Raw genomic sequence first — 54,715 nt, 5'->3', positions numbered from 1 at the left:
ACATGAAAGACTCGGTACTTTACAATGTCTCGTTTATCCGGTTTTGAGCGAACAAGCTCAGGTCCAGTGATGAAGGCGAAGAGGTCACACCCGTTCCCATCCCGAACACGGAAGTTAAGCTCTTCAGCGCCGATGGTAGTCGGGGGCTTCCCCCTGCAAGAGTAGGACGTCGCTGGGCACAAAGCCGTCTCCTTATGGAGGCGGCTTTTTATTTTGGTTTAAAAAAGTTTCTGCATCGGGCGTGTTCAGGGAACCGGGTGGTACGATCCGGCTGATCGTCACGTTCAAGGCCTGATTCATCACTTTCAGCGTATGTTTCATCACTTTCAACACATCAATTGTCACTTTCGCAATCCGGAAACTCAATCGTCAATTTTCGGCCTGCGCGGCTGCCGCCCCTGAAGAGGCGGTTTTTATTTTGCCTGGATGCCAATTCACTCAACCTTTTGGTCTTTACTTTCGAAGAGACGGAAATTGGCGAATTATCATTCTAATCACCTCTCTGTTATGGTATTGTGGAGTTGGATGATTCTTAAGACAGGGGGGCTTTTGAATGAAGGGGTTTAAATTTTTGCTGACACTGGCGGCACTGGTTCTGTTCCTTGCGGCTTGCGGAAGCGAAGACGGGGGAGCGTCCGAAGAAGAGGCCGGAACAGGGGAAGGCAGTGGCGGCCAGACGTATACTGTCGGCATTGACACGACCTATCCGCCATTTGAATTTGAAGACAGCAACGGGAATTACAAGGGAATTGACGTGGACCTGATCAAAGCCATCGCGGAAAATCAGGGGTTTGAAGTAAAGCTTGAGCCGATGGATTTTGGCGGGATCATTCCGGCTCTTCAGGCAGGCCAGCTGGATGTGGCAATTGCAGGGATGAGTATTACGGATGAACGTAAGGAAATCGTTGATTTCTCCGAACCTTATTTTGAAGCGGGGCTGACGCTTGTCGCCCAGAAAGACAACAGTGAGATTGAAGCACTTGAAGATCTTGAAGGCAAGACAGTTGTCGTCAAGTCCGGCACGACAGGTGCCCAGTTCGCCCAGGACAACCAGGATGAATACGGCTATGAGATCACTGTGCTTGAAGACAGCCCTTCGATGTTCCAGGAAGTGTCGAACGGCAATGCGGATGTCCTTATCGAAGACTATCCGGTGATCGCGTATGCCATCGCGGAAAGCAACCTGGATCTGAAGATTGTGGGAGACCGTCTGAACGGGGACAATTACGGCATTGCCGTCCTGAAGGGTGAAAATGCGGATCTTCTCGACAAGATCAATGCGGGGCTGGAGGAACTGAAAGACAGCGGCGAGTACGACGAGATTCTGAACACCTACATCTCGGAATAAGCCGGACAGTCAAAAGGCGCGCTGGGGCGCGCCTTTTCCATTTACACATCAGAGATCTGCAACGATGGGGGAGTGAATGAATGGAAACGATCATCGAGTCCCTTCCCATGCTGTGGGAAGGCTTGAAAATGACGCTTTATATTTTTGCCATCGCAATTGTCCTTGGGTTTCTCATCGGCCTTGTCATGGCGCTTCTGCGGCTTGCGCCGTTTAAGATCCTGAACTGGATTGCCAAGATTTTCATCGATGCGATACGCGGGACACCGTTCATCGTCCAGCTGTTCTTTATCTACTTTGGACTGAACTCGTTTTCCTGGGTGTCCCTTGATAACGTCTGGGCAGGAATTGTAACCGTTGCCATCAATGCGGGGGCTTACTTCGCGGAAATCATCCGTGCCGGGATCCAGTCCATCGACAAGGGACAGACCGAAGCAGCGCGTTCTCTCGGGCTGAACCAGTCACAGAACATGCGCTATATCATCTTGCCCCAGGCGTTCAGGCGAATGCTGCCGACGATCACCAACCAGGCGATTATTTCATTAAAGGATACTTCGCTCCTGTCGATCATCGGGGTCGCCGACCTGACACAGCGGGGCCGGGTCATCGTCAGTGCGACATTTGAGCCGTTCACCATCTACCTGGCGCTCGGAGTCATGTACTTTGTCATCATCTATCTGTTGTCACTCTTGTCCAGTTATCTGGAAAGGAGGTTTGTCCTGCGATGAGTATGATTCAAGTAAAGAATCTGAAGAAATCATTCGGAGATCTGGAAGTCATCAAAGACATCTCAACTGCCGTAGAGCCTTCTGAAGTGGTGTGTGTGATCGGGCCTTCCGGTTCCGGGAAAAGCACGTTTCTGAGGTGCCTGAACCGGCTGGAGGACATATCGGGCGGGCATGTCTATATCGATGGCGCGGATATCACGAATCCGAAAAACAATATCAATGAAATTCGTCAAAAAGTCGGGATGGTGTTCCAGCACTTTAACCTGTTTCCGCATATGACGGTGCTGGAGAACCTGACGCTCGCTCCGGTCAAGCTCGGCAAGCTGAAGCCCGATGCCGCCGAGAAAAAGGCGCTGGGCCTGCTGGATAAGGTCGGTCTGGGTGCCAAGGCGAAGGCTTATCCCGGGGAATTATCAGGCGGACAAAAACAGCGCGTTGCCATTGCGAGGTCGCTTGCGATGGACCCGAAGGTGATGCTGTTCGACGAGCCGACTTCCGCGCTTGACCCGGAGATGGTCGGGGATGTGCTCGGCGTCATGAAGGACCTTGCCAAAGAGGGCATGACGATGATTGTCGTGACCCACGAAATGGGCTTTGCCGCGGAAGTCGCAGACCGGGTACTGTTCATTGATGGAGGCTACATCGTCGAGGAGAATGTACCGAACGAGCTGTTCGGCAACCCTCAGCACGAACGGACCAAAGCCTTCCTGAGTAAAGTGCTATAAAATCTTCCGAAACCGCCTCTCATGCCGAGAGGCGGTTTTTCTGGCGGATGCAGCAGGCTAATATTAGGTTCACAAACGTTCAGGAATGCTGATGGACAGGCAGATACGGGCTCCGTTCCCGCTTGTACGGCTTTCCGCAGTGTTGCACAATGGACTCAGGAAAGAAGGGATGAACGTGAAGATTCTGGTTGTGGATGACGATCCGGGAATCCGGGAACTGGTCCGGATCGCCCTTCAGGAAGCGGGATACGGGGTCATTGCCGCGGGAGATGCCATCGGCGCACTTTCCCTGCTGGATGCCGAAAGTCCGGATTTGGCGATTGTCGATGTCATGATGCCCGGCATGGATGGCTTTGCGCTCACAAGAGAACTGAAGTCGTTCAGGGACATGCCGGTGCTGCTCCTGACTGCGAAAGGGGCGCTGGAAGACAAGGAACGGGGTTTTCGGGCTGGGTCGGATGACTATGTCGTGAAGCCGTTCGAGCCGAAGGAGCTGCTGTTCCGGGTGGATGCGATTCTGCGCCGCTACAGGAAGGCAGAGGAAGCGCCGATCCTGGCCGGTCCGCTCGAGATCGACCGGCAAAGCTACGAGGTGTCCTGCGGGAACAGGACTTTGCTGCTTCCCCTGAAGGAGTTTGAGCTGCTGGCGCTCCTCGCATCACGACCTAATGTGGTGCTTGAGCGTGAACGGCTTCTGGAGCGTGTATGGGGGCTGGACTACGAAGGGGATGACCGGACACTGTCCGTACATATCAAGCGCATCAGGAACCGCCTGGAGGGGCTTACGGATCGTGTCTCCATCGCGACGGTCCGCGGAGTCGGCTACAAGATGGTGATCCGTCCATGAAATCACTCTACGGCAAGTTCGTCCTGGCCTCTGTACTTGTACTCGCGGCAGGGCTCGTGTTGTCCTATCTGATTGTCAATACGGTGTATCACCGTGAGATGAAGGAAGACAATGACGCAAAGCATGTCGCGATTGCCGGATCGATGGCCGGGTTTATCGAAGAAAACGGCCATCTCAATCTGGACCGGTATTTGAAAACCCAGGCGGATGCCGGCTATATCCTGTACGTGACGGACCGCGAAGGGAGCGGCAGCTTCTACGGCGGCCCGTTTGACGACAAGACCCTTCCGCAGGGCACGGTCGAAAGCGTGCTATCAGGGGAAACCTATCACGGTATGCGCGATCTGCCCGCGGAAACATTCTGGGCAGGGTATTTCGCCAATGACCTTGCCAATACGGCAGGGGTTCTGTTCACCTATGACGGCCGTCCGCATGCGCTTTTTATCCGGCCGGACATCGGCCTCCTGTTCAATGAGCTGCATTGGCTGACGGCGATTATGCTCGTGTCGATCGCGGTGATCGGCTTTCTTGCGGTCCTGATTACGGCAAAGCGCCTGATCCGGCCGCTCACGGAGCTGACGGAGGCGACAAACCGGGTCGCGGAGGAGCGGTTCACGGACCTTCCGGATATCCGCCGGGCGGATGAAATCGGACAGCTGTCGGACAGTTTCCGGAGGATGGCCGGCAAGCTTGCGGAAAACGATCAGGCGAGAAAGGCGTTCATCAGTGATGTTTCGCACGACTTCCAGTCGCCGCTGCAGAACATGAAGGGTTACGCGACACTTCTCATGGACCCGGAACTGCCCGCGGAGCGGCGAGTGGAGTATGCGGACATCATCCGGAGCGAATCCTCCAGGCTCTCGGTCCTGTCCGGCCAGCTGCTTGTCCTGACATCAATCGACCAGTTCAAGGAGTTGCCGGAGCCCAATCTCTTCAGTGTGTCCGAGCAGCTGAAGGAGACGGTGCGCAAGTCCCGCTGGCCATTTGAGGAAAAGGGGATTTCTGTGACGCTTGAAGCAGAAGAGGCATCCTTCAACGGAGACCGGGAGCTGCTCGGCAAAGTTTGGGAGAACCTTTTGTCCAATGCTGCAAAGTACACGCCGGATGGCGGGGAGGTATGGGTCCGGCTAACCGACTCGGCCGAATCTGTGACGGTCACTGTAGAGGATTCCGGCCCGGGAATCCCGCTTGAGGAACGTGAGCGGATCTTTGGCCGATTCTTCCGTTCTGACGTGGCCAGGACCGCGGGAGGAGGTACAGGACTCGGGTTGTCGATTGCAAAGGAGGTCGTTGTGCTTCACGGCGGTTCCATTTCCGCAGGCGAGTCACCGGCCGGCGGCGCCCGGTTCACCGTGAAGCTTCCGAAGTAACGTCCGGATTGACCGTTTTGTCACCCCCAGTTCATCTTCCGTTCAACTTAGGAATTTATAATAAATCCAACAAGTAAGGGGGGATCAACATGCAAGAAAAATGGAGTCTGCGCCTGATGCGGATCGCCGCCGTTTTCGGACTGATCGGGACAGTGATCGGCTCCCACATGGCGGGTGCGGGGTCGTATGCGTTCCGCCCGATCCACGCTCATATCCTGCTCGTCGGGTGGCTGTCGGTGTTTGCCTGGGGCGTCTTTTATAAGCTGTATGCTGTGCGTTCACAGAAGCTCGTCGCCATCCACGGCTGGACCGGGATCCTCGGTGCGATTGGCCTCACAACGGGGATGTGGCTGCAGTTCATGCAGCCGTTCGGCATCAATGAAACGTTCTCGCTCATCTTCTACATCGTCGGCGGGACCACTCTGCTCGTCGCGTTCGCATTGTTTGTCGCGGTAACCTTTATGACTGAGAAAGAAGGGAATCGCCGATGAAAGGGAAACGGAAGTATTGGGCGACCCTGCTCATCTGGATCATCGCGGCGTCCGTGCTGTCTGTTGCGGCACCTGGAGCAAGGGACTTTTTTGAACCGAACAAAAACTCAGGTCTTCCGGCGGATGAGCCGTCGATTGTCGCATCGGAGCGGATCGACGACTTCTTCCCTGCGGAAGAAGGGGTTCCTGCCATTGTTGTCGCGGAAAATGAAGACGGCCTGACCGAAGAACAGATCGCCGGCTTTGCAGAAGTGATCGGTGGTCTTTCTGAAAACGAGTCCTATGAAGACGTGACGGCCATCCCGGCTCAGGCGCTTCTCGGAACAAGGGATACGTTCCTCTCGGAAGACGTGACGGTGTTCTTCGCGCCCGTCACTTTGCCGGGGCTTGAAGGAAATGACCTGAAGGCCCTCTTGGATGACATGAAAGAAACCGTAGCCTCCGAAGCGGGTGAGGGCCTGGAAATCTACTGGACCGGACCTGCCGGCATCTCGGCTGATGCGGTCGAATTGTTCTCCAGGGCGGATGTAGTCTTAATTCTTTCCACTGTGGCCATCATCCTGGTTCTTCTCCTGATCATCTACCGCTCACCGCTTCTGGCGCTGATTCCGCTTGTCGGGGCGTCGATCGTCTATGTGGTCGTCGACAAAGTGGTCGGACTCGGGGCTTCGGCAGGATGGTATGTCACGGAGAACCAGTCGATTTCAATCATGCTTGTCCTCTTGTTTGCGGTCGTCACCGACTACTCGCTCCTTGTGTTCTCACGATTCCGGGAAGAGCTGAAGACACATGAAGACACTGCCGGGGCGATGGATGCCGCGGTCAGGGGTATCCGGGAACCGATCTTCTTCAGCGGAAGCACAATCTTCCTCGGCGTTCTGACGCTGTTTTTCGCACTGTATGAGTCATACCGGAACTTCGCGCCGGTGTTTGCGATTGCTGCGGCCATCATTCTGATCGCCGGACTGACGCTGCTGCCTGCCCTGTTCGCCATTGCCGGCCGCAAGGCGTTCTGGCCGAGGATTCCGGCGTACGGCGAAGAGAAGTCTGACAAGAAAACCATCTGGTCGCGCATCGCGGACAAAGTCACGGCCCGTCCGGTTGCGTTTCTGGTACCGGTGCTGGCGCTGCTGGTCATTGCTTCGATCAACACGGTGAACTACAAGGAATCATTCGATCTGATCAAGTCATTCCCGGATGACCTGTCCTCACGCCAGGGGTTTGAGGTGCTGGGCGGGGCATTCGGCGAAGGGGAGCTGGCCCCGGGCACGGTGCTGGTCGTATCGGACGATGCGATCACCCCGGACCAGGCTGCCGATCTGGCCTCCAGGATCGAAGAAGTACCGGGCGTCGCGGGTGCTTCGTTCCAGGGCATGCCGGTATCGGAAGACGGGAAGGCAGCACGTGTTACGGTGACGTTTGATGCAAACCCGTATGCCGGCGAAGCACTTGATGCCGCCAACCGTCTGAGGGACCGGGGCGCTTCAATCGCGCAAGTTGCCGGTATTGAAGCATCGGAGTTCCACCTGGCCGGCCAGAGCGCGGTCAATGCGGATCTCAGGGACATCAATGACCGGGATACACTGCTCGTTATGATCGCTGTTGCGGTCCTGATCACGCTCATGCTGGCTGTCCAGACACGCTCGCTCATCGCGCCGCTGTATCTGATCGGCACGTTGCTGCTGTCCTTTGCGGCGACACTCGGGCTGTCGATCTTCCTGTTTGACGTGTTCTTCGGAACAGATGAAATCAGCTACCGCATCCCGCTCTACACCTTCGTCTTTCTGATCGCGCTCGGCGTCGACTATTCGATCATGCTGATCGCCCGTATCCGGGAGGAGCGGAAGCATCACGAGCTGAAGGAGGCGGTCAAGCTCGGCCTGGAAAAGACCGGAGGTGTCATCAGCTCCGCGGGCCTTATCCTTGCAGCCACCTTCCTTGTGCTCGGGACGATGCCGGTCTACGAGCTGAAGCTGTTCGGAATCATGATGGCACTCGGCATCATGATCGACACGTTCATCGTCCGGCCGCTGCTCATCCCGGCCATCATCCTTCTGCTCGGAAAGAGGAGCGGAATCTGATTAAATTATAAAGCCCCGCAGGTCCGGTCATCGTGCCGGTCCTGCGGGGCTTTTTGTTATTCAATAATGATTTCCTTGGCCGGCATCGTGTGCTGGCCGCGGGCGGTCGTATGCGGGATCACCTTGTAGGTGCCCGGTTCGTCAAAGGTTTTCGTGATGGGATAAGATTCTTCTCCGTCGAATTCGGCCACGATCATTTCGCTTTCCCCGGCCTCGTTCTGGATTTCGTATTTTACTTCATCCGCGTCTTCAACAACCTCATCGCCCAATGTGACGACGGTGCGGATGGTCACTTCTTCTCCGGCAGCCGCTTTCTCCGGCAACTGCATATCCACGGTAAGCGGGTGCACGACTGCATCCTCATCACCATGCTCCGCATGGCTTCCATCGTGTCCGCCGCCGTCACCCGACTTCCCGTCTTCGGCTGTACCGCAGGCGGCGAGCAGGAGGATTAGGAAAGCGGACAAAAGCATGAAATTGAATTTTTTCATGAAGTAACCCTTCTTTCAATTTGTGCTGACTTTATCAAACCATATGGGCGGGCGGCAAGCGTGACAAACAGGCAACGTTTACGACGATTCCGTGACAGTCGTCCCGGCGTGCCGTCTGTGCTCAAGCAGGGTGGGCAGGACCATGCCGAAGAGGATGACGATAATCCCTGCGAGCTGCACGCCTGAAAACGGCTCGTGAAGGAGCAGCACGGAAACGGTGACCGCGACCGGCAATTCGGCCGAGCTCAGGATTGATGACAGCCCGGAGCCGACATGCGGCACTGCGATCCCGAAAAGAGCAACCGGCGCAATAATCCCGAAGACGCCGAGCAGCAGCCCGTACATCCAGAGGCCGTCGGGCAGGCTGCCGTTCCAGAGGATTTCGGGAGACTGGAAGACCGAAATGACGATGACGGCAACAAATGACGTGATGAGCAGCCGGGTGAGCGTATCCATGCCTTCGACCGTCTTGCGGTTCGAGAAGATAAAGAGCGAGAAGGTGAGCGCAGCGGCCATGCCCCATGCCCAGCCCTGCCAAGGAATGCCGGTCAGGTCGGTGCCGATCAGGCCGGCGGCGAGGATCGTGCCCGCGAAGAGAAGGATAAGCGAAAGGATTTCAGCGCGGTTCGGCAGCCGCTTCCTTGCGATGCAGTCGATCAGCATTCCGATCCAGGTAAACTGGAAAAGCAGGACGACGGCAAGCGAGGCGGGCAGGTAGACCAGCGACTTCCCGTATACGATCCCGGTCGCTGCCGTGAAAATACCTGCCGGGATCAGTGCCGATGCCCCTTTCAGGTTCGGCAGCCGCCGGTTGATGGCGGCAAACAACAGCAACGCCAGGAAAAAGCCGGTCATGTATTGGGCGGTGACCGCTTCGGATGCCGTAAAGCCGGCATTCATGGCGAGCTTGATATTGGTTGACAGGATGCCGTAGCAGGACGAACCCACTGCGATCATCACAGGATAAATCCATTTTGGCATTTCTGTGTTTCCTCCATTCCAACCGCTAGTATAGCATGGCCGGATGGTACGGAGGGAGCGGAAGCGCCGCCGAAGCAGGGGAACAGCCGACGGTAATATTTTCTTCCGGACGAAACTTCGGGGCCCTGCGAAACGTAGAATAACCATCATGATCATGGAGGGATTCCCATGTCCATCACCGAACAGCTTGCCGAGATTCCCTGGGGGCTGGTCTGGCCGCTGATTGCAATCCAGTTCGTTCTCATGACGGCGGCTCTGATCGACCTGAACAAAAAACGCTCGACTAACGGTCCGATCATCCTCTGGGTATTCATCATCATCTTCATCAATACGATCGGCCCGATACTCTACTTTACGGTCGGGAGGCGGCATTCGTGAATGCGGTCCTGGAAGTATCGGGGCTCACGAAGCAATATGACGGAGTCCGTGCGGTGGACAGCCTGACGTTTTCCCTCGCTGAACATACCGCGACGGCACTGATCGGGCCGAACGGGTCCGGCAAGACGACGACCCTCTCCATGCTGGCGGGTCTGCTCCGGCAGTCGTCGGGCACGATCCGGTTCAGCGGCGCGGGTAAAGATCCGCGCAGCGCCATCGGATTTCTGCCCCAGTATCCAAACTTCTTCCCCTGGATGACGGCGATCGAGTACATGGAACTGGCGGCCGGCCTGACCGGCATAGGGGGCCGGGACGTGCGCACGGCATGCGAGAAGACGCTCGGCTTTGTCGGGCTGGGGGATGCCGGGAAAAAGCGGATCGGCGGCTTTTCGGGGGGGATGAAACAGAGGCTCGGACTTGCCCAGGCGATCATCCACCGGCCTGCGCTTCTTCTTCTGGACGAACCGGTGTCCGCGCTTGACCCGGCGGGCAGGCGGGAAGTGATGGAGATGCTGAAGGAGATCGGCGAAACCTCGACAATCCTTTATTCGACCCATATCCTGAACGACGCGGAAGAGATGACGGATCAGCTGCTGTTTCTCCGGAGCGGAAAGCTGATCGAGCAGGGCCCTCTCCGTCAGGTCAGGGAAAAGTACGGCGGCTCCGGCTTCCGGGTCTCCTTCAGCGACAGGGAGGCGGCGGAGCAGTTTGCCGGGGCGGCGCCATGGACTGCCCGTGTTGACGGCCCGGCCGTCATGATCTCCGGGGATGCGGTCTCGATGGAAGCATTGCTCCGTTTCGCCTCGGAACACCCGGCAGGCATTACCGGCATCGGCAGGGCTTCCGTGAGACTCGAGGATATCTTCATGAAGGTGGTGGGGAAGCCGTGAATCAGTACAGGCTTTTTCTCGGCAAGGAATGGCGTGAGCAGGCGAGGAGTTTCAAACTCTTCTGGGTACCGCTCGTCTTTATCTTTTTCGGTGCGCTGGAACCGCTCACCTACCATTTCCTTCCTCAAATATTGGAGAGCGTCGGCAACCTGCCGGAAGGGTCAGAGTTCACGTTGCCCGAGATGACGGGTGCGGACGTCTACGCTTCGCTTACCGGACAGTACCAGACGGTCGGGCTGCTTGTTCTTGTGCTGGCATTCATGGGCTCGCTGTCCGGGGAGCGGAAAAGCGGCACGGGGACGCTGCTGTATGTACGGCCGATTTCCTATGCGGCCTATTACCTTTCCAAATGGACGTCTGCCGTGCTGCTTGGAGCTGCGTCCCTCTGGCTCGGTTATGGGATGGCGGCAACCTATATCGTCCAGCTGTATGACCAGGTGCCCGATTTGCGCGATGTTGTGCTGTTTCTCCTGGTAATGGCGGTGTGGATCGTATTTGTCGTGACCCTCACGCTGACGGCAAGCGCGTCGCTTCCGACTGGCGGGGCTGCGGGTGCCGCGCTCGGAATCCTGTTTATCGGCATGATGATTGACGGTCTGGTCGGGACGTACTGGACCTGGTCCCCGTGGAAACTTCAGTCTTACGGATTGGCGTATCTGACGGGCGGCCCCGACACCGGTGACCTGGCCGGGGCGCTCATTGTGACTGCGGTACTGACGGCCTTATTGGCTCTGTTCGGCATCCTGCAGGCCCGGAGGAATGCAGCAAAGGCAAAAGTATAAAGGCTCGGGGAAAAGGACAGACCGGGTTCCCGGACGGTCGCATTATTTAAGTCGGTTCTGATAGAGACGGCCGGTAAAACGTCATTTCCCGGGAAATAACGACGTGTTCCGACATTCTCCGGCATCATCATTTCGACTTGTGATCTGAATGAAGTGGAGGCGGAGGAGAATCTCCGCACGCAAAATCCCCCGGGCGGCTAAGCTGCCGCCCGGGGGATTTCCGCGTGATCAGTTTTCGTCTTCCAGCGTTTCTTCGTTCTGCTGATAGTCCGCGCCGGGGAATTTCTGGGTGGTCGAGGAGTCATGTTTGGTCATCCGGTTATGGTTTTCCTCAATCTCCTCCTGTTTCCGGTCTTCTACGGGAATGGCGTCGACATGCTTCATATCCTCATCCCTGTCGTAGATGCTCTCGCCTTCCAGTCCTTTCATGTTTTCGGGGTTGTCCTTATTCTCGGGCGTCAGATCCAGTTCTTCTTCCACGCCCCAAGTTTCCTCTACTTTTTTCTTCTCCTGACGGTTTTCCATCTTACGCACCTCTTTCCTTTATTAACCGGTTATTACCGCGATTTTCATGGGCATTCCGGAGGTTTTCCTACTACTATTATTTCCATCCGGACTCCGCTTCAAACCAGATGCGGCAGGCATCCCGGTCGAAGAGTCTTTCATTTTTGTAATAGTTTCAGACTCTGTTACCCGGGTAAACACCAAGTAGTCGCACCTCAACATCAACAACAAAAAGATGGAGGGATTCAGAATGGTAAACAGAAAGTATATCGGTACGTATCGCACAGAAGATGAAGTGATGAACAAGATCGAGCAGCTGAAGACGGAAGGGTATGACGAGTCCAGCCTTTACGTAGTAACGAACAACTCGGATAATCTGAATACGCTGCGGGGACGGATGGACGTTGATGCACGCGGCACAGATGATGACCGCGGCTGGCTCGACCGCTTCATGGACTTCCTCGGAGGGGACGAAGCGAACCGCGGCGCCTTCAACGACATGGGCTTCACGGAAGAAGAAGCGAACCAGTACTATAACGATGCACGCGACGGCGGCATCCTGCTGTTTGCTGATGCAGACTACGGACATGCCGGCGGCGATATGATGAACAGCACGAATGTCGGCCATTACGACTCCGGTGTAGTGAACCAGGACGGCATGACAGTGGATGCGCCTCCGCTCGGCGAAGGCCGCGGCGAGACAGTCGGCTCCGGTCGCTATACGGAAAGCGAGCATCTCCACACCCATGCGCATGAACATGATCACCATGATCATCTCCATGAAGATGACGAAGCACGCCGGCTCCGTCTTCACGAGGAGAAATTGAATGTCGACAAGCAGCGCGTCCAGACAGGCGAAGTCGATATCGACAAACATGTCGTCACAGACGAGCAGACCGTGGAAGTACCGGTCACACGTGAAGAAGTGTATGTAGAGCGCCGTAAAGTGGACGGTGAATACGCAGACGGCGAAGTGTTTGAGGACGAGGACAGCATCCGCATCCCGGTAACGGAAGAGCGCGTCGAAGTGACGAAGCGCCCTGTCGTCAACGAGGAAATCGTCGTCGGCAAACGCGAAGTCCAGGATACTGAGACTGTCAGCGAAACAGTACGCCGTGAAGAAGTGGACATCGACAAATCCGGCAATGTGCATGAAGAGTACGGCCGTGCAGGCGGGGAAACACGCGCATTCAATGAGGCTGCATCGGATTTCGACCTCAATGACGAAGAAGATCTCGAACTGCGCAACCGCGACCTGGACAATCGCGACCTGAACGACCGCGGTCGTCTATAAGCCAGAGAGACTCATTCAGCAAGGAGGAATGCAAGATGGCAGACAAGGACAATGGCTTTTCCGATAAAATGAAAGGCGCTGTCAACAAAGTAAAAGGTGAAGCAAAAGACCAATGGGGCAACGCCACGAATGATGCCTCCATGCAGGCCGATGGCAAGTACGACAAAGCCAAAGGCAATGTCCAGGACAAGATCGGGGATTTCAAGGACCGATTCTCCGATGGCGAGCGATAAGTACCTTTAAGCCGGGGAGGCAATGCCTCCCCGGTATTTTTTTGCCTAAAATGGGTCGAAAGTCTGTTGGCGAAAAACCAAAAAGATACGGGAAAAACCAAAAAACATGACTAATTATCGTTGAAAGAATTTTCTAATAAATTTATACTGGAAGAAAAAGAGAACGGGGAAAGGCGGGAGTGAAATGAAGTTGAGAAAGGGCAGGTATGCCAAGTGGCAGGGCAGGGACTATGAGCTTGCATCTTACCAGCGGATTTATTACTTGACCACAGATGATCCTTCTCTTGCGGACGAAGGCTTTCGGCCACAGGAAGGACGCCCGGGCCGCTATATTCGGGAAGTATCGGTGAAAGAGCTGGAGGATGCCTACGAAATCATCCCCTATACGGTCTATAAAAGCCACCGATTTACCATCGAAGGCGAGACCCGGGATGGAAAACTCGTCATGGTTACAAGCGACCCTTATGTCCGGAATGATGTGGAGGTAAAGCCGTACGGCCGGCATGAGTTCATCATCGAAGTGTCTCCGGATGAGGTCGACGTTGCAGAAGAGCGCAGAGGAATCCTTGGATTCAGTAGCCAGACCTCCGTTTATCAGAAATATCTGAAGTAGAAAAACAACATATGCTATAATAATAAAAAGGTTCACCAAAATGGGTGGACCTTTTTAGAGTCAATTATATCAACGATAAAAGAGAAGACGGGGGTTTTGGAATGCTTGTGTTTGATAATGTCTCAAAGGTCTATGCAGGCGGCAAGCGAGCCGTCGACCATCTGAATCTTGAGATTGAAGAAGGAGAGTTTGTCTGCCTGATCGGCCCCAGCGGATGCGGAAAGACGACGACCATGAAAATGATCAACCGGCTGGTCCGCCCGACGGAAGGGAAGATCCTTCTGAACGGAGAGAACCTGCTCGACAAAAACGTGGTCGAGCTCCGGCGGTCGATCGGCTATGTCATCCAGCAGATCGGCCTGTTTCCGCATATGACAATCCGCGACAATATTGCACTCGTCCCGCGGCTCAAGGGCATGCCTGCGGAAGAACGGAACGGGCGGGCGGAAGAACTGATGGAACTCGTCAATATGCCAAAAGAATTCCTGGATCGCTATCCGCATGAGCTGAGCGGCGGCCAGCAGCAGCGGATCGGTGTCCTGCGTGCACTCGCCTCCGATCCGCCGCTGATTCTCATGGACGAGCCGTTCGGCGCGCTTGACCCGATCACCCGTGATTCGCTGCAGGCCGAGTTCAAGCATCTTCAGCAGACGCTTGGCAAGACCATTATCTTTGTTACCCATGACATGGATGAAGCGCTGAAGCTGGCCGACAAAGTCGTCATCATGCGTGCGGGGAAAATCGTGCAGGTCGGATCGCCCGATGAGATTCTCCGCAATCCGGCCGATGAATTCGTTGAAGACTTTATCGGCAAGGAACGCCTCGCCCAGGCGAGACAGCAGCTCCAGACAGTCGGCCAGATCATGAATCCCGATCCGGTTTCGGTCGGCATGGGCGAAACCCTGTCCCAGGCCGTCAAGATCATGCGGAGACGCCGGGTTGATTCCCTGCTTGTGACGGACGGGGCGGGCGTGTTCCGCGGCTGGGTGACGGTCGAAATGATCGAGCGGCACAAAAATTGGGATGCAGCCGTCGCAGATATTATGGAGACGGATGTCCCGACCGTACGGGCGGATACCCTTCTCCGTGATGCAACACGCAATATCCTTGTCCGCGGCCTCAAATACGTCCCGGTCGTGGACGATCGGAAACATCTGGCCGGCATCCTCACCCGGACAAGTCTTGTCGATGTCCTCTACGACTCCGTCTGGGGAGATGCGGAAGATGAATCTTCCGGAATGGCTGACGGGGAGGGAGCCTGATGGACAGTATCGGGAATTTCTTCTCCGAGTACGGTGCACTTTTGTTCGAAAAGACGTGGGAGCACCTGTTCATTTCGTTTGCCGCTCTCGCACTGGGCGTGATTGTTGCGGTGCCGCTCGGCATCCTGCTTGTGCGCCTGCCGAAGATCGCCGGGCTTATCATGGGCATCGCCGGTGTCGTCCAGACGTTCCCCAGCCTCGCCATCCTCGCATTCTTCATTCCACTCCTCGGAATCGGGAAAGTCCCGGCGATCGTCGCGCTGTTTCTTTACTCCATGCTGCCGATCCTCCGGAATACATACATCGGCGTGAAAAATGTGGATCCGAACCTGCTGGAAGCATCGCGCGGGATGGGCATGACGGCGTTTCAGCGGACGACGCGTGTCGAGCTGCCGCTGGCGGTTCCCGTCATCATGGCAGGGATCCGGATGACCGCGGTCTATCTGATCGGCTGGGCGACGCTTGCCTCATTTATCGGAGGAGGCGGGCTCGGGGACTTTATCTTTGACGGGCTGAACCTGTTCCGTCCGGATCTGATCATCGGCGGAGCGGTGCCGGTCACGCTTCTCGCCATTTTGCTCGACTGGATTCTCGGCAAGCTGGAAAAAGCGGCAACACCGCTTGGTATCCGTCTGGAAAGGGGGGAGGCGTGATGAAGAACCGTCTTTTTCGGACCGGTCTGATCGCCGCGCTTGTTGCCGCCCTTCTTGCGGGCTGCGCGCTCCCGGGGCTCGGGGGCGGCGCGGACGGCACGATCCGCATCTCTACGCTGACCCATACCGAGACGCAGGTGCTCGGCCATATGCTGCGTCACCTGATCGAGGAGGAAACCGACCTGAAAGTGGAGATGGTCGAAAACCTCGGCACCTCGATCATCCAGCATCAGGCGCTTACCGACGGGCAGGTGGATATCACCGCGGCCCGTTATACAGGCACCGACATGGCGTCCATTCTTGATGTCGAACCCATGAAGGATCCTGATGAAGCAATGGCATTTGTCCAGAAGGAATTTGACGAGCGCTTTGACCAGATTTGGTATGACTCGTACGGTTTTCAGAACACCTATGCGTTCACCGTGACGGCGGAACTCGCGGAAGCGGAAGGGCTCGAGACGGTCTCCGACCTGGAGAAAGTCGCCGACAGCCTGACGCTCGGCGTGGACAACAACTGGCTGAACCGCCAGGGGGACGGATACCCGGGCTTTATTGAAGCCTATGGATTTGAATTCGGTGAGGCACTTCCGATGTCGATCGGGCTCGTCTACCAGGCGGTCAAAAGCGGCAAGATGGATGTCGTCCTGGCCTACAGTACGGACGGGCGGCTTAAAGCGTTCAACCTGAAGACGCTCGAAGACGATAAGCGCTTTTTCCCGCCGTATGAAACGTCGCCCGTCACGCGCAAAGACGTGATCGAGAAACACCCGGAACTGGACGAACTGCTCCGGCGCATGGCCGGCACGATCGATGCGGAGACAATGACCTTGCTGAACTACGAGGCCGACGTCAATAAGAAAGAGCCGGCCATCGTTGCAAAAGAATTCCTCGAGGAACACAACTATTTCAGGGACAAGGGGGAGTGATGGAATGGAGACCATCCAGGAACTGTGGAATTACTATCAGCTGAACGGATCCTACGTCATGGAGCAATTCATCCGCCATTTCCTCATGTCGGCCTACGGCGTGCTGTTTGCCGCCATTGTCGGCATCCCGGCAGGCATCCTGATCGCCCGATACGGCAAGCTGAGCGGCTGGGTGCTCACGGCGGCCAACCTGATCCAGACCATCCCGGCGCTCGCGATGCTCGCGGTCCTCATGCTCGCCATGGGGCTAGGCGCCAACACGGTCGTCATGAGTCTGTTTCTCTACTCGCTCCTGCCGATCATCCGGAACACCTACACCGGCATCCGGAGCGTCGACAGTTCGATCCTGGAGGCGGGACGCGCCATGGGGATGACGGGTGCCCAGCGGCTGTTCATGGTGGAACTGCCGCTGTCGCTATCGGTCATCATGGCGGGCCTGCGCACAGCGCTGATCATAGCAATCGGTGTCGCCACAATCGGCGCGTTTATCGGCGGCGGGGGCCTCGGATCGATCATCATCCGGGGCACGAACGTTACAGACGGCGCAGCCATCATTCTCGCCGGCGCCATCCCGACCGCCCTCATGGCTGTTATCGCGGACGTTGTCATGGGCTGGATTGAAAAAGCCCTATCGCCCGCCAACCAGAAGCGGGCCGCCAAAACCGGCACAGCGAATACGTGACAGAGCCGCCCCCGCAACGACACGCGGGGGCGTTTTTTGTGTGGCGGTCGCGAAATCCCGAGTTGCGGCCGCGAATTCAGACATTGCTGCCGCGGACTAACCCGGTTGCCTTCCTTCGCCCGTCATGTTCCACCATCCATCTTCGTACAATTCTGAAAGCCGGATTTCATTTCCGTCATCAGTCCTCATGCGGTACAATGAGAACACTTTGAAACTCCCGTTTTCTTGGGAGAAAGGAAGACTGCAATGAAGAAATTTCTCCTGTTCCTGCTGCTGATTGCGGCGGCCGCCGCTTATATCGTCTATGATAACGGACGGCTGTCGGTGACTGACTACACCGTGTCGGACAACCGGATCCCCGAGTCATTCGATGGACTGAAAATCGTCCAGGTCTCGGATGTCCATGACGCGGAGTTCGGCGGGGGGCAGGCGGATCTGATCGAGGCTGTCCGCGGGGAAAATCCGGATTATATCTTCCTGACAGGGGATTTTATCGACAGCAACCGGTATGACCTGGAACGCAGCATGGCAATGGTTTCCGCATTCACCGGCATGGCGGAGGTTTTCTACGTGACCGGCAACCATGAAGTCGCGACCAATGAAGTCGATGAAATCACATCCGCCCTCTCGGAGGCGGGTGTCCACGTGCTCCGGAACCAGGCGATGATGGTCGGCTCGGGCAACAGCAGCATCGCGATCGCGGGCATCGATGATCCGCTTACCGGCGTCGGCACGGAAGGGGAGGATGCGTTCACCCGCCATGCAATTGAGCAGGCGACCGCGGAAGTCCCGCAGGGAATGTTCACCATTCTGCTTGCCCACCGGCCGGAGCAGTTCGGGACATACGCCGATATGGACATCCCGCTCGTTTTTTCGGGACATGCGCATGGCGGCCAGGTCCGCATTCCATTTGTCGGCGGGCTCAACTCACCCGGGCAGGGCTGGTTCCCGGAACTGACATCGGGCATCCACGGACAGGGCGGCACGCAGCTTGTCATCAGCCGCGGGCTTGGCAACAGCCAGGTTCCGCTCCGACTCCTCAATACGCCGGAGATCGTTTCCGTCACCTTACAATCTGATAATTAAAATGACACCCGGGTACGGCGTTCAGCCGCTGCCCGGGTGTTTGATTTCCATGAGCCGGTCGTCACCTTCCTGTGGATTTCCGCGGCCGTCGGTATTGTTGGTGATGAAATAAACCGAGTCTCCGTCCGAAAACACATCCCGCACACGGCCGTACCCTTCGATCCTCCGGAGAAGGCTGCCGGTCCCCGGGTCGAACACAAGGACCGCTTCTCCCCGGAGGGCCCCCGCATAAAGCTGGCCATCATGATAGGCCAGTCCGGACGGTGCCCAGGTCTCATTGTCTCCCGAGGTCGCAAGAGGCCGCTCCATGCCTTCCCGCTGTTGCGTCCCCTGGATCACCGGCCAGCCGTAGTTCCGGCCTTCCTCAATGCGGTTCAGTTCATCGTTTGCAGACTGGCCGTGCTCGGTTGCATACATCACACCGTTTTCGTCCCAGGCGAGCCCCTGAGGATTCCGGTGTCCCAGCGTGTACACTTCGAATTCGCCGGCTTCATTCAATCGGAGAATTTTGCCGTTCAGCGACTCCGGATCCTGTGCGGTGCCGGGTTCGAGCCGGTCACCGACTGTCGCGAAAAGGGTGCCGTCCGGGGACAGGGCAAGCCTGCCCCCGTGGTGAACGGGCCCCGACATCACCATGTCCAGATGGATGTCCGTCTCCCGCCAGCCGGCATCGCCGCGCCTGAGCGTGACAATCCGGTTCACCGGACCGTTTGGCCCCTCATATGTGTAATAGGCAAACGCTTCCCGGTTTCCGTCAAATCCGGGCTTCAGCACAAAGCCCATCAGGCCCGCCTCCGCCGCTCCGGACAGCGGGGCGGAAAGCCCGGCATCCAGCCGGCTTACTGTCCCGTCCGCTCCGATTTCCGCGATGGTCCCGCCCCGTTCGGAGATGTAGAACGTACCCCCGTGCCGGTCGATTGACCACGGCGAACGCAGGCCCGTTGCGACTTCTACGATCTCTTCCTGCATCCCTTCCAGAACAGCCTGTTCCTGCCCGGTACTTTCTTCAACGGGTTCAACCGCCTCCTCCGCTCCGTCCGAACAGCCTGCCATGACCAGCAGGAAAAAACAACACACAACCGCCAACCGCTTCATCCGGATCCTCCTTATCTTCTCGTTTTCACTATCATACCCGCTGCTCTTTTTTCCGTCCTGCCGCCTCTTTGCTATAATGGAAGAATCAGTGGATGGGAAGTGTTGTGGATGGAGAACCGGACAGAACGGCCCGCATATACGATGAGGGATGCCGCATTCTGGAAGATTATCGGGGCACTGGGATTTGCCTCGCTGTTTGTGTTTGCTGCAATGTATACGACGCAGCCGCTCCTGCCGCTTTTCACGGAGGAGTTCGGCGTATCGGTCTCCTCTTCCAGTTTGTCCGTCTCCCTTACAACGCTCGGGCTGATCTTCGGCCTGCTCGTCATCAGCTTCCTGTCCGACCGGCACGGGCGGACGCTTTACATCAAATGGTCGGTCGCGCTTTCGGTCATTCCGTTTTTCATCATGCCGCTCACCGATTCGTTCTGGCTGATTCTCATTCTCCGATTCCTGCAGGGTTTCACGCTCGCCGGGGTTCCGGCGGCGGCAATCGCCTACATCAGCGAGGAAGTGGACCGGAAAAGCGTCAGCTTTGCGACCTCGCTTTATATCTCGACGAACGCACTTGGCGGGATGGCGGGAAGGGTGCTGACGGGGTATGTCACCGAACACTACTCCTGGCAGACGGCGTTCTACGGCCTGGGGATCGCCGGGGCACTGATCGCCGCTGCGGTCATCTTCCTGCTGCCGAAGTCCAGGCGGTTTGAGGCGGCGGACGGCACCGCCCGGCAGGACATGGAGGCGTTCCTGTTCCATCTCAAGAATCCGCTCCTGCTTATCTCGTTCGGTCTCGGGATCGTCCTTCAATTAAGCTTTACCGGTGTCTGGACATTCCTGCCGTTCCATCTGCAGGGAGATCCGTTCGGCCTGTCACTTGAAGCCATCTCCTATACATACTTTGCCTATGGCATCGGCGTGATCGGCTCGCCTTTGGCAGGCTGGCTGTCCGACCGGCTAGGCATCCGGCCCGTCCGGATGGCGGGTGTGCTTATCCTATCGGCGGGGATCCTGATCACGCTTGCGGAAAGTGTCGCCATGATAGTCATCGGGCTGTGCGTGATCTGCCTCGGCTTCTTTACCGCCCATTCGCTCACTGCTGCCACCGTAGGCCGTGATGCGACCCACCATAAGGGAAGTGCCTCCAGCCTTTATCTCGTTTCCTATTATGTCGGTGTTGCTGCAGGGAGCACGCTGCTGTCGCCGCTCTGGGCGGCGGGCGGCTGGACGCTCCTCGTCTTGTTCGCAGCGATCATCCCGGTCGTTTATCTGGCGTTTGCCATCGCCGCGAGGAAGCGGCTTGCGGCACGCGCGTAATACCCTATGAATCCATATGAAAAGCCATGCATCCAAAGCGGATGCATGGCTTTTTCCGTTCTTATTTAAGGAACTCCGGCAGTGTGTTCAGGTCGATGCCGAACACGGCCGGCAGCAGGAACCAGATAAACAGCGGGACGAGGACGATGCCCATGATGTTGAGGGCAAGTCCCGCCTTCGCCATATCGGGAATCCGCAGGTAGCCGGAACCGAACACGACCGCGTTCGGCGGTGTTGCAACCGGCAGCATGAAAGCACAGGAAGCGGCAACGCCGGCAGCGACCATAAGCGCGAACGGATGGACGTCAAGCGCGACGGCAAGGGCGCCCATGATCGGATACATCATTGCCGCTGTCGCGGTGTTGGACGTGATTTCGGTCAGGAAGATGACCAGTGCCGTGACAACGATGATCACGACGATCAGCGGGACGGCATCCAGAGCAGTCAGCTGTCCGCCGATCCATTCGGAAAGCCCCGATCCGACAAAGCCTGCCGCTATCGCAAGGCCGCCGCCGAAGAGAAGCAGGATGCCCCATGGAAGTTTGACGGCCGTCTCCCAGTCAAGCAGCCGGTCGCCCTTCACGTTGACGGCAGGGATCACAAACAGGACGATCGCAAAAAGCATCGCAATGACGCCGTCACTGATGCCCGGCAGGAAGTTCTGCAGGAAGAACGAACGCGTGATCCAGGATAGTGCCGCGAGAACAAAGACAGTGAACACCAATTTTTCCTCGGTAGAGGCACTGCCCAGTTTCTCTTTCTCGGCAAGGATCATCTCGCGTCCGCCGGGCAGTTCTTTGATTTTCTGCGGAAAGGCAATCTTCACGAGGTACAGCCAGATCAGGAGGATGAACAGCCAGGCGAACGGCGTTCCGAAGAGCATCCACTGGCCGAAGGAGATCTCGATGCCGTACATCTTTTCCATCGCAGCTGCGAGCGCGGTGTTCGGCGGCGTGCCGATCAGCGTCGCGATCCCGCCGACAGAAGCGGAGTAGGCAATCCCCAGCATCAGCGCCTTGCCGAAACCGAAGTTTTCTTGTGAAGTGTCGACCGATGGATCATTTTTCAGGGCGTCAGCCACCTGATAGGTGATGGCAAGTCCGATCGGCACCATCATCATCGCCGTTGCGGTATTGGAAATCCACATTGACAGGAATCCGGTGGCGACCATGAAGCCGAGAACGATCCGGTTGATGTTCGTGCCGATTGCCGAAATGATCGTGAGCGCGATTCGCCGGTGAAGGTTCCACTTTTCCATCGCGAGCGCGATCATGAAGCCGCCCATGAAGAGGAAAATGTTCTCGTCACCGTAGGCCGAAGCGGTGGACTTCACGTCCAGTCCGCCGGCAAGCGGGAAGAGGACAAGCGGCAGCAGGGATGTGACAGGAATCGGCACCGCTTCCGTGATCCACCAGGCGGCCATCCAGACCGTTCCCGCCAGGATGGCGCGTGCCTCCGGCGACAGCCCTTCCGGATTAAAGAAGAAGAGAATCAGGAAGAAAAGAAGCGGGCCGGCGATCAGCCCGATCAGCTGGGCCGTCGTATAGCTGCGCTCGTTTCGCTTGCTGTCCGGATCCTTCCCGGTGTAACCGAATGGCGCCCCCGAACCCTCGGCGTTCATCATGACTTTGTTTGGCCGGATAAAGAATGTAAAAAGACGTTTGGCTTCATCGTGCCAATCCCACATCCGGGACCAGGCGTTTTGAAACATATGTATAACCCCCTTTAGTGCGCTGTAACTAAACAGTCTTCCTTATTATACGTGGTGTCCCATCACAGAAACAATCAGTTTTTTGGGAGAATGCAGACTGTTCCTACCAAAGACATACGGTTCCTGAAAATTCTAAACCTTTTTGGGTGATTGATAGATTAATAAGTTTATAGGCGGGGTAACAAGGGAAGAGGCGGAAAGGATAAAGAATATGGGCAAGAAGCATGCAGTACCGGTATAAAAAGGATATCCGGGAGGTATGCTTCGTTGTAGATTTCTCATATTCAAAGAACACAAAAAGGAGGAACAGGCATGGCAGATGAAAAGAAAGACGTCTCCCGTCGCGATTTTCTCAAGACGGCAGGCGTGGCGACCGGTGCTCTGGTCGGAGGCGGCGTCATCGGCGGTCTGATCGGATACAACGCGAAGGACGGCGGTACGGCGACCGATGACGAGGAACGGAGCGGGGGCAGGGCGGACCAGTCGGCAGGCTCACCCGGCGGCCGGATGTTCTTTACGAACGACCATGATTTCAATGTTCTTTCAGAGGCGACGGAGCGGATCTTCCCGGAAGATGACCTTGGTCCGGGTGCCATCGGGCTGGGCGTGCCGTACTTTATCGACCATCAGCTGGCTGGCGCCTACGGCAACAATGAAAAAGAGTACATGCAGGGACCGTTCTACGGCGGCGAGGCCACACAGGGATACCAGAGCCGTTTGAGGCGGAAAGATATTTTCCTCCAGGGTATCCACAAGATGGAGCAGGAGGCGCAGAGCCGGTTCGAAAAGAGCTTCACCGAGCTGGAGGGCGAGCAAATGGATGAAATCATCACGGCCTTCCAGAAGGATGAGGTCGAAATGCAGGGTGTTGCGGCCGGCTTCTTCTTCCGCCTGCTCCGTTCGGCAGTACTTGAGGGGGCCTATTCGGATCCGATGTACGGCGGAAACGTGGGGATGGAAGGATGGAAGATGAAAGGCTTCCCTGGCCACCAGGCAGCCTATATCGACAAGATCGAAAGCGAAGAATTCGAAGAAATCGATCCGCAGTCCCTTGGCGGACATCACTGATTTTAGGAGGTAAATGAATGGCGACCACATTGGATAAAGTAGATGTCGTAACTGTCGGGGCAGGCTGGACCGGTGGTATTGTTGCAGCGGAAGCGGCTAAGGCCGGGCTGAAAGTCGTGAGTCTCGAGCGAGGGCGCGAGCGGGGGACGGAAGACTTCTTGCGTGTCCATGATGAGTATCGTTACGCGATCCGGTACGAGCTCATGCAGGACCTGTCAAAAGAGACCATCACGTTCCGCAACCGTCGTGACCAGCGGGCACTCCCGATGAGGACAATGGGTTCGTTCCTTCTGGGCGAAGGGCTCGGCGGTGCGGGTACGCACTGGAACGGCCAGACCTGGCGCTTCCTGCCTTATGATTTCGAGATCAAGACAATGTCCGATCAAAAATACGGCGCGAATAAACTGGGACCTGAATACCAACTCCAAGACTGGGGCATTACATACGACGAGTTGGAGCCGTATTACGATAAATTCGAGAAAACTGCCGGACTGTCAGGGGAGGATACGAACCCGTTCTGGGGGAAGCGGTCCAACCCGTTCCCGACGCCGCCGATGAAGAAAACGCCGATCCTCAAGAAATTCGAAAAAGCGACGCAGGACATGGGCTATACGCCGTTCATGATTCCGTCGGCCAACCTGTCCGAAGCGTATACGAATCCGGACGGCCAGACGATCAATGCCTGCATGTACTGCGGTTTCTGCGAGCGCTTCGGCTGCGAATACGGCGCGAAGACATCGCCTGAGATCACCGTGATCCCGACGGCAAGGGAGACGGGGAACTTCGAAGTCCGGTTCCACTCCAACGTCGTCGAAGTGCTGCATGAAGGCGGCAAGGCGACAGGGGTCCGGTACGTCAACTGGATGTCCGGAGAGGAATTCATCCAGCCTGCGGAAAGCGTGGTCCTGACAAGCTATGTCATGAACAATGCGAAGTTGCTCATGGTCTCGAACATCGGGGAGATGTATGATCCCGAGACCGGCCGCGGTACGCTCGGCCGGAACTATTGCTATCAGATTCTTCCGGGAGCAACCGGTTTCTTTGACGAGCAGTTCAACACCTTCATGGGTGCCGGATCGCTCGGCATGGCGATTGATGATTACAATGGCGACAACTTCGACCACAGCGATCTCGACTTCCTGCACGGCAGCCTGTTGACCATGACCCAGACCGGCGTGCGTCCGATTGCCACGAACCCGGTGCCGCCTGATACGCCATCGTGGGGATCCGAATTCAAGAAAGCATCAATTGAGAATTACACAAGGGTGCTCTCGGTCGGCTCGGAAGGTGCCTCACTTCCGCACCGTGATAACTATCTGACTCTCGATCCGACCTATAAGGATGCTTATGGAGTGCCGCTGCTCCAGCTCACCTACAACTTCACCGACCAGGACCGTGCCCTCCATAAGTTCATCACGGAGAAAGCGGTAGAAATTATGGAAGAGATGGGAGCCAAGCAGACGGTCGGAAGCAACCCGATCTCAGACTACGATATCGTGCCTTACCAGACGACGCACAACACGGGAGGAACCATCATGGGCGCCGATCCGGCAACCAGTGTCGTGAACAACTATCTGCAGCACTGGGAAATGGAGAACCTGTTTGTCGTCGGAGCAGGGAACTTTGCACACAACGGCGGCTACAACCCTACAGGTACGGTCGGTGCACTCGCCTACCGCTGCGCGGAAGGCGTCATCAAATACAGCAAAGAAGGCGGCTCGTTAGTTTAAGTGCTGAGGGCGCCGTTAAGAGGCGACAGGCATAAGGCATCCTGCGCAGCAAGGCCTGCCTTGCGGAGCGGGAGGACTTATGACCCCGAGCCTCTGGCGTCCGAAGCCGGATAGTTTAAGTGCTGAGGGCGCCGTTAAGGGGCGACAGGCATAAGGCATCCTGCGGAGCGAGGCCTGCCTCGCGGAGCGGGAGGACTTATGACCCCGAGCCTCTGGCGTCCGAAGCCGGATACTCTAAGTGCTGATGGCGGAAAGGTTTAACGGTCCCGCATTAGAGGAAGTTTAACAATAAAAGGAGGCGATCCGCATGGGTGGCATCGCAAGTATTGGTGTTCCGGGGCTGATCATCATCCTCGTCATCATCCTGATTCTGTTTGGCCCGAGGAAGCTTCCTGAAGTCGGTTCGGCGGTCGGCAAGACGCTGTCCGAATTCAAGAAGTCGGCAAAAGACATCATGGACGACGATGATGACAAGCCGAGAAAAGAGGAATTGAGGGAAGAACGTAAAGAAGCGTGACGGCAGGACCGGCCGGGCCGCCCGGCGGCTTTGGGCCGGTCTGCCGTCTTTGGCGCTTCTCGTGATTCATGAGGCGTTCAAAGACAGGAAGTGATCGATATGGATCCGTACGGAAATGATTACAATGCAACACTCAGCCCGGTCGACAAACGGAAAGCCGAGGCGAAACAGGCGGAGATCCAGAAGCAGGAAAAGATGTCCGAAGAGGCTGCTGAAGCGGAGGCAACTGCCGAGACGCTTGTCCAGGCGGCCCAGGAGCAGGGGGCCGGTACGCCGCCTCCGGAAAAACCGCCTCAGGATGGACCTGCGGGCGGGGAAGGGGATAGCTACATCACCCATCTTTCCGACCTCAGGAAGTCGCTGATCAAGGGCATCAGTGTATTCTTGCTTGTGTTCATTGCGGTCTTTTCGACCATCAACCTGTGGTTTCCGTATGTCACGAAGGGCCATAATCTGGTCATCCTCGGGCCGCTTGAGGTCGTAAAGTTTTACATGACCATGTCGGCGGCAATTGCCCTCGGGCTCTCGCTCCCGTTCCTCTGCCATTTTATCTGGCAGTTCGTCAAGCCGGGCCTGAAAGAGAATGAGTCGAGGTTCATCGGCCTGTATTCGCCCGTGATGCTGCTGCTCTTTCTCGGCGGCGTCGCATTCGGATACTTCATCATCCACCCGCTCAGCTATGAGTTCCTCCTGGGCTTCGGGGCAGAAAATTTCGATATTATGGTGTCGGCACAGGAGTATATGAGGTTTCTGCTCATGACGACGATGCCGGTCGGCTTGCTGTTCGAGTTGCCGATTGTGGCGCTTTTTCTCGGGTCAATCGGCCTGCTGACGGCGGATACGATGAAAAAGGTCCGCAAATGGTCCTATGTCTCGCTTGCGATCATCTCTGCCCTGATTACACCTCCGGATTTTATCAGCCAGCTGCTAGTCCTCATTCCGATGGCGGTACTCTATGAAGCGAGCATCTGGCTTGTCCGGCGGGCAGAACGCAGGCAGGAACAGAATGTAGTGACAGAATAATAATGGATAGTGGATCAAGAAGCGGTTCCCCTAAGGGAGCCGCTTTTTTCGCTGCATTTTTTCAGAAATAATGATGCTAAATCTAAAATTCTGATAAAAAAATTGAACTAATATATTGCATTCTTCCTGAATCGATAGTAGGATATAAAACATCACCAAGAAATCAATTTTCCGAATATTAAAAGACATCATAAGAAAGGGTTTTGTCATCATGAAAGAAAACTTGTCGTTTTCTAAGTTTATTGCTGTCGGAGTCATGCTGTTCGCTTTGTTTTTCGGAGCTGGAAACCTGATTTTCCCTGCACAGCTGGGACAGCTGGCCGGCGACAATTTCTGGCCTGCCATTATCGGATTCCTGATCACGGGCGTTGGCCTGCCGTTCCTCGGTGTGATTGCAATCGGCTATTCCGGAAGCAGTCACTTGCAAGATCTTGCAAGCAGGGTTCATCCACTCTATGCAGTAATCTTCACATCTGTCCTTTACCTGACAATCGGGCCGTTCTTTGCAGCACCGCGTACAGGCACTGTCGCATTTGAGGTCGGCATCACGCCTTATGCAGACGGACCTCTGGCACTTCTGCTGTTCACGATTGTCTTCTTCGGTATCACACTATGGCTGTCGCTGAACCCGGCGAAAATTGTGAATCGCGTCGGCAAGGTATTGGCACCCGGCATTGTCATCCTTCTCCTGGTACTGATTGCAGCGGCCCTCCTTAATCCGATGGGCGCGATTCAGCCGGCTACGGAAGGTTACCTGGGCAATGCATTTGCCAAAGGATTCACGGAAGGCTATAACACGATGGATGCCCTTGCGGCGCTCGTTTTCGCCATCATCGTCATCAATGCCATTAAGGCAATGGGCCTGAAGACGAAAAAAGGGATTATGAATGCGACCTTCAAGGCGGGTGTCGTTGCTGCATCGCTTCTTGGTATCCTTTATGTAGGGATCGCCTACATTGGTGCCACAAGTGTTGAAGTATACGGCCTGTTCGATACAGGCGGCCCGGTCCTCAGCACTTCGGCCGAGCACTTCTTCGGAGCATTCGGCACGGCGCTTCTTGCCATCATCATCACACTTGCCTGCCTGACAACGGCAATCGGCCTGATGATTGCGAATGCAGAATACTTCCACTCGCTGTTCCCGAAAGTCAGCTACAAAGTATTTGTTACGATCTTTACAACGTTCACGTTTGTGGTATCGAACTTCGGACTCGCAAACATCATCACTTTCTCGGTGCCGGTCCTCATGCTGCTTTACCCGCTGGCCATCTCCCTGATCCTGATGGCGTTCACTTCGAAACTGTTTAATCACTCACGCCTGGTATACGTATCGGCGACAGTCGTCGCACTTGCCATTGGCATCGTTGACGGCCTGAAGACGCTGGCAGGCACGCTTGGCACGGAGTTTACATGGCTCCAGCCGATTGTGGACTTCTACACGGCTTACCTTCCGTTCTACTCGGATGGACTTGGTTGGCTGATCCCGGTGGTTGCCGTCATGATCCTCACGGGCATCATCGCACGGGTCACAGGTCCTGCAGCCAATACGGCAGAAGCTTAAATCTTTGAAAATAAACATCCGGCGGAAACGATCCGCCGGATGTTTATTTTTCTATCAGATACCCGGGGGGGAACCTTCCGGGTATAGCGGATGCCGATCAGTTAAAGAAGCTGGTCAGCAGTCCGCCTTTTTTATTGTTGGCTGCGGCTGAATGGCTATTGCCTGAGCTTTTCGTGCTTCCTGCAAAGTCATTGAACTGTCCTTTTAATTTGTCACGGGATTCCTTGTTTCTCATGAGATAAGCGGCACCCAATCCGAGGGCTGTCATCAGCATCTTGTTCCGTTTCATGTTGGTTTCCTCCTTGTTTGGTGCGTCTGTCCGTTATATTCCCGCATGACAAAAGGATAAACCGCACCAATAATAGGCACAGACGAAAAGTCAGACATTGGATGTTGTCATTTTGCAGAAAATACAGTAGGATGAGAAACATTGGTTTAAAAAGCGACAAATATCGATGCAACCTGACAAAGCAGCGAATATAAAGACCAAACAGAAAGGATTTCGTCTTAATGCAGGAAAAAATGCCTTTATCGAGTTATGTTGCAGTCGGCTCCATGCTGTTCGCCCTGTTCTTCGGTGCGGGCAACCTGATTTTTCCGGCACAGCTGGGCCAGCAGGCAGGAGAAAACCTGTGGCCGGCAATCATCGGCTTTCTGGTTACAGGGGTCGGTCTACCGTTTCTCGGTGTCATTGCCATCGGGTATTCCGGCAGCAATCATCTTCAGGAACTGGCGAGCCGTGTCCACCCGCTTTATGGTGTGCTGTTCACATCCATCCTTTACCTGACAATCGGGCCTTTCTTTGCGGCTCCCCGTACAGGGACGGTCGCTTATGAAATCGGAATCGCCCCATACGTGGGTACGGATGCCGGGGGATTGCCGCTCCTCCTGTTTACGTTTATTTTCTTTGCGATTACACTCTGGCTCTCGCTGAACCCGGCCAAGATTGTCGACCGGGTCGGAAAACTTCTGGCGCCCGGGATTGTGGTTCTCCTTGCCATTCTGATCGTCGTGGCAGTCATCCGCCCGATGGGGGACATACAGCCTGCGGCGGAAGCCTATGCGAATGGTGCGTTCACGAAAGGATTTACGGAAGGCTACAATACGATGGATGCAATTGCCGCGCTGGTATTTGCGATCATCGTCGTCAATGCAGTTAAAGCGATGGGCATGAAATCGAAAAAAGCGATTACCGGTGCCACTTTCAAGTCCGGTCTCATTGCCATCCTGCTGCTGGCGGTCCTTTATATGGGAATTGCCTATATCGGTGCCACGAGTGTCCAGCCATACGGCATGTTTGAGACCGGCGGACCGGTTCTCAGCAGTGCCGCCACGCACTATTTCGGATCGGCCGGGACGTTTCTCCTGTCTGTGGTCATCATTCTGGCCTGCCTGACAACCGCAATCGGACTGATCACTGCCAACGGTGAGTATTTCCATTCCCTGTTTCCGAAAATCAGCTACAAGGGATTTGTGTGGATCTTTACGGTGCTTACCTTCACCATCGCCAACTTCGGGCTTTCAAACATCATCAAATTCTCGGTCCCAATGCTGATGCTGCTGTATCCGCTCGCGATTTCGCTACTGATCCTGACGTTTACGTCAAAGCTGTTCCATCATTCACGTGTGGTCTATGTGGCGGCGACCGCCATGGCTCTCTTTATCGGGATCATCGACGGCCTGAAGGCACTTGCGGGATCGCTCGGTACGGAATTCGGCTGGCTCACGCCGGTGGACAAGTTCCTCACGGCCAATCTGCCGCTTTATGCGGACGGCCTCGGCTGGCTGCTTCCGGTCGTTGCGGCGCTGGTCATCACCGGCATCATCGCCCGGCTGGCCGGACCGGACCCCGAAAAGCATCCGAGTCCATAAAAACGAAAAACAACCCGCAGGGAAACTGATTCCCTGCGGGTTGTTTGGTGTAATCTGTTATTGGCCGCGCAGTGCACGGAGTTCTTCGATTGCCGTGAGCCAGTTCTTGGTCATGATGCCATTGACCTTTCCGGCATCCCCGTCCCTCATGGCGCGGATGATGTCGGAGTGCTCTTTGTACGACTGCTCCCGGAGCACGATGGCGTCATGGTAGAAATGGCGCCTTACATGTGCCTGGAGGTTGCCGACAATGCTGGTGATGTACGGATTGCCGGCAACTTCGACGATGATCTGGTGAAATTCTTCATCAATGCGGATGGCGGAAAGTTCATCGCCTCCCCGGATCGCTTCCCCAAAGCGTTCGTTCGTTTCGGTGAGCCGGCCGATGGTTTCATCCGTCAGGTGCGGAATGGCGAGTTCCGCGGAAAGGGCCTGCAGGACAGCAAGCGGCGGAAGCAGGTCATTGATCGCATCCGGATCGATTTCCGTCACCTGGGTGGCCTTGCCGGGATACATCTTTACAAAGCCCTGCGTCTCGAGAAGCTGCAGCGACTCCCGGACCGGTGTCCGGCTGACGCCAAGCGCTTTGGCGATTTCCATGTCATTTAATTTCTCTCCGGGACGGAGCGTCCCGTCGATGATCCAGTTCTGGACCTGATTGAATGCGGTTTCTTTTGCGGTCATGCGGACCGGCTTGGACAGCTCGGTAGGTAGTGGCATGTTCCCGTCCCCCAATCGGAAAACTTCTTTCATCCATTATACATGATACCCAATAAAAGGGGTATACAATATATTGCATCAGCGGAAAAGCTGTTTATTCAGCTAAACGAAGCCTGAAACACAGAAAAAAAAGCCGACTTCCGCTGGAGGCAGCCTGTTTTTCAGGTCAGCCGGCTCCAGCTTTCATCAGCCGAATCGTACTCTTTAATTGGCCCCTCAGCGGACAGGAGATTCCTGTTCATCTTCGGCTGCAGTATCCTGGACAGGCAGCCATTCTTCGGACCATTTCTGGATTTCCAGCATGACCGGTGCAAGGGCACGGCCCTTTTCGGTCAGGCTATATTCAATACGGACAGGGGTTTCCGGGTAGACGTTCCGTGTGACGATGCCGTCCTTTTCCAGCTCCTTCAGCCTCTCCGACAGCAGACGGTTGCTGATGCCGATCGACTCGGTCATCGTGCAGAACCGCTGGGATTCGCCAAGAAGAGAAAAGATGATCAGTGCGTTCCACCGCCGGCTCAGCATTCCGACCGCCTGTTCAAAACGGGGACATAGTTCTGGCTGTACCATATGGCATTCACTCCTTGTAAATATTGTATCACAGGAATTAATCACACGAAAGTAATTCAGTTACTTGAAATAACCTTAAAAATTCGATATGATGGTTACAATTCGTAACTGAGAGGGGAACAACCATAATGACATCTTTCCACGAAGCACCGGCCGTCTATACTGGTGCAGTTTACCTGAATGTGCTTGACCTGGACGCCATGAAGGCATTTTATACAGACATCATCGGTTTCCGTGTCCTGAGCGAGGCGGATGGCCGAATCGAACTGACTGCCGACGGCAAGACGCCATTGCTTGTGCTTGAGAACCGTGAAGGGCTCCATGCGAAGCGGCCGAACCGTGCAGGGCTCTATCACTTCGCCATCCTGCTCCCTTCCCGTGAGGACTTGGGCGCAGCCATCCTTCATTTTATCCAGAAAGGTGTCCGGCTGGGTGCAAGTGACCATTATGTAAGTGAGGCGCTTTATCTGAACGACCCGGAGGGCAACGGGATTGAAGTATACCGTGACCGCCCGGCTGATGAATGGAACTGGAACGACGGACAGGTTGATATGGCCACCGTTGCGCTGGACGGCGACGCTGTTGTCCGTTCCGCACAGGAAGCCGGCCGCACATGGAACGGATTGCCTGAAGAAACCGTTATGGGACACGTCCATCTTCACGTTTCGGACCTTGCCGAAACAGAGCGCTTCTACCGTGAAGGGCTCGGATTCGAAGTGGCTACGTACTACCCGGGCGCACTCTTTATGTCGACGGCGCGCTACCACCATCATCTCGGGCTGAACGTGTGGAACGGAGAGGGTATCCCGGCGCAGGAAAAAGACAGCGCCGGACTCAAAGCCTATACACTCGTCTTCCCGGACGGCGCAGCCGTACTCAAGGCTGCGGAAAAGCTCCGTGCAATCGGCGCGGAAGTAAGTGAAGAAGGCGGACAATCCGTGACCGCGGATCCGTCCGGCAACCGCATCATCCTGCAGGCAGGTGCCTGACCCGAACCGCCCCGAAAGCCGGGGCGGTTTGTTTTTTCGGTTAAATGGCGGAATTTTTCCGCAAGAGAAGGACGGGAAATGCGATTTGTGCATGGAATCGGTTATACTGGGAATAGGATTGGTAGAAAGCAATATAGCAAAGGGGTTCCTATGACTAAGAAACTCTGGTTCCAGGCGGGAGTCGGCATTCTCCTTGCACTGCTCATCATTCATTTTTTCATCGATATCAAAGGCCTGTTCGCGCCGATCGGCATCATCCTGAGGACGATCTTCCTTCCGCTTCTCGTGGGCGGGCTCCTGTTTTATCTGACGGAGCCCGTGCAGCGCTATCTCGAGAAGCGCAATTTCCCGAGATGGGCGAGCATCCTCAGCGTATTCGTGCTGCTGATCGGCGTGTTCTGGGGGCTGTCCGCCATGATCGGGCCGATGATCACAAAGCAGGTCAATTCCTTCACAAACAACCTTCCGCAGATCACGGAAGATGTCCAGGAGAATGTCAGCTACTGGCTGGACCGGCGGGACGAACTTCCGGAATTCATGGAAAACGCGATCGACAATGCCCGCGAACGGGTGAATGAAATCGCCCTGAATCTTGGCGGGGGCATGGTCAACTTCATCACGGGCTTTTTCCAGACCATCTTCATGCTCGTCCTGGCGCCATTTTTCCTTGTGTATATGCTGAAGGACCATGAGCGGTTCATTCCGTTCGTTTCCAAATTCTTCAATGGGAAAAAGAAAAAATTTGTCATCGAAACACTTGAAGAGGTCAACAGGACGATTTCGAACTATGTCCAGGGCCAGATGCTTGTCAGTCTCTGTGTCGGCATCATGCTGCTTATCGGTTATCTCGTCATCGGCCTGGAGTATGCGCTGATTCTGGCGATCTTCGGCCTCTTCATGAACCTCATTCCGTTTATCGGTCCGTGGATCTCAGTTGTTCCGGCGCTTCTCATCGCACTCATCCAGGATCCGAAGCTTGTGATCGGGGTCGGTATCATCATGCTGGTCGCCCAGCAGATCGAAAGCAACTTCATCACGCCGAACATCATGGGCAAGACGCTCGAAATCCACCCGCTCACCGTCATTACGGTCATCCTGGCCGCGGGGAACATCGCCGGATTCGTCGGAGTTCTCCTCGGTGTCCCGCTTTACGCAGTCGGCAAGACGATCATCAAGAACTTTTATAAAGAGAGAAAAGAAATCCGCGAAGCCGCAACAAGCGACGTGGCTGAGGAATAAGCAGATGAAAACCCGCGGCGGTGTCCGCGGGTTTTTTACTCTCCAAAATACAAATGGCGGTGAAACTTACAGCCCGGGTTAAAGGAAGCACCGCAGGAAGGACATGAAGAAGCCCCGCCGAGGTATTCGGCGACGGACATCTCCCGGCCGCAGGCGCCGCAGAGGACAGCATTTTCATTAAACCGTTCTTCCGGCCAGACCGCATGCCCGCCGCAGCCGGATTCCGCATGGCAGGTGTGGCAGGGGAACCATTTCCGGCAACAAAAAAACTTGATCGCAATCCGGTCAGTCTCGCCGTGGTAATGGCGGCACCGGGTTTCTCCATCGATGACCGCGCCGCCCACTTCGTGTCCATGGATGTTCATGGTTAACCCCCCTTCCGAAACAGGTTGACTGATTGTGTTCTCATTATATATGATAAGTTTAGTCAACTAAAATAAAATGAGTTAACCGACGGGGGATGGGACATATGGGAAATGAACGATTAAAAATGATGATTATGGCCGCTCTGTTTGCGGCAATCATGGGGGTCGGGGCGCAAATCATCATCCCGATTCCGCCGGTGCCGTTCACCGCACAGACATTGGCGCTTGCGCTTGCTGCGACGATACTCGGCAAGCGCTACGGAACGCTCGCGGCCGCACTCTATGTATTGATCGGTGCAATCGGCGTCCCGGTGTTCGCAGGGATGAAATCAGGACTTGGCATCCTTCTGGGGCCAACGGGGGGCTATATCCTCAGTTATATTCCGGCGGCGTTCATCATCGGGTGGATTTCAGAAAAGAGCGGATTCCGCATGCCGGCGGTTGTTGCGGCCAATATCATCGGGGCACTGGCCATACTCGTGATCGGCACCGTGTGGCTAAAGTTCATGGGAAGTCTTTCGTGGACAGGCGCCTTTGCCGGAGGTATGCTGCCGTTCATCATCACGGACAGCGTCAAGGCAGTGGCCGCGGCCATCCTGGGTGTCATGGTGAGAAACCGGCTGGCGTCTGCACGGTTGCTGCCGGTACTGCAATAATTGTGTAATTGTATGAACAGGACTGCAGAAAAGAGGGTGACCCCTCTTTTCTGCAGTTTTTGTGTTTTTGTGAACATATTCAATATCCCGGGCGCTTTAAACGAGCATTCTGCAACAATAAATGGATGTTTTGGTATAAACTAATTTACCGCAAGGAACAATTAATTAAGTATATCCAAACAAAATGAGCAGCTTGAAGAAAGAGGAGAGACGAACACATGCAATTGATCGGGATGTCCATTTTGCTCGTGCCGATTCTGATGTTCACATTCGCTCTGGAGGAACGGGGCCGGAAAATGATGAAGCGAATTGAGCAGATGGACAACTTTGGAATAGAGACGGACGCTGTTAAATGGGTGGAGGAAGCGGACGAGGGGGAAAAGTGGTCCAGCAAGGAACTGGCTCTTGGCCTGACCATTTCCCTTGTCGGCTTCGGCAGCTATGTATTCAATATGCTTTTGGGTTAATAGACCGGACGACGGACAAAAGGGCTGGAAGCAGCTCTTTTTTATTTTTGGCATGAATGGATGCCGGTCGTCCTGATGTCTAAATGAACCGGCATGTTCCCATAATGAAATAAAATGCGAATTCAGGGAGGAGTCCGGCAGATGACGGAGTTTCCGGAGATCAGCACAAATATCTGGGATGTCTTTCTCGCCGTTCCGCTGGTGCTCATCTCCACACAGTTGCTGAAAAAAGCCTTGCCGATTCCATCGGCGTTCATCCCTACGATGGCGACCCTGATCGGCCTGTTCATTTCCGTGTTCATCAGCCACAGAGGAGACCTGGCAGCAGGTTTATTTATGGGGGTTCTGTACGGAGCGGCGGCAGTCTCATTCTACGTGTCGAGCAAACTGTCCATACGTGCATACCGGGCACGCTAGATTAGTTCGGCTAAATACGGGAATGAATATAGTGATTTCAGCACAGGAGGGATTACCGATGGAGATGGAGAGAAGTTCGTCAACCGAGCGCTTTCAGCCGATGACGTCCGTGAACAGCGGAGACGGCATCCCGGTCGGCGAAGATCTGTACAGCTACACGAACCAGGTTGTGAACGTCATTTTCTACGGAAAGCCGGGCGTGGGGAATGAGTGGGTGCTGATCGATGCGGGCATGCCGAAGTCCGGCGGCAAGCTCATGGAGGCAGCGGCAGCCCGTTTTGGCGACAACAATCCGCCAAAGGCGATCATCCTGACGCATGCCCATTTCGATCATATCGGCGGACTGATTGACCTGCTCGAGCACTGGGATGTGCCTGTCCATGCCCATCCGCTTGAGATCCCGTACATCACCGGGAAGCGGGATTATCCGGATCCTGACATGACTGTCGAAGGCGGCATGGTGGCGAAAATGTCCAGTATGTTTCCGCATGAGGCGATCGACATCGGCGCGAAGGCAAGGGAACTGCCTTCCGACGGCACGGTCCCCCATATGACCGGATGGCGCTGGATCCATACGCCGGGGCATACCGAGGGCCACGTATCCCTGTTCCGGGAGTCCGACGGGTCGCTCATTGCGGGCGATGCATTCGTTACAGTGAAGCAGGACTCTCTGTACAAAGTGATGACTCAGGAGCTCGAAGTCAGCGGCCCGCCCGTCTACCTGACCCCTGATTGGGTATCGGCTGAGCAGTCGGTGAAGACACTTGCCCAGCTTCAGCCGCAGGCAGCCCTCACCGGACATGGCATCCCGGCAACGGGAGAGTATTTGCAGAATGAACTGGCCGCTCTTGCGGAGCACTTCAAGGAAAAGGCCGTCCCGGACCACGGAAAGTTTGTGGACGGGGAGAAATGATCGAAAATCTGCCCCGCCGGGTATCCGGCGGGGCTTTTATGTTTTGGCCGGGCGGGTATGGAAAACCAATTGTAATTCTCATGAAAGAGGAGCTGGACCGGCAGCACCGGAAAACATTCCTGTTGACTTATATATACCCCCAGTAGTATATTTTAAATACCCAATAGGGTATAAATGATGCGAAAGGGATGAAGACAGAGCATGTTTTTTCAATCGTTTTTTGATGAGCGTCTCGCGCAATACGCCTACCTGGCAGGCTGTCAGCGCACGGGCGAAGCCATTGTCATCGACCCGCCCCGTCATTCGGAAGCCATCGTTGCACGCGCCAAAAAAGAAGGCCTGAGCATCACGGCTGCAGCGGAAACCCATATCCATGCCGACTTCACTTCCGGTGCGCGCCAGCTGGCCGAAGACCTTGGCGCCAAATTGTATTTGCCGGGTGAAGGCGGAGAAGACTGGAGCTACCAATACACAGACGGACTTGATCATGTTCTTCTTAAGGACGGGGAAACGTTCTCTGTCGGGAATATCGACTTCAGAGTCATGCACACGCCGGGCCATACGCCGGAAAGCGTTTCTTATCTTATGACGGACCGCGGGGGCGGCGCAACCGAACCGATGGGCATCTTCACGGGTGACTTCGTCTTTGTCGGAGACATCGGCCGACCGGACCTGCTCGAAAAAGCAGCAGGCATCGCAGACACCGCGGAAAAAGGAGCGGTCCAGATGTTTGACTCGGTCCAGAAGTTTAAACAGCTTCCTGACCATATGATCGTCTGGCCGGGCCACGGCGCAGGTTCCGCATGCGGCAAGTCGCTCGGCGCGGTTCCCCTCACAACAGTCGGCTATGAAAAGCAGTTTAACTGGGCGATGAAGGAAAACGACCGGGATGAGTTTGTGAAGCAATTGCTTGACGGCCAGCCGGAAGCACCGAAATACTTCGCCATGATGAAGAAAGTGAACAAGGAAGGCCCGGAACTTCTGAATCGTGAAGATACCAAGGTGGTTGCAGACGCTGATGAATTCAACCGGCTTCGCGATCAGGACGGCACACTGGTGCTGGATACACGCCTGGCAAAAGATGCAGAGACAGCGCTTGTCAAAGGCTCCATCAATATCCCGTTCAACAAATCCTTCACCAACTGGGCGGGCTGGCTGATCGGATACGACCGGGATCTGCTCGTCATTGCCGAAGAAGGCAAGGAAGAAGAAATCCGTGAAGCACTCGAATCGATCCACTTGGACCGGATCGTTGCATTTGTCCGCCCGGAAACCGCGGTTTCTGCAGCTGAGACGGATTCGTATGAAACACTGACCGTCGAAGAGTTCATGGAAGCGAAAAAAGACGGGAACACGTATGTCCTGGATGTCCGGAACGATTCCGAATGGGATGGCGGCCGTATGTCCGAGGCTACTCATCACTTCCTCGGCCATCTCTGGGACGAGGAGCTGCCGCAGGACAAGGAACTGCTCGTCCACTGCCAGAGCGGTGCGCGCTCCGCGATCGCGGCCAGTATCCTGAAAGCGCGCGGATTTGATAAAGTCTCCCACATGGCAGGCGGATTCGGTGCGTACGAGGGAAAAGGTTATGATACAGTGAAGTAAACCCGACCGCCCGGGCTGGACGGTCCGGAAAGGAGAACAGAAGATGGAATACGATCAGAAAGTCAAAAACCGGATGAGGCGCGTGGAAGGACAGGTCAAGGGCGTCCTTCAGATGATGGAGGAAGGCCGCGACTGCCGTGAAGTCGTCATGCAGCTCCGGGCGATCAAGAGTGCCATCGACCGGACCGTCGGCGTGGTCGTCAGCACCAATCTCGAGGCCTGCGTGCGGGAAAGCATTGAATCAGGCGAGGAAACAAGCGATAAAGTCCAGGAAGCGATCGATCTGCTCGTAAAATCGAACTGATCGTCGCTGAAGGGCTACGAAAGGAAGTCAATCAAATGGAATGGATCATCATCTTGATCATCGTCGCCCTTTTCGCCTGGCGGATGATGCCGGCGAAGGATGTGCGGACCATTGATGCGGCAGGGCTGAAGGACAAGCTCGACGACAAGTCGGTGCAGTTTGTCGATGTCCGGACCCCTGCGGAATACAAAGCCCGACACATCAAGGAATTCAAAAACATCCCGCTGAACACATTGCCGTCCAAAACGGATTCTCTCGATAAGTCCAAAGAGACCGTCGTGATCTGCCAGAGCGGGATGCGGAGCGTTCAGGCGGCGCGGGTTCTCAAGAAAAACGGCTTTGAGAACGTCGTGAATGTCCGCGGCGGCATGGGAGCCTATAACGGGTGAGCGGCGCGGAACTGACGCTTCCGTTCATCCTGATCCTGTTTGCGATCGGGTTTGCCGGCTCATTCATCTCCGGGATGGTCGGAATCGGCGGGTCGATCATCAAATACCCGATGCTCCTCTATATCCCGCCGATGCTCGGCTTTGCGGCCTTCACGGCACATGAAGTCGCGGGCATCAGTGCGGTACAGGTGATCTTCGCCACCATCGTCGGAGTCTGGGCCTACCGGGGCAGCGGCTATCTGAACAAAAAACTGATTATCGTCATGGGCGCGGCCATTCTGGCCGGCAGCTTTATCGGAGGGTTCGGTTCCTCGGGCATGAGCGAAATGACGGTCAATGTCGTCTACGGGATTCTCGCAGCCATTGCTGCCGTCATGATGTTCATCCCGAAAAAGGAAGTGCCGGACATGCCGGCGGAAGACGTGTCGTTTTCGGTTCCGCTGGCGGCAGTGCTCGCGTTTATCGTGGGCATCGGTGCCGGCATCGTCGGAGCCGCCGGTTCATTCCTGCTGGTTCCGATCATGCTGACGGTGCTGAACATCCCGACACGGATGACCATCGCGACATCACTTGCGATCACGTTCATCTCGTCGATCGGCTCGACCGCCGGCAAGGTGTTTACCGGACAGGTCCTGCTCTGGCCGGCGGTCATCATGATCGTGGCAAGCCTGATTGCCGCACCGCTCGGAGCGAAGGCAGGCCAGAAAATGAACACGAAAGTTCTCAAGTGGATTCTGGCAATTCTCATTGCAGCGACCGCCATCAATATCTGGCGCGATTTGTTCATGCAGATGTTGTGAGCATATATTTTTTTAATGAAATAAATACCCATACGGGTAACTGTATATTAGGAGGAACTCATCGATGAAAGTAGCCATCATCGCAGCAAACGGCGGACTGTTCGACGCCTACAAAGTATTTAATATCGCAACCGCGGCAGCGGCAACTGACGGGGAAGTCGAGATCTTCTTCACGTTCGAAGGGTTGAACCTGATTCATCGGGAAGGCGTGAAGCAGCTGCCGATGCCGGAAGGCAAGGAGCACTTCGCGGAAGGATTCGCGAATGCGAATGTCCCTTCAGTCGAAGAACTCGTCGGCATGGCGCAGGAACTCGGCGTCAAATTCATCGCCTGCCAGATGACGATGGACGTCATGGGCCTCAAGAAAGAGAATTTCACGGACGGCACGGAAGTCGGCGGAGCGGTGACGTTCCTGGGTTACGCGAAAGACGCGGATATCACACTGACGTTCTGATTCAGGGACTACAGTAAAGATTAATTGAGTGCTCAGGAGGGAATGCAAAAATGGAAAACGTAGCGAAAACATTGGACGCAAAAGGGCTCGCGTGCCCGATGCCGGTCGTCCGGACGAAAAAAGCGATTGAAGAGCTGTCGGCCGGAGAAATACTTGAAGTAGTGGTGACCGACCGCGGATCGATCGCGGACATTCCCGTATGGGCAAAGAACACAGGACACGAATACCTGGAACTGGTCAAAGAAGGCGATGTGCTGAAGCACTATGTCCGCAAAGGCGGAGAACAGGCACCAGACAAGGAGGAATCGAAATTGAAAACCATCACGAATGAAGAATACCTTGAAATCGCAGATAAAGGCCCGGTCACGCTGATCGACGTCCGCGAACCGGATGAGTTCGCGGCAGGCCACGCGCCGGGAGCGAAAAACATTCCGCTCGGACAGGTTGAACAGCGTGCGGATGAAATCCCGGCAGAAGGCGATGTCTACATCATGTGCCGCTCCGGCGGCCGTGCAGGCATGGCATGCGACACGCTCGGAACACTCGGACGCAAGAACCTGATCCGTGTGGCACCGGGCATGGGCGACTGGGACGGCCCGGTCGAGTCATAACAGAATCATCAGGACGGCAACGGAACTGCTCCGTTGCCGTCTTTTTACATATGCAGGAAGACGCAGAACCCTCAGGTTAACATTAGGTTGATTCACCCCTAACATTAGATCAATTCCGTGCTACAATGGGAGGTGGAGAATGACTAACATAAGCAATCAACCGGAAAGAGGAGGACCCATGGTTAAATACATAGGAGATGTCACGAAAGAATTCGGCATTGAATCTCACACACTGCGCAACTGGGAAGACCGCGGCCTCATCGGGGACGTGGAGCAGGATTTCGTCCATGGCCGCATGTACAATGAGGAGCAGATCGAGCGGATCAGGACCATCCAGGAAGTCATCAACGCCCAGCGTGAAAAGGGCATGAAGCGGACCGACTACCGGGAAGTGGAAGACGTCCTGCTGGACCGGTTCGGGGGCCTCGTCGTGGAGCGCCAGGAAAACATTCCGGCCACCCCGGAAACATTCATCAACCTGCTGAAGAAACTGGAGAAGCAGGAGCAGGCCAATGAGCAGCTGAAAGAGCTGCTGATGACGATGGCGAAAAGCCAGGTGGAAGGAAACGACCGGATCCACCAGGCACTCATCGAGAACACGGCCAAACAGGAAGAAGAGATGAAGGAGATCCGTGAAGTCCGGGAAATGATCGGCAAGCTGAACAAGGAGCTTCCTGCGCGCACAAGCGAAGCGTTGCGCAGCAAAAGCCTGCCGGAGGCGCCGGCCATCTCCAAGGAACAGGCGGATACCGTCATCAAGGAAAACCAGTCACTCAAGCAGGAAGTCCAGCTGATGAAGAAAGTGCTGGATGAAGTCCTGCTCCAGATCGAGGAAGACCGGGAAAAGCAGGCGGGCATGATTGCCGCGCAGGCGGAGGAACCGAAAAAAGGATTTTTTGCGAGGATTTTCGGATAATAGAGAAAGGAGCGGTATGGTGAGATGAATCCATACCGCTCTTTTTTTCGTAGAGAGAAAGAATACACCGCGGCTCCGCCGGCCGCAGCAAAGGGGAATCGGAATGATTGCAGACATGTATCGGCGCCGCATGATTGGTTCTGGCTGGGCATCCTCCGGCTGTTTTCTCATAGCGGGTATGCTCTTTCTGATCTGGCGGCCACGCACATCAGATGACTGGCTTGCGTTTAGTGCAATCCTGCTCGCTGGGGCGGCATTGGCCGCCGGATCCGTGATAAACCGGAGTAAATATGAAAAGGTGAAAAATCTCCAAATCCCTGAGGAATCTGTTCCTCTGAAAGAATGGGGTCATATGGTCATCAAGCGGGACCTTGCCTTCTTGCCGCAACTGTTGCTGTTTCATAAGGATGGCCGCCTGGTCGGGACAGTCCGTGCGATCAAACCGCCATTATACATACTTCCGCTGAGCGTACTGCTGAAGGACTCCCTGATTTTCCTTTTTCCTCTGAATTACGAAATTCAGTCGCCGGACGGCCGTACGCTGCTGACATTGCGGAGAAGAGGGCTGAAGCAGTCGGTCGTCACCATATTGGATACGGACGGAAAGACACTCGGCAAATATGTTCAGGAGGACTTTAAAAGCCTCATCAACGTGAGCGGCATGCTATATGGTCCGCGGGAAGATCGGATTCTCTCCGTGAAAGTAAAAGGCTTATCGGGTGATTTAGTCATCAGCGGGGAGGATGGTATTCCTTTGGCGCGTTTCGCGAACGGTTTTTTCCCGCACGACAATACGGAGCTGTTCCGTGATTTCGATAATGATATCGTCCATCTATCGGAAGACCTGGCGGAAGACAGAAAAAAGCTTCTGATTGGGACCGTCAGTTACCTGTTCCTTGAGCGGAGCAAATAACTTACCGCTTCAGCGGGCAATAGCCGCACTGCATGAGGCCCGGAACATCCTTTGAATGGCAGCACGTCGTTCGGACAGTCGTATTGAGCAGGAGTGACGGATGTGAGCCCCGGAGATACTTGGCGAAGAGGGGTTCCTTTGCAAGCCCCTCCCATGTCCGGGCGTCTTTCAGGATTTCCATGACAGACTCGGCCTCTTCTGCTGTCCCCGGGTCTGACAGAAGGACATGCAGATGATAGAGCAGGAAGCCGAACAGATTTTCCCAGTGGGTAAGTGAGGGGACTGCCGAGACCTGCCGGAGTGCGTCGGATACCTCTTTGACGTAGTTCCTCAGAAGGTCCCGGACGATTTCTGTCCGGTCTGCTTCGTCTGCCATGACGTAGTCGCCGCCCGAAAGGAACGTGCTGACGGAAAGCTTGCCGTATTCTTCGGCGGCACCAAATTGCAGGGCATCATCCGGCCCGTTCCAAACTTCTTCATAAACCGTCAGTGCATACAGCTGCATCGCCGTGAACATCCCGATCCGCCTGGTGAAATAGGAGGCCGCGACGGCCGGGTTGTCAGCGCCGCTTACGGCACGCACAAGCCGCAAAGCACTTTCCGGGTCGGATTTCAGTGTTTTTAGGGTAAACAGGGGGTGTGCGGGTTCACCTATGTAGATACTGTAGCTATTCAGTTGGCGGGTCATTTCATAAGTCAGGTTCATCATACCGCTAGTATACCGTACCGGGCCGGGGTTCCGGAATGCGTCTGCCAATCCGGTGTGCTATCTTGAAACTATTCAGAAAGGGGGCGGCCGGCATGCGATTGGCCATCATGACCGTGGGGAAGACACATAGCGGGAAAACCACATTTGCAAACCAGCTGGCAGAAGCGCTCACTGGCTCGGTTGTCATTGACCAGGATCTGCAGGCGGAATTTCTGAACCGGAATTATCCGGAACTTCTTCCGGATAAGGGACCCAACACGATTAAATACGCCCTGACGCAGACATTGGTCGAACACGCCATCCGCCATACAGGCCGCCATCTCATCATTTCCAACTCAAATCTGGGTCAGGAAGCCCGGATGGAGTGGCTGGACTATTACAGGAGACATGGCTTCACGACGGTTCTTGTCTTCTTCAATATTCCCGAGGATCATCTCCGCATCCGCATCAGGGAAAGCGGCAGGAGTACGAAGATCTTCCGGGTCAGCCGGACCTTCGATGAAGTCCTTGACCGGCAGAATGCGGCTTATCCCGCTGCCACTCCGGACGAAGGTGATGCTGACCATCTGTTTACTGTCCGTCTGCCCGAAAATACGGAAACAATCATCAAGCGGATTGCCGGGCTTGCTGCCGGGGAACGGGGGACAGACGATGAAGATTCTTGTTGACGCGGATGGCTGCCCGGTTGTGGACGAAACGATCCGCACCGCGGGGAAGCATGGCGTACCGGTCACCTTGCTGTGCGATACCGCGCATGAAATGCACCGGGACGGCGCAGAGACGGTCATCGTCTCCAAAGGTGCCGATGCAGTGGACTTTCTTCTTGTGAACCGGGTGAGCCCCGGAGACATCGTCGTGACCCAGGACTATGGCCTTGCCGCCATGGTACTGGCCAAAGGCGGACGGCCGATCGACCAGAACGGCCGTCTCTATACGGAAGACAATATCGACGGCCTGCTCATGAGCCGGTACGTTTCGAAGAAAGTGCGCGAGGCGGGCGGACGCATGAAGGGGCCGAAAAAACGAAGGCCCGAAGCAGATCTCCGGTTTGAGAAGAATTTAGATGCGTTGCTTTCGGGGATTTCCGGAAAAGCGGCACTCGAGGAAAGGAACGATGAGTAAATGGCTTTTGTCTGGTTTATCCTGGCCGCCGCCGTCACTGTTTTCGCGGCGATCAAGCTTTCCAATTACGCGGATGTGCTTTCGACAAAAACGGCGATGGGAGGCCTTCTTGTCGGTACGCTCCTTCTTGCAGGGGCGACGTCGCTTCCCGAAGTGACGACAAGCGTATCCGCAGTTCTGATCGGCAACCCCGACATTGCGATCGGAAACGTGGTCGGGTCCAATATGTTCAACCTGTTCATCTTTGCCTGTTTCGATCTGGCCTACCGCAGGCATCATCTGCTTGAGCTGGCTGGCCGGAACCACCTGTACACGGCCGGAACCGGCCTCGTCCTCATGGCGGTGACGTATCTGTCGCTTCAGTTCCGTCCGGAATGGGAAGTGTTCGGCGTCGGACTGGACTCGATCGCGCTTGTGATTCTGTACGCAATCGGAATGGTGGTCGTCGGACGCATTTCCAGAAACGAAGCACCGACACCTGCTGTCCCGGTGCCCGACACCGCTGTCACTTCCGATGAAGGCGTAGACGATGGCATCACCGTCCGCCGCGCCGTGATCGGCTTCTCCCTTGCGGCGCTGGTCATTATGGGTGCCGGTACCGTCCTGTCAATTATGGGCGACCGGATCGCAGTGATCACCGGTCTCGGATCGAGCTTTGTCGGCAGTTTCCTGATTGCCGCGACCACGTCGCTTCCCGAGGCGGTTTCGGTCTTTGTCGCGCTCCGGGCGAGGAACGTCAATCTCGCCCTCGGATCGATTCTCGGGAGCAACATGTTCAACATGCTCATCATTTTCCTGTCCGATCTGTTTTATCGCGATGGGGCGGTCCTCTCGGTTGCGGACCCGTCCCACCGGATCACCGCGCTGGTCGTCATGGCGCTTTCCGCAGTCCTGCTTCTGGCCATTGCGAGGAAAAAGACCGCATCCCATGCCGCTTACATGGTGCCGTCCATCCTGATTGTCATCGGCTATTTTATCGCCTCTTATCTCATGTTCCAGGGATGAGTGGAAGAAAAATCCGGGTATAGAGTCTAAGAGATCCTCCCGGCGGCCATGATAGGGACAGACGCGGTTCTTGCCGCGCCTAAACATTCATCCGCAGGGAGATGCAAATCTTCTTGGAGAGAGACGGAGATGAGTGAAATGGCCGGTATCTTCGATGAGTTCATGATCATGGTTTACTGCCTGGTGGTCCTGTGGATCAACCTCGGCTACCTTCACGATCAGCCTGAAGAAGCGAGGGGAATTGCCGAACTTTCGCCAAGTGAGGACCTTGCCATCAAACAGGACAGCCTTCCGCTGCTGACCCTTTCGCTTGCGCTCAATTTCAGCCGCAGGTGGCTGTTTTATATGCTGGCATCGCTCGTGACCGCCAGTCCGGCCGTCACGGCACTGTCGGCAGCCCTTTTCGCAGTCAGCCTGCATAACAGCATGCCGCGCCAGAAAACGTCGGTATGGAAAAGGAAGCGGAAGCGGGACCTCGGCCTGTTTTTGGCAATTGCCGACGCGTTCTTCATCACTGGCTTCCTGATCTGGCTGATCTGGACCTGATCGCACCGTCCGCCTGTACGCACAGCCGGACACCCCACTGCCCGCCCGGCAAACGAGGCGGGCTTTTTGGTGCCCAGACATCCGTCCGGGCGGGCTCATATCCTGTACGGGAAGGGGTGAAGGCGTATGGCATCGGACCATAACCCGGTCGCGGTCGAACGGGCCGAATGGAAAAAACGGCAGATGAAGGAACGGATGAAGCAGCTCCTCACCGTCTCCTCCCCGATCTTCATGCTGCTATTATGGGAAGTGCTGTCCCGGACAGCGGTCCTCGATCCGAGGTTTTTCCCGCCGCCGACGGCGATCCTCGAGACGTTCTGGAACCTGGCGGCAAGCGGAGAACTGCTCACGCATATCGGAGTCTCGCTCTACCGGATATTCGGCGGTTTCCTGCTCGGGGTCATCCCCGGCGTGATCATCGGCCTTCTCATGGGACTCTATTCGCCGATCCGGCACTTTGTCCAGCCGATCGTCATGGCGATCATGCCGATCCCGACATTGGCGCTTTTGCCGATCATCATCATCCTGTTCGGCATCGGTGACCTGTCGAAGGTCGTGACCATCGCAGGGAGCGTGTTTTTCCCGGTTGTCATCAACACGGCGGCCGGCGTCATGAACATCGACCCGATCCACATGGATCTCGCGAAAAACTACGGGGCCGACTCCAAAGACTACTTTCTCAAAATCGCCTTCCCCGGCGCGCTCCCGGTCATGCTGGAGGGAATCCAGATGGGCCAGGCGATTGCCCTTCTGACGATCGTCGCCGCGGAGATGATGGGATCGGTATCGGGGATCGGATTCCTGATCTGGACTTCCTACAAGGCGTTCCTCCTGCAGGAGATGTATGTCGGACTTATCCTGATCTCATTCTTCGGTTATCTGTTCTCGCTCCTGCTGCGCGGGCTCCAGCGGAAAATCCTGAGATGGAGGTGACGGGATGAAGGAAGATGTGAAGATCCGTATCCGCAACCTGACGAAGGTGTTCTACCAGAAAGGCGAAAGCGTCACCGCGCTCGACAATGTGACGCTCGACATCCTTGACGGGGAATTTGTCTGCCTGGTCGGCCCGAGCGGCTGCGGCAAGACGACGCTGCTCCGGATTCTGGCGGACCTCGAGCAGCCGAGCGCCGGCGGATACGAGATCGCCACGGAAAAGGAGGATAGGCCGCTACAGTCGATGGTGTTCCAGGAGCGGGGGGTCATCCCATGGCTCACGGTCCGAGACAATGTCGCGTTCGGCCTCGAGATGCGGAAGCTTCCGAAGAAGGTCGTGAAAGAACGGACCGACTATTATCTGGAGAAGACCGGGCTGATGGCATTCGCTGACCGCTTCCCGAAGGAGCTGTCCGGCGGCATGAAGCAGCGGGTCGGGATTGCCCGGGCATTTGCAAACGATCCGGAAATCCTCCTCATGGATGAACCGTTCGCCGCGCTTGATGAGCAGAATAAGTTCATCCTCCAGGAAGAGCTTTTGCAGATCTGGGCGGAGACGAGAAAGACGGTACTGTTCATCACGCACAGCATCGACGAGGCTCTGCTCCTGTCCGACCGGATCCTTCTGATGAGCGCCCAGCCCGGAAGGATTTCCGAGGAGATCCGGGTGGCGGCGCCGAGGCCGAGGGCGATGGAAGCCATCCGGGCTGACCCGGACATCGCGGAGCAGTTCGTCAGGGTGCTGAAGCACCTCCAGGACGAAGTGCAGCGGTCGAGAGGCTGAATGCCGGTTTTTCCTGCGCCGATTCGGTGATTTCGTAAGCGAACAAGGTCATTGATGGGTCGAAGGCAATCACAGGCCGGCAGTCCGGCCTGTCGGGAAAAGACAGAGAGATGGGGGATCAGTGTGGGGAAACATAAATTGAAGGCCGGCTTCGCCGCGGCTGCGGCAGCCCTCCTGCTTTTGGCCGGATGCACACAAAAAGAGCCCGCGCCGCCGAAGGAGACCGCGGATCCTCCGGAAGGCGAGCATCCGTCGGGGGACCTGGCACCGCTTAAAGAGCGTGTGACGGTCACGATCGCGGAGGACGGTGCCGCTTCGGGTGCCGGATTCTATATCGCGAAGGAAAAGGGCTATTTCGAGGACTACAACATCGATGTGGAATTTGCCCAGTTCGCCAACAGTGACGAGATGCTGCCTGCGGTCGCGGCGGGCGAAGTTGACATCGCGGGCGGCGTTTCGACTGCTTCGTTCTTTAACGCAATCGCACAGGGCATCGACGTCCGGATCATCGCCGACAAAGGCCATAACGTCCCGGGCAAGTCGTACTTTACATTCGTCAGGGGCGTGGACAGCGGCATCGAGGAATACGCGGACATCAAGGGCAAGAAGATCGCCGTCTCGTCGCGCAACTCAATCGACAGCTACTTCTTTGACAAGCTGATCGAGCATGCCGGCTTCACGGAGGAGGAAGTGGAATTTGTCCTGATCGCCGACTTCGGCAGCATGCTCGGAGCGGTCGACAACGGAACGGTCGACATGGCGCTCAGCATCGAGCCGCTGATTGCCCAGGGCGTCCTGCAGGGCATGCATGAACGCTTCCGGGATGCAACCGAGTTCGCACCGGAAACCCAGGTGGCGATGGTTCTCGGCTCGCCGCAGTTCATGACGCAGGAGAAAGATATTTCGCTCCGCTTCATGCTCGCCTACCTGAAGGGCCTGCGCGACTACAACGACGCGTTCCAGAAGGATGAAGGCAAGGATGAAATCATCGACATTATGGTGAAGCACACCGCGCTGAAGGATCCGGAAATGTGGGAGCAGGTGCAGGTGACCGGCCTTGATCCGGACGGCAAGATGTTCATCGAAAACATCCGGGAGCAGTACGAACACTACAAGGCGGCCGGCGCGATTTCCGGGGAGATCGACTTCGACAAGGCGATCGACACTTCGATCGCGGAAGAAGCGCTTGAGATCCTCGGGCCGTATGACCGCGACTGACCGCGCGTTTCAGAAACCGGAGTTTTCTTGAGGCAGCCGGTCCGATAAGGTATAATGACATGAGAAAGAGGAACTACGAAAAGGACCGGATGCGCGAACATCCGGCCCGGTGCAGCCTGTGCCCGAACGGGGCAGGCGGATACGACGAGAGCCGTCCCAACCTTGGCCGAGGGGGGACGGCTATTCTTTTTTGCTGATGGCGACGATCAGTGTCACGACAAGCGTCAGCAGGCCGACGATGGCGCCGGCCACCTGAATGATCAATCCGGCCGCTTCGGCGACGGTCAAAGGCATCACCCCCTCCCCGGGGTATGCCGTCCGGACAAGGCTGCTCACTTATTATACCACAAAACAGAACGTACGTTCCTGTATTGCGTTGGGATTTTTCCATAATGGGGTCTATTTTCCCCCGGGAAGGGCCGTTTTGAGTGCCGCAAGAAATGATTTCCTCCAAAAGTCTATGTGTAGCAGCCCTGTTCACCGGGAATGCGTATAGCAAGACACCGAAGGAGGGATCAGGATGAAGGCGAAATTTGCATTCCCGATCGTCATCGCGGGGTCGCTTGCATTGGCGGCATGCGGTTCGGACGGAGCGGAGGAAGCGGTGCCGGAGGAAGAAGCGGAGGCAGCTGAAACCACGGCAGCAGAGAATGACGACACAGGAGAAGGGTCGGCGACCGGCACGGACAGCGAGTCACCGGTTAAATCTCAGGCTTCTGACGGCAGCGGCCAGGCCGACATGAGGAAGAAGATGCAGGCACTGGACTATACGGAGTTTGAACTGGAAGTCGAATATGACAATGATGAAGAGTACGAGGCCCAGCTTGAACTCAAACCGGACAACTCGGTCGTTGCGGGCTATGAGGACGACATGAATGGCATCAAGAAACAGGGAATTCAGGCCTTTAACGACCTTTATCCTCTTGTGGAACAGCTGGAGATCACGCCATCCTCCAACCAGGAAGAAGAGATCCAGAACATTCTCTCAACCTTCAGCCTGCCGGATGACTTCACCGACTTTTCCCTGGAGCTGAGATTCAGCGACGGGACCAAGCATGAATTTGAAGTGGAAAAATAATCAGGAAAACGTTCGCCACCATTCACAGTGAGCGGGCGTTTTTTGTGTTTGAAACATTTAGATGGAATTTTCAATATCTTGTCGCGGTCAAGCATGAGTGATGCTAATATTAGCATAAAGGCAAATAATGGAGGGATCATGGTTTTACTAGCGGTCATCAGCAGTCTCGCACTGTTTTCGGCGGGAATAATTGTACTGTATAAGATGAAAAAGGCATGGTTATCCGTGTCTCTGTTTGTTTTGACCCTATTGGCTGGTGCTGCAGTATTGGTTTTGGCAGTAATCGGATCAATCCAATGGCCGGAGCGGACCGGCAGGGTACAGGAGTCGGGGCCGTACACAATTCTATATCGTGATGGTGAGGGGGAACTGGCTGATGAGGTGAGTGCTGCATTGCATGAGATGGAGCCGGTGGTCTCCGGACTATTGGGTGAAGCTCCGGAAGCGCGGCTGACTGTCCGTTTTTCGGATCGCCTTTTGGGAGAAGGCGTTGCTTATCAATCAGTAGGTGTATATAACTGGAAAACGTCTACGGCCACGCTGCGCTCCGGCATTTCCGACTGGAAATCCGTCTTGCTCCACGAATATGTCCATTATCGTTCGCATCAGTATCAGGCCCTTCACGGTACTCCGCCCGGGACAATACCCCAATGGTTTGAGGAAGGCCTGGCGATGTATGTCCAGCATCCCCTCCCCCCTGCTGACCCAAATGAAGTGGAGATTTCACGTGACCTCAGAGAAATCGGCACTCGCCAAGACTTCTTGGCCGCCCTTGAGCACACAGATGTTTATGCACAGAGCTATTTTGCGGTAGTGCAGCTGATTGAGCGGTATGGAAAGGAATCCGTTTTGCTGCTCATGAATTCTTCATCACAGGACCAGTTCTATGCCCGGCTGGAGAAGCTCACCGGCAAGAGCAGTGCTGATTTCAGCGGTTCACTCATGAATGCCTACAGGAAAGATGAAGAACAAATGCAGGAAACCGTTAAGCAATTTCATGATCGTCTGTTCAAAGATGACTTTGAAGGAGCCGGACAGGTGCTGGCTGCCTGGTCAGCTGCGGAAGGCAGCCGGACAGCCAAAGAGGTGGAAGATTATCAGCACATCCTTTTACTGCATGCCGGGGAATGGAAGGAACTGATGTACAGACTCGAGCAAAAAAGGGCATCCCGCCCGTATGATATGAGGTTCCTCGACTATGCGTTGCTTGCCGAGCTGACTCTGTTGTTTGATCCTGAACATGCATATGGTGTGGTCAAAGAAGCACAGGCTCGCATAACTGAGGATGCCACATCTTCTCATTTCATCAATCAGGCGGCAGAACCCTATGAATGGATTGCCGGCAATGACCCGAGTGAGGATTACCGGATGCTGATCGAGGACGATCTTTTTTTCAATCAGGAGATCAAGGAAGCGCTTTTCGAGAAATGGCAGGAAGACTATCCGGACGAGACATGGTGGGAGAGGAGCGGAAAGCGGTAATGTGGCAGGGAGCAGCGGCGGTTTGTGTTGATGGAGAAGGACGGCTTCTGATGGTACTGCAGGGCACATCCGAAGAAGAGAAGAAATGGGCAGTTCCATCTGGAGGAAAGGAAGCCGGGGAGACATTTGAAACTTGCTGCCTCCGTGAGCTGAAAGAAGAGACCGGGTACGCGGGAACGGTTGTCCGGCCGCTATTCGTGAAGTCGGACGGGGCGGTTGAGGTCCGGTATTTTGAGGTAACGATTATCGGGGGCCGCATGGAGATTTGCGACCCGGACGAACTGATCCATGAGATTGCCTGGTTGGCTAAAGACGAGCTGGGCTCCCTGGAACTCTCTTTCCCGGAAGACCGGCCGGTTCTGCTGTCCCTGTTTGGGGAGGCAGAGTCCTCTCAAACGGTATAAGTCCCCATGTGAAAGGACCGCTCCGAAATGATCGGAGCGGTCCTTTGACGTTTGTTCTATAGAGCTTGGGCAATGGATTTTCGCTTCGCAAGCAGGGTCTGAAAGCTGTGCAGCGACATGCCGGCGATGATGACGGCGATGCCGCCGAGGGCGACCGGGCCGGGGAGCGGAAGCGACAGCAGGATCATCTCTCCGGCAAGGGCAAAGACGATCTCGAGCGACTGGGTCGCTTCGACCGCGGCGAGCCTCCCCTGATCGTGACGGGCAAGGTCGGTGGCCATGAAAAACAGTGTGGTCGCAATGACTCCGGACGAGACCGCGACGATGAACGACTGGACGACCTGTCCCCAGGACGGCCACCCGACTGTCGCAACCGCAATGCCGGCAAGCAGGAGCCAGAACGGAAGCGAGGCCAGCGTCATCGCCAGCACCCGCTGGAACGTGTCAAGCCGTCCGCCGAGCGTCTCCATCATCTTCCGGTTCCCGAGCGGATAGGCAAACGCCGCGATGACAATCGGAAGGATGCCGAGCAGAACCGTCCGGCCGTCTACCGTTCCTGCATGCGGCATCTGGATCAGCACGACACCAAGCAGGATGATACGGGAGATGCCGAGTGAGACGACGGGAATCCGGTGACGAGCCCTTTTTTCACCGTCCGACGTTTTAATCGTGTACAAAAACAGCGGAGCGAGCAGCACGCCAGCCACGATGGTCAGCTGCCACGTTCCCGCAACCAGCCAGCCCGGGCTGAATGCCGCCGCGAATGTGAGCGGTGCGTAGAACAGCACGAACGCGAAAAAGCTCCAGAGAATGAACGGACCGGGGATGCGCTGCATTTCAGCGAACGAGGTTTTCAGCCCCCTGCGCACTGCGACGATCAGGAGCAAAAAAGGCACCATGAAAAAGAACCGGAGCGAGGCACTCCACATCCAGCTGCCGCCGTCCAGCTCCATCGAGCGGTTCAGGACGAACGTCACTGCAAAAAACAGCGAGGCAAGGATGCCAAGCGTGATCTCCTTCATGAAAAGGCCCCCTTATGCGCGTTCTTCGTAAAGCTTCACCATCTCGATGATGACATTCGCCGCTTTTTCCATATTGTCGGCGGAGATGAATTCATACTTGCCGTGGAAGTTCTCGCCGCCCGTGAAGATGTTCGGTGTCGGCAGACCCATGTAAGAAAGCTGCGAGCCGTCCGTGCCGCCGCGGACCGGGATGATGTTCGGTTCGATGCCGAGGTTCTTGAAGGCGTCGGATGCGATATCGACAATATGCATGACAGGCTCGATTTTTTCCGCCATGTTGTAGTACTGGTCATTCAGCTCAAGTTCGACCGTGCCTTCGCCGTACTGGCTGTCCAGCTTGGCGGCTGTTTCTTCAAGCAGTTGCTTTTTCGCTTCGAACTTCTCGCGGCTATGGTCACGGATGATGTAGGAGAGAGTGGTCTTCTCGACTGAGCCGTCTACGTACATGAGGTGGATAAAGCCCTCATAATCATCGGTTTTCTGCGGGATTTCATCCGCCGGCATCGCCGCCTGGAATTCATGAGCAATGAGGATGGAGTTGACCATCTTATCCTTTGCGGAGCCCGGGTGGATGTTCGTGCCGTTGAACGTCACTTTCGCCGCGGCCGCATTGAAGCTTTCGTACTGGAGCTCGCCGAGCGGGCCGCCGTCCATCGTGTAGGCGTAGTCCGCACCGAACGCTTCGACGTCAAACTTGTGAGGCCCGCGGCCGATTTCCTCGTCCGGGGAAAATGCAACACGGAGCTTGCCGTGCCTGATATCCGGGTTTTGCGCGAGATATTCCATCGCCGTCATGATCTCTGCAATGCCCGCCTTGTTGTCGGCTCCGAGAAGTGTCGTGCCGTCCGTCGTGATCAGCGTGTGGCCTTTGTAGTTGTCCAGCTGCGGGAACACGGACCTGGCCATGACGGTATGTTCGTTCAGTTTGATGTCGGATCCGTCATAGTTGTCGATGCGCTGCGGATTGACGTTTTTGCCCGTGTAGTCTGTCGCCGTATCGACATGGGCGAGGAAGCCGATCACCGGGAGTTCCTTGTCGGTGTTCGCCGGAAGCGTACCGAACAGGTAGCCGTTTTCGTCCAGCTTAATCTCTGTCAGGCCGATCTCCGCCATTTCCTTCTCGAGCAGGCGGAGCAGGTCCCACTGGCCCTCCGTCGACGGCGTCGAAGTGCTTTCTTCATTGGACTGTGTATCAATCTTTGCGTAGCGCACGAGGCGCTCGATCAGCTTTTCTTTCATCTTGGTGATCCTCCCCTGGTGGTGGATATATTCCGAATAGTACCATATTAGCATTTCTCCCTTTGGAGGGGGAGAGTGTCCGTGAAAGTACACAATAACCCCGGGAAATACCACCAACCCTGGTGAGCCGATTATTTTTTCTCGGCGACTGCCTCCAGAAACGCAGAAACGGCTGCATGGTCCGCCATCACCGGCGCATGCAGCACAGAAAAGGTCCGCTTCTGCGGCGGGAGATTTGTGCTCAGCCGGACAAGCTTCCCGGTCTCGATCCCATTTTTTGCGGCATGGACGGAAACGGCTGCAATCCCGAGGCCTGCGGCGACCGCCTGGATGACGCCGCCGTTCGACCCGATGATCATGCGGCCCGGCTTTACATGTCCGAGGGAGCGGAGAAGGTGGTCGGTGTGCTCCCGCGTACCGGATCCTTCCTCGCGGGTGATCCAGCGCGCCTGTTGAAGGTCTACGGGAGTGACATCGGCTTTTCCGGCGAGCGGATGGCCGGTGCCGCAGACGACAATGAGCTCGTCTTCCATGAACGGAACGGCGGTGAGTCCGTCAAGCCGGACAGTGCCTTCTATACAGCCGACAT

General features: G+C 55.8%; 63 protein-coding genes and 1 rRNA gene (1 of these 64 only partly in view). 50 read left to right on the top strand and 14 right to left on the bottom strand.

The features are described from left to right. The first annotated feature begins 62 nt into the window (after positions 1-62). From rrf to C772_RS09425, 8 genes are all read left to right on the top strand, one after another. Positions 63-178, top strand: a 5S ribosomal RNA gene (gene rrf / locus C772_RS09460). A gap of 375 nt (positions 179-553) precedes the next feature. Continuing rightward, on the top strand, positions 554-1,348 hold the full coding sequence (locus tag C772_RS09455) for a transporter substrate-binding domain-containing protein (protein ID WP_008299512.1): 795 nt from the start codon (positions 554-556) through the stop codon (positions 1,346-1,348). Positions 1,349-1,428: 80 nt separating this feature from the next. Beyond that, positions 1,429-2,073, top strand: coding sequence for an amino acid ABC transporter permease (locus C772_RS09450; RefSeq protein WP_008299510.1), 645 nt, complete (start codon positions 1,429-1,431; stop codon positions 2,071-2,073). Continuing rightward, positions 2,070-2,798, top strand: a complete 729-nt coding sequence (locus C772_RS09445) for an amino acid ABC transporter ATP-binding protein (RefSeq protein WP_008299509.1) — start codon at positions 2,070-2,072, stop codon at positions 2,796-2,798. Before C772_RS09450 ends, C772_RS09445 begins: the two co-directional genes overlap by 4 nt. Positions 2,799-2,973: 175 nt before the next feature. Continuing rightward, the gene (locus C772_RS09440; RefSeq protein ID WP_035001993.1) at positions 2,974-3,645 is read left to right on the top strand and encodes a response regulator transcription factor; all 672 of its coding nucleotides are present in this window, start codon (positions 2,974-2,976) and stop codon (positions 3,643-3,645) included. Next, positions 3,642-5,015: a HAMP domain-containing sensor histidine kinase gene (locus C772_RS09435; protein WP_008299505.1), complete on the top strand. Its 1,374-nt coding sequence runs from the start codon at positions 3,642-3,644 to the stop codon at positions 5,013-5,015. Before C772_RS09440 ends, C772_RS09435 begins: the two co-directional genes overlap by 4 nt. An 89-nt stretch (positions 5,016-5,104) precedes the next feature. Further along, the gene (locus tag C772_RS09430) at positions 5,105-5,506 is read left to right on the top strand and encodes a hypothetical protein (protein ID WP_008299503.1); all 402 of its coding nucleotides are present in this window, start codon (positions 5,105-5,107) and stop codon (positions 5,504-5,506) included. Further along, positions 5,503-7,587 (top strand): MMPL family transporter, encoded by a 2,085-nt coding sequence (locus C772_RS09425; protein ID WP_008299502.1) that lies wholly within the window; start codon positions 5,503-5,505, stop codon positions 7,585-7,587. The genes C772_RS09430 and C772_RS09425 overlap by 4 nt, the downstream gene beginning before the upstream one ends. A 56-nt stretch (positions 7,588-7,643) precedes the next feature. Here the strand turns inward: C772_RS09425 and C772_RS09420 are convergent, their stop codons facing one another. Beyond that, positions 7,644-8,078: a FixH family protein gene (locus tag C772_RS09420; protein WP_008299499.1), complete on the bottom strand. Its 435-nt coding sequence runs from the start codon at positions 8,076-8,078 to the stop codon at positions 7,644-7,646. Positions 8,079-8,156: 78 nt separating this feature from the next. Further along, positions 8,157-9,059 (bottom strand): EamA family transporter, encoded by a 903-nt coding sequence (locus C772_RS09415; protein WP_008299498.1) that lies wholly within the window; start codon positions 9,057-9,059, stop codon positions 8,157-8,159. A gap of 168 nt (positions 9,060-9,227) precedes the next feature. Between C772_RS09415 and C772_RS09410 the strand changes: the two genes are divergently transcribed. From C772_RS09410 to C772_RS09400, 3 genes are read left to right on the top strand one after another with little or no spacing between them, the layout of a single operon-like run. Then, positions 9,228-9,437 carry a PLD nuclease N-terminal domain-containing protein gene (locus C772_RS09410; protein WP_008299496.1) on the top strand — a complete coding sequence of 70 codons (210 nt, stop codon included), beginning with the start codon at positions 9,228-9,230 and terminating at the stop codon, positions 9,435-9,437. Then, positions 9,434-10,327, top strand: a complete 894-nt coding sequence (locus C772_RS09405) for an ABC transporter ATP-binding protein (RefSeq protein ID WP_008299494.1) — start codon at positions 9,434-9,436, stop codon at positions 10,325-10,327. Before C772_RS09410 ends, C772_RS09405 begins: the two co-directional genes overlap by 4 nt. Further along, positions 10,324-11,109, top strand: a complete 786-nt coding sequence (locus tag C772_RS09400; RefSeq protein ID WP_008299493.1) for an ABC transporter permease — start codon at positions 10,324-10,326, stop codon at positions 11,107-11,109. Before C772_RS09405 ends, C772_RS09400 begins: the two co-directional genes overlap by 4 nt. 228 nt (positions 11,110-11,337) lie before the next feature. On the opposite strand, the gene C772_RS09395 is transcribed toward C772_RS09400, so the two are convergent. After that, complete coding sequence (locus C772_RS09395; protein WP_008299490.1) at positions 11,338-11,634, bottom strand: hypothetical protein; 297 nt, start codon at positions 11,632-11,634, stop codon at positions 11,338-11,340. Between the two features lie 229 nt (positions 11,635-11,863). Between C772_RS09395 and C772_RS09390 the strand changes: the two genes are divergently transcribed. The 8 genes from C772_RS09390 to C772_RS09355 all read left to right on the top strand — a co-directional run bounded on the left by C772_RS09390 (position 11,864) and on the right by C772_RS09355 (position 18,362). Further along, positions 11,864-12,907: a YsnF/AvaK domain-containing protein gene (locus tag C772_RS09390; protein ID WP_008299487.1), complete on the top strand. Its 1,044-nt coding sequence runs from the start codon at positions 11,864-11,866 to the stop codon at positions 12,905-12,907. 35 nt (positions 12,908-12,942) lie between these two features. Continuing rightward, complete coding sequence (locus tag C772_RS09385; protein ID WP_008299485.1) at positions 12,943-13,140, top strand: CsbD family protein; 198 nt, start codon at positions 12,943-12,945, stop codon at positions 13,138-13,140. Positions 13,141-13,324: 184 nt separating this feature from the next. Beyond that, positions 13,325-13,753 (top strand): hypothetical protein, encoded by a 429-nt coding sequence (locus tag C772_RS09380; protein ID WP_008299483.1) that lies wholly within the window; start codon positions 13,325-13,327, stop codon positions 13,751-13,753. A gap of 101 nt (positions 13,754-13,854) precedes the next feature. Then, positions 13,855-15,015: a betaine/proline/choline family ABC transporter ATP-binding protein gene (locus tag C772_RS09375; RefSeq protein WP_008299481.1), complete on the top strand. Its 1,161-nt coding sequence runs from the start codon at positions 13,855-13,857 to the stop codon at positions 15,013-15,015. Continuing rightward, positions 15,015-15,668, top strand: coding sequence for an ABC transporter permease (locus tag C772_RS09370; RefSeq protein WP_008299480.1), 654 nt, complete (start codon positions 15,015-15,017; stop codon positions 15,666-15,668). Before C772_RS09375 ends, C772_RS09370 begins: the two co-directional genes overlap by 1 nt. After that, entirely contained in the window at positions 15,668-16,594 is a 927-nt protein-coding gene (locus C772_RS09365) for an osmoprotectant ABC transporter substrate-binding protein (RefSeq protein ID WP_008299478.1), read from the top strand. The genes C772_RS09370 and C772_RS09365 overlap by 1 nt, the downstream gene beginning before the upstream one ends. 4 nt (positions 16,595-16,598) lie before the next feature. Then, entirely contained in the window at positions 16,599-17,276 is a 678-nt protein-coding gene (locus C772_RS09360) for an ABC transporter permease (RefSeq protein WP_008299476.1), read from the top strand. Between the two features lie 246 nt (positions 17,277-17,522). Beyond that, entirely contained in the window at positions 17,523-18,362 is an 840-nt protein-coding gene (locus C772_RS09355; RefSeq protein ID WP_008299475.1) for a metallophosphoesterase, read from the top strand. A 21-nt stretch (positions 18,363-18,383) separates the two neighbouring features. Here the strand turns inward: C772_RS09355 and C772_RS09350 are convergent, their stop codons facing one another. Continuing rightward, entirely contained in the window at positions 18,384-19,457 is a 1,074-nt protein-coding gene (locus C772_RS09350) for a PQQ-dependent sugar dehydrogenase (protein ID WP_008299473.1), read from the bottom strand. A 108-nt stretch (positions 19,458-19,565) separates the two neighbouring features. On the opposite strand from C772_RS09350, the gene C772_RS09345 reads away from it, so the two are divergent. Further along, positions 19,566-20,774 (top strand): MFS transporter, encoded by a 1,209-nt coding sequence (locus tag C772_RS09345; protein WP_008299472.1) that lies wholly within the window; start codon positions 19,566-19,568, stop codon positions 20,772-20,774. Between the two features lie 61 nt (positions 20,775-20,835). Here the strand turns inward: C772_RS09345 and C772_RS09340 are convergent, their stop codons facing one another. After that, positions 20,836-22,485 carry an SLC13 family permease gene (locus tag C772_RS09340; RefSeq protein WP_008299469.1) on the bottom strand — a complete coding sequence of 550 codons (1,650 nt, stop codon included), beginning with the start codon at positions 22,483-22,485 and terminating at the stop codon, positions 20,836-20,838. Between the two features lie 312 nt (positions 22,486-22,797). Here C772_RS09340 and C772_RS09335 point away from each other — a divergent pair, with 312 nt between their 5' ends. The 5 genes from C772_RS09335 to brnQ (C772_RS09310) all read left to right on the top strand — a co-directional run bounded on the left by C772_RS09335 (position 22,798) and on the right by brnQ (C772_RS09310) (position 28,384). Beyond that, positions 22,798-23,553 carry a gluconate 2-dehydrogenase subunit 3 family protein gene (locus tag C772_RS09335; protein WP_008299467.1) on the top strand — a complete coding sequence of 252 codons (756 nt, stop codon included), beginning with the start codon at positions 22,798-22,800 and terminating at the stop codon, positions 23,551-23,553. Between the two features lie 17 nt (positions 23,554-23,570). After that, a complete protein-coding gene (locus C772_RS09330) occupies positions 23,571-25,283 on the top strand; it encodes a GMC family oxidoreductase (protein WP_008299465.1) in 1,713 nt (570 codons plus the stop codon). Between the two features lie 307 nt (positions 25,284-25,590). Then, the gene (gene tatA, locus C772_RS09325) at positions 25,591-25,800 is read left to right on the top strand and encodes a twin-arginine translocase TatA/TatE family subunit (protein WP_008299463.1); all 210 of its coding nucleotides are present in this window, start codon (positions 25,591-25,593) and stop codon (positions 25,798-25,800) included. Positions 25,801-25,899: 99 nt separating this feature from the next. Continuing rightward, positions 25,900-26,823 (top strand): twin-arginine translocase subunit TatC, encoded by a 924-nt coding sequence (gene tatC / locus C772_RS09320; protein ID WP_008299461.1) that lies wholly within the window; start codon positions 25,900-25,902, stop codon positions 26,821-26,823. A 211-nt stretch (positions 26,824-27,034) separates the two neighbouring features. Further along, complete coding sequence (gene brnQ, locus C772_RS09310; protein WP_008299459.1) at positions 27,035-28,384, top strand: branched-chain amino acid transport system II carrier protein; 1,350 nt, start codon at positions 27,035-27,037, stop codon at positions 28,382-28,384. 97 nt (positions 28,385-28,481) lie between these two features. Here the strand turns inward: brnQ (C772_RS09310) and C772_RS09305 are convergent, their stop codons facing one another. After that, a complete protein-coding gene (locus C772_RS09305) occupies positions 28,482-28,673 on the bottom strand; it encodes a hypothetical protein (RefSeq protein ID WP_008299458.1) in 192 nt (63 codons plus the stop codon). 221 nt (positions 28,674-28,894) lie between these two features. Between C772_RS09305 and brnQ (C772_RS09300) the strand changes: the two genes are divergently transcribed. Further along, complete coding sequence (brnQ, locus tag C772_RS09300) at positions 28,895-30,256, top strand: branched-chain amino acid transport system II carrier protein (RefSeq protein ID WP_008299456.1); 1,362 nt, start codon at positions 28,895-28,897, stop codon at positions 30,254-30,256. Between the two features lie 57 nt (positions 30,257-30,313). Here the strand turns inward: brnQ (C772_RS09300) and C772_RS09295 are convergent, their stop codons facing one another. After that, complete coding sequence (locus C772_RS09295; RefSeq protein ID WP_008299454.1) at positions 30,314-30,976, bottom strand: GntR family transcriptional regulator; 663 nt, start codon at positions 30,974-30,976, stop codon at positions 30,314-30,316. A 216-nt stretch (positions 30,977-31,192) separates the two neighbouring features. Next, complete coding sequence (locus C772_RS09290; protein WP_008299452.1) at positions 31,193-31,546, bottom strand: winged helix-turn-helix transcriptional regulator; 354 nt, start codon at positions 31,544-31,546, stop codon at positions 31,193-31,195. A 128-nt stretch (positions 31,547-31,674) separates the two neighbouring features. On the opposite strand from C772_RS09290, the gene C772_RS09285 reads away from it, so the two are divergent. Next, positions 31,675-32,535, top strand: a complete 861-nt coding sequence (locus C772_RS09285; protein WP_008299450.1) for a VOC family protein — start codon at positions 31,675-31,677, stop codon at positions 32,533-32,535. Positions 32,536-32,685: 150 nt separating this feature from the next. Beyond that, positions 32,686-33,774, top strand: coding sequence for an AI-2E family transporter (locus C772_RS09280; RefSeq protein WP_035001939.1), 1,089 nt, complete (start codon positions 32,686-32,688; stop codon positions 33,772-33,774). 35 nt (positions 33,775-33,809) lie between these two features. Here C772_RS09280 and C772_RS09275 read toward each other — a convergent pair whose 3' ends face one another. Then, on the bottom strand, positions 33,810-34,139 hold the full coding sequence (locus C772_RS09275) for a CHY zinc finger protein (RefSeq protein ID WP_008299446.1): 330 nt from the start codon (positions 34,137-34,139) through the stop codon (positions 33,810-33,812). 104 nt (positions 34,140-34,243) lie between these two features. Here C772_RS09275 and C772_RS09270 point away from each other — a divergent pair, with 104 nt between their 5' ends. The 12 genes from C772_RS09270 to C772_RS09215 all read left to right on the top strand — a co-directional run bounded on the left by C772_RS09270 (position 34,244) and on the right by C772_RS09215 (position 42,584). Beyond that, on the top strand, positions 34,244-34,795 hold the full coding sequence (locus C772_RS09270; RefSeq protein WP_008299444.1) for a biotin transporter BioY: 552 nt from the start codon (positions 34,244-34,246) through the stop codon (positions 34,793-34,795). A gap of 218 nt (positions 34,796-35,013) precedes the next feature. Further along, entirely contained in the window at positions 35,014-35,262 is a 249-nt protein-coding gene (locus tag C772_RS09265) for a hypothetical protein (protein ID WP_008299442.1), read from the top strand. A 141-nt stretch (positions 35,263-35,403) separates the two neighbouring features. Beyond that, positions 35,404-35,679, top strand: a complete 276-nt coding sequence (locus C772_RS09260; protein WP_008299440.1) for a hypothetical protein — start codon at positions 35,404-35,406, stop codon at positions 35,677-35,679. A gap of 64 nt (positions 35,680-35,743) precedes the next feature. Beyond that, the gene (locus C772_RS09255; protein ID WP_035001987.1) at positions 35,744-36,592 is read left to right on the top strand and encodes an MBL fold metallo-hydrolase; all 849 of its coding nucleotides are present in this window, start codon (positions 35,744-35,746) and stop codon (positions 36,590-36,592) included. Between the two features lie 201 nt (positions 36,593-36,793). Next, on the top strand, positions 36,794-38,197 hold the full coding sequence (locus tag C772_RS09250) for an MBL fold metallo-hydrolase (protein WP_008299434.1): 1,404 nt from the start codon (positions 36,794-36,796) through the stop codon (positions 38,195-38,197). Between the two features lie 43 nt (positions 38,198-38,240). Further along, positions 38,241-38,501 (top strand): metal-sensitive transcriptional regulator, encoded by a 261-nt coding sequence (locus C772_RS09245; protein WP_008299432.1) that lies wholly within the window; start codon positions 38,241-38,243, stop codon positions 38,499-38,501. A gap of 35 nt (positions 38,502-38,536) precedes the next feature. Next, the gene (locus C772_RS09240) at positions 38,537-38,890 is read left to right on the top strand and encodes a rhodanese-like domain-containing protein (protein ID WP_008299430.1); all 354 of its coding nucleotides are present in this window, start codon (positions 38,537-38,539) and stop codon (positions 38,888-38,890) included. Beyond that, a complete protein-coding gene (locus tag C772_RS09235) occupies positions 38,887-39,690 on the top strand; it encodes a sulfite exporter TauE/SafE family protein (protein WP_008299428.1) in 804 nt (267 codons plus the stop codon). Before C772_RS09240 ends, C772_RS09235 begins: the two co-directional genes overlap by 4 nt. Before the next feature lie 64 nt (positions 39,691-39,754). Next, complete coding sequence (locus C772_RS09230) at positions 39,755-40,144, top strand: DsrE/DsrF/DrsH-like family protein (RefSeq protein WP_008299426.1); 390 nt, start codon at positions 39,755-39,757, stop codon at positions 40,142-40,144. A 50-nt stretch (positions 40,145-40,194) separates the two neighbouring features. Continuing rightward, positions 40,195-40,755 (top strand): sulfurtransferase TusA family protein, encoded by a 561-nt coding sequence (locus tag C772_RS09225; protein WP_008299423.1) that lies wholly within the window; start codon positions 40,195-40,197, stop codon positions 40,753-40,755. Between the two features lie 178 nt (positions 40,756-40,933). After that, a complete protein-coding gene (locus tag C772_RS09220; protein ID WP_008299421.1) occupies positions 40,934-41,671 on the top strand; it encodes a MerR family transcriptional regulator in 738 nt (245 codons plus the stop codon). Between the two features lie 352 nt (positions 41,672-42,023). After that, the gene (locus C772_RS09215) at positions 42,024-42,584 is read left to right on the top strand and encodes a hypothetical protein (protein WP_152419746.1); all 561 of its coding nucleotides are present in this window, start codon (positions 42,024-42,026) and stop codon (positions 42,582-42,584) included. A 1-nt stretch (position 42,585) separates the two neighbouring features. Here C772_RS09215 and C772_RS09210 read toward each other — a convergent pair whose 3' ends face one another. Then, entirely contained in the window at positions 42,586-43,293 is a 708-nt protein-coding gene (locus tag C772_RS09210; RefSeq protein ID WP_035001935.1) for a hypothetical protein, read from the bottom strand. A 92-nt stretch (positions 43,294-43,385) separates the two neighbouring features. Between C772_RS09210 and C772_RS09205 the strand changes: the two genes are divergently transcribed. The 7 genes from C772_RS09205 to C772_RS09175 all read left to right on the top strand — a co-directional run bounded on the left by C772_RS09205 (position 43,386) and on the right by C772_RS09175 (position 48,901). Beyond that, on the top strand, positions 43,386-43,961 hold the full coding sequence (locus C772_RS09205; RefSeq protein ID WP_008299414.1) for an ATP-binding protein: 576 nt from the start codon (positions 43,386-43,388) through the stop codon (positions 43,959-43,961). Then, positions 43,945-44,415 (top strand): YaiI/YqxD family protein, encoded by a 471-nt coding sequence (locus C772_RS09200; RefSeq protein WP_035001933.1) that lies wholly within the window; start codon positions 43,945-43,947, stop codon positions 44,413-44,415. Before C772_RS09205 ends, C772_RS09200 begins: the two co-directional genes overlap by 17 nt. Then, the gene (locus tag C772_RS09195) at positions 44,416-45,420 is read left to right on the top strand and encodes a sodium:calcium antiporter (protein ID WP_008299408.1); all 1,005 of its coding nucleotides are present in this window, start codon (positions 44,416-44,418) and stop codon (positions 45,418-45,420) included. Between the two features lie 129 nt (positions 45,421-45,549). Then, positions 45,550-45,966: a hypothetical protein gene (locus C772_RS09190; protein WP_035001931.1), complete on the top strand. Its 417-nt coding sequence runs from the start codon at positions 45,550-45,552 to the stop codon at positions 45,964-45,966. A 126-nt stretch (positions 45,967-46,092) separates the two neighbouring features. Then, positions 46,093-46,899 carry an ABC transporter permease gene (locus tag C772_RS09185; RefSeq protein ID WP_008299404.1) on the top strand — a complete coding sequence of 269 codons (807 nt, stop codon included), beginning with the start codon at positions 46,093-46,095 and terminating at the stop codon, positions 46,897-46,899. 4 nt (positions 46,900-46,903) lie between these two features. Beyond that, the gene (locus C772_RS09180; RefSeq protein ID WP_008299402.1) at positions 46,904-47,683 is read left to right on the top strand and encodes an ABC transporter ATP-binding protein; all 780 of its coding nucleotides are present in this window, start codon (positions 46,904-46,906) and stop codon (positions 47,681-47,683) included. 123 nt (positions 47,684-47,806) lie between these two features. Further along, a complete protein-coding gene (locus C772_RS09175) occupies positions 47,807-48,901 on the top strand; it encodes an ABC transporter substrate-binding protein (RefSeq protein WP_008299400.1) in 1,095 nt (364 codons plus the stop codon). Positions 48,902-49,081: 180 nt separating this feature from the next. Here the strand turns inward: C772_RS09175 and C772_RS16835 are convergent, their stop codons facing one another. Further along, positions 49,082-49,189 (bottom strand): putative holin-like toxin, encoded by a 108-nt coding sequence (locus tag C772_RS16835; protein ID WP_221761803.1) that lies wholly within the window; start codon positions 49,187-49,189, stop codon positions 49,082-49,084. A 232-nt stretch (positions 49,190-49,421) separates the two neighbouring features. Between C772_RS16835 and C772_RS09170 the strand changes: the two genes are divergently transcribed. The 3 genes from C772_RS09170 to C772_RS09160 are packed head-to-tail and all read left to right on the top strand — an operon-like array spanning position 49,422 to position 51,865. Then, entirely contained in the window at positions 49,422-49,979 is a 558-nt protein-coding gene (locus C772_RS09170; RefSeq protein ID WP_008299396.1) for a YusW family protein, read from the top strand. Between the two features lie 48 nt (positions 49,980-50,027). Beyond that, positions 50,028-51,461, top strand: a complete 1,434-nt coding sequence (locus tag C772_RS16535) for a peptidase MA family metallohydrolase (protein ID WP_152419744.1) — start codon at positions 50,028-50,030, stop codon at positions 51,459-51,461. Then, a complete protein-coding gene (locus tag C772_RS09160) occupies positions 51,461-51,865 on the top strand; it encodes an NUDIX hydrolase (protein ID WP_035001925.1) in 405 nt (134 codons plus the stop codon). Before C772_RS16535 ends, C772_RS09160 begins: the two co-directional genes overlap by 1 nt. A 56-nt stretch (positions 51,866-51,921) precedes the next feature. Here the strand turns inward: C772_RS09160 and C772_RS09155 are convergent, their stop codons facing one another. The 3 genes from C772_RS09155 to C772_RS09145 all read right to left on the bottom strand — a co-directional run. Continuing rightward, positions 51,922-52,887 carry a DMT family transporter gene (locus C772_RS09155; RefSeq protein WP_008299389.1) on the bottom strand — a complete coding sequence of 322 codons (966 nt, stop codon included), beginning with the start codon at positions 52,885-52,887 and terminating at the stop codon, positions 51,922-51,924. Between the two features lie 12 nt (positions 52,888-52,899). After that, a complete protein-coding gene (gene pepT, locus C772_RS09150; RefSeq protein ID WP_008299387.1) occupies positions 52,900-54,126 on the bottom strand; it encodes a peptidase T in 1,227 nt (408 codons plus the stop codon). A 131-nt stretch (positions 54,127-54,257) separates the two neighbouring features. Further along, a protein-coding gene (locus C772_RS09145; RefSeq protein WP_160162844.1) for a LysR family transcriptional regulator crosses the window boundary here: on the bottom strand, positions 54,258-54,715 show its 3' portion. It continues 418 nt past the right edge of the window; only the last 458 of its 876 coding nucleotides appear in the window; its start codon lies beyond the right edge, outside the window; its stop codon occupies positions 54,258-54,260.

The sequence above is a fragment of the Bhargavaea cecembensis DSE10 genome (assembly GCF_000348905.1).
In the GTDB taxonomy this organism is placed as follows: domain Bacteria; phylum Bacillota; class Bacilli; order Bacillales_A; family Planococcaceae; genus Bhargavaea; species Bhargavaea cecembensis.
Note: the sequence above shows the minus strand (reverse complement) of the source record. Positions and strands in the feature narration are given on the sequence as shown.

What these genes read in the sequence shown, in the direction of transcription:
- C772_RS09455 (WP_008299512.1), top strand. Translation starts at nt 554, where the DNA reads ATGAAGGGGTTTAAATTTTTGCTGACACTGGCGGCACTGGTTCTGTTC.
- C772_RS09450 (WP_008299510.1), top strand. Translation starts at nt 1,429, where the DNA reads ATGGAAACGATCATCGAGTCCCTTCCCATGCTGTGGGAAGGCTTGAAA.
- C772_RS09445 (WP_008299509.1), top strand. Translation starts at nt 2,070, where the DNA reads ATGAGTATGATTCAAGTAAAGAATCTGAAGAAATCATTCGGAGATCTG.
- C772_RS09435 (WP_008299505.1), top strand. Translation starts at nt 3,642, where the DNA reads ATGAAATCACTCTACGGCAAGTTCGTCCTGGCCTCTGTACTTGTACTC.
- C772_RS09430 (WP_008299503.1), top strand. Translation starts at nt 5,105, where the DNA reads ATGCAAGAAAAATGGAGTCTGCGCCTGATGCGGATCGCCGCCGTTTTC.
- C772_RS09425 (WP_008299502.1), top strand. Translation starts at nt 5,503, where the DNA reads ATGAAAGGGAAACGGAAGTATTGGGCGACCCTGCTCATCTGGATCATC.
- C772_RS09420 (WP_008299499.1), bottom strand. Translation starts at nt 8,078, where the DNA reads ATGAAAAAATTCAATTTCATGCTTTTGTCCGCTTTCCTAATCCTCCTG.
- C772_RS09415 (WP_008299498.1), bottom strand. Translation starts at nt 9,059, where the DNA reads ATGCCAAAATGGATTTATCCTGTGATGATCGCAGTGGGTTCGTCCTGC.
- C772_RS09410 (WP_008299496.1), top strand. Translation starts at nt 9,228, where the DNA reads ATGTCCATCACCGAACAGCTTGCCGAGATTCCCTGGGGGCTGGTCTGG.
- C772_RS09395 (WP_008299490.1), bottom strand. Translation starts at nt 11,634, where the DNA reads ATGGAAAACCGTCAGGAGAAGAAAAAAGTAGAGGAAACTTGGGGCGTG.
- C772_RS09390 (WP_008299487.1), top strand. Translation starts at nt 11,864, where the DNA reads ATGGTAAACAGAAAGTATATCGGTACGTATCGCACAGAAGATGAAGTG.
- C772_RS09385 (WP_008299485.1), top strand. Translation starts at nt 12,943, where the DNA reads ATGGCAGACAAGGACAATGGCTTTTCCGATAAAATGAAAGGCGCTGTC.
- C772_RS09380 (WP_008299483.1), top strand. Translation starts at nt 13,325, where the DNA reads ATGAAGTTGAGAAAGGGCAGGTATGCCAAGTGGCAGGGCAGGGACTAT.
- C772_RS09375 (WP_008299481.1), top strand. Translation starts at nt 13,855, where the DNA reads ATGCTTGTGTTTGATAATGTCTCAAAGGTCTATGCAGGCGGCAAGCGA.
- C772_RS09370 (WP_008299480.1), top strand. Translation starts at nt 15,015, where the DNA reads ATGGACAGTATCGGGAATTTCTTCTCCGAGTACGGTGCACTTTTGTTC.
- C772_RS09365 (WP_008299478.1), top strand. Translation starts at nt 15,668, where the DNA reads ATGAAGAACCGTCTTTTTCGGACCGGTCTGATCGCCGCGCTTGTTGCC.
- C772_RS09360 (WP_008299476.1), top strand. Translation starts at nt 16,599, where the DNA reads ATGGAGACCATCCAGGAACTGTGGAATTACTATCAGCTGAACGGATCC.
- C772_RS09355 (WP_008299475.1), top strand. Translation starts at nt 17,523, where the DNA reads ATGAAGAAATTTCTCCTGTTCCTGCTGCTGATTGCGGCGGCCGCCGCT.
- C772_RS09350 (WP_008299473.1), bottom strand. Translation starts at nt 19,457, where the DNA reads ATGAAGCGGTTGGCGGTTGTGTGTTGTTTTTTCCTGCTGGTCATGGCA.
- C772_RS09345 (WP_008299472.1), top strand. Translation starts at nt 19,566, where the DNA reads ATGGAGAACCGGACAGAACGGCCCGCATATACGATGAGGGATGCCGCA.
- C772_RS09340 (WP_008299469.1), bottom strand. Translation starts at nt 22,485, where the DNA reads ATGTTTCAAAACGCCTGGTCCCGGATGTGGGATTGGCACGATGAAGCC.
- C772_RS09335 (WP_008299467.1), top strand. Translation starts at nt 22,798, where the DNA reads ATGGCAGATGAAAAGAAAGACGTCTCCCGTCGCGATTTTCTCAAGACG.
- C772_RS09330 (WP_008299465.1), top strand. Translation starts at nt 23,571, where the DNA reads ATGGCGACCACATTGGATAAAGTAGATGTCGTAACTGTCGGGGCAGGC.
- tatA (WP_008299463.1), top strand. Translation starts at nt 25,591, where the DNA reads ATGGGTGGCATCGCAAGTATTGGTGTTCCGGGGCTGATCATCATCCTC.
- tatC (WP_008299461.1), top strand. Translation starts at nt 25,900, where the DNA reads ATGGATCCGTACGGAAATGATTACAATGCAACACTCAGCCCGGTCGAC.
- brnQ (WP_008299459.1), top strand. Translation starts at nt 27,035, where the DNA reads ATGAAAGAAAACTTGTCGTTTTCTAAGTTTATTGCTGTCGGAGTCATG.
- C772_RS09305 (WP_008299458.1), bottom strand. Translation starts at nt 28,673, where the DNA reads ATGAAACGGAACAAGATGCTGATGACAGCCCTCGGATTGGGTGCCGCT.
- brnQ (WP_008299456.1), top strand. Translation starts at nt 28,895, where the DNA reads ATGCAGGAAAAAATGCCTTTATCGAGTTATGTTGCAGTCGGCTCCATG.
- C772_RS09295 (WP_008299454.1), bottom strand. Translation starts at nt 30,976, where the DNA reads ATGCCACTACCTACCGAGCTGTCCAAGCCGGTCCGCATGACCGCAAAA.
- C772_RS09290 (WP_008299452.1), bottom strand. Translation starts at nt 31,546, where the DNA reads ATGGTACAGCCAGAACTATGTCCCCGTTTTGAACAGGCGGTCGGAATG.
- C772_RS09285 (WP_008299450.1), top strand. Translation starts at nt 31,675, where the DNA reads ATGACATCTTTCCACGAAGCACCGGCCGTCTATACTGGTGCAGTTTAC.
- C772_RS09280 (WP_035001939.1), top strand. Translation starts at nt 32,686, where the DNA reads ATGACTAAGAAACTCTGGTTCCAGGCGGGAGTCGGCATTCTCCTTGCA.
- C772_RS09275 (WP_008299446.1), bottom strand. Translation starts at nt 34,139, where the DNA reads ATGAACATCCATGGACACGAAGTGGGCGGCGCGGTCATCGATGGAGAA.
- C772_RS09270 (WP_008299444.1), top strand. Translation starts at nt 34,244, where the DNA reads ATGGGAAATGAACGATTAAAAATGATGATTATGGCCGCTCTGTTTGCG.
- C772_RS09265 (WP_008299442.1), top strand. Translation starts at nt 35,014, where the DNA reads ATGCAATTGATCGGGATGTCCATTTTGCTCGTGCCGATTCTGATGTTC.
- C772_RS09260 (WP_008299440.1), top strand. Translation starts at nt 35,404, where the DNA reads ATGACGGAGTTTCCGGAGATCAGCACAAATATCTGGGATGTCTTTCTC.
- C772_RS09255 (WP_035001987.1), top strand. Translation starts at nt 35,744, where the DNA reads ATGGAGAGAAGTTCGTCAACCGAGCGCTTTCAGCCGATGACGTCCGTG.
- C772_RS09250 (WP_008299434.1), top strand. Translation starts at nt 36,794, where the DNA reads ATGTTTTTTCAATCGTTTTTTGATGAGCGTCTCGCGCAATACGCCTAC.
- C772_RS09245 (WP_008299432.1), top strand. Translation starts at nt 38,241, where the DNA reads ATGGAATACGATCAGAAAGTCAAAAACCGGATGAGGCGCGTGGAAGGA.
- C772_RS09240 (WP_008299430.1), top strand. Translation starts at nt 38,537, where the DNA reads ATGGAATGGATCATCATCTTGATCATCGTCGCCCTTTTCGCCTGGCGG.
- C772_RS09230 (WP_008299426.1), top strand. Translation starts at nt 39,755, where the DNA reads ATGAAAGTAGCCATCATCGCAGCAAACGGCGGACTGTTCGACGCCTAC.
- C772_RS09225 (WP_008299423.1), top strand. Translation starts at nt 40,195, where the DNA reads ATGGAAAACGTAGCGAAAACATTGGACGCAAAAGGGCTCGCGTGCCCG.
- C772_RS09220 (WP_008299421.1), top strand. Translation starts at nt 40,934, where the DNA reads ATGGTTAAATACATAGGAGATGTCACGAAAGAATTCGGCATTGAATCT.
- C772_RS09215 (WP_152419746.1), top strand. Translation starts at nt 42,024, where the DNA reads ATGGTCATCAAGCGGGACCTTGCCTTCTTGCCGCAACTGTTGCTGTTT.
- C772_RS09210 (WP_035001935.1), bottom strand. Translation starts at nt 43,293, where the DNA reads ATGATGAACCTGACTTATGAAATGACCCGCCAACTGAATAGCTACAGT.
- C772_RS09205 (WP_008299414.1), top strand. Translation starts at nt 43,386, where the DNA reads ATGCGATTGGCCATCATGACCGTGGGGAAGACACATAGCGGGAAAACC.
- C772_RS09200 (WP_035001933.1), top strand. Translation starts at nt 43,945, where the DNA reads ATGAAGATTCTTGTTGACGCGGATGGCTGCCCGGTTGTGGACGAAACG.
- C772_RS09195 (WP_008299408.1), top strand. Translation starts at nt 44,416, where the DNA reads ATGGCTTTTGTCTGGTTTATCCTGGCCGCCGCCGTCACTGTTTTCGCG.
- C772_RS09190 (WP_035001931.1), top strand. Translation starts at nt 45,550, where the DNA reads ATGAGTGAAATGGCCGGTATCTTCGATGAGTTCATGATCATGGTTTAC.
- C772_RS09185 (WP_008299404.1), top strand. Translation starts at nt 46,093, where the DNA reads ATGGCATCGGACCATAACCCGGTCGCGGTCGAACGGGCCGAATGGAAA.
- C772_RS09180 (WP_008299402.1), top strand. Translation starts at nt 46,904, where the DNA reads ATGAAGGAAGATGTGAAGATCCGTATCCGCAACCTGACGAAGGTGTTC.
- C772_RS09170 (WP_008299396.1), top strand. Translation starts at nt 49,422, where the DNA reads ATGAAGGCGAAATTTGCATTCCCGATCGTCATCGCGGGGTCGCTTGCA.
- C772_RS09160 (WP_035001925.1), top strand. Translation starts at nt 51,461, where the DNA reads ATGTGGCAGGGAGCAGCGGCGGTTTGTGTTGATGGAGAAGGACGGCTT.
- C772_RS09155 (WP_008299389.1), bottom strand. Translation starts at nt 52,887, where the DNA reads ATGAAGGAGATCACGCTTGGCATCCTTGCCTCGCTGTTTTTTGCAGTG.
- pepT (WP_008299387.1), bottom strand. Translation starts at nt 54,126, where the DNA reads ATGAAAGAAAAGCTGATCGAGCGCCTCGTGCGCTACGCAAAGATTGAT.